This window comes from Leptolyngbya sp. Heron Island J, from assembly GCF_000482245.1.
Taxonomy (GTDB): Bacteria; Cyanobacteriota; Cyanobacteriia; order Phormidesmidales; family Phormidesmidaceae; genus Leptothoe.
The window spans coordinates 1-45,123 of record NZ_AWNH01000072.1; the positions used below are offsets into that span (position 1 = coordinate 1).

The window sequence follows — 45,123 nt, forward strand, 5'->3', positions numbered from 1 at the left end:
GGCTTATGACTCAACAATCCCGCTAGCTGACCGTCTCGATAACGCTTCGCCCATTTTTGGACCGTGACCCGATGACGACCTAATAATTTGGCAGCTTGCTGGATTGTCGAAGCCTGTTCGCTTTTAAGCAAATAGAGGAATTGAATTCGCTCTTTTGACGAGGCCGTTTTTTGACTTCTCAGGAGAGCTTTGAGCTCGTCTTCACTTTCGGTAATTTCAAGATGGTAAATGCCTGACATCGCTCACATTGAAGGCTGCACCTCAGTTCTACCATGTGTAGCTCTTAATTACAGAATTGGTATTAAAGGATGCTGCTGTGAAATCTCACACTGTTGTTGAGTCAATTACTGACTTCACTAAAAACTTCTTTGCCTCATTTGTTGTAGGCACCTTGGTTTTTACCATCATTTCAGATGGAGTATCTGCTTTGTTTTGGGAGGTGTTGGGTAAACGCCTGGAAACAGAATTTGGGATTAGTTACAACTGGTTGCGCCTAGTGACAGTATTGTTGTTGATTGGGTTGTTGTTGGGTCTTACCTACTTTACGAGCTTTGCCCGCTGGCTGCAGCAGTATGTGCCATTTTTTACGCCGCCCTATCAGCCTAATGTGCAGCCTTTAACTGAGCCCTATCCTGGGTTGATTGTGGCGATGAGTCCTAAGAATGATTCTCCGGCTGAAGCAGTTATTCGGTTTCACTGGAATGATGGACAGGGTAACCATCTAAAGCATTGCTGGATTATCTGTACTGACAAGTCCTTGCCCTATGCTACAGAGATGATGCAACGCTTCGACGGCGGAAGGGCTTACTCAAGGTGTGAAGTTTCATTATGGTGCTTACGGTCTGCCTAAATATTTATGACCAGGCGGAGCAACCTACAATCCTAGTGCCGGATGACAAAATTGATGATCCAAATCATATTCAATTGTTGGTGAACTGTATCTATGTGGATGCGGCATTGAAGGATTTGGAATCGTCTAAGGTGATTGCTGATTATACTGGTGCGACGAAGGGGATGACGGCAGGTATTTTATTGGCTTGTGCGGAACCGGATCGACCGTTGCAGTATATTAGTCAGCTGGATGGGGATATTATGTCGATTCAGGTGTCGTATGGGCTTGGTCGGATTGATTAGTGTGGATTTTGTAGTCTGAACTTATATTTAAGTGTTGGAGCCACCTTTTTGAGGTGGCTTTTTGTATGCTTAAGGTAACTCCTTGCCGAAAAGTTGAAATCGGAATAGCTGAAAACTCCAAAACCTCAGTATCAATCGGCAGCCATGCCAGAATTTTCTCTGGTTTTACCAAAAAGTTGAAATCGGAATAGTTGAAAACGGGGAACTGCCAGGTAGGTATCTCCCGGAATAGCAGGCATTGCTTTACCGATTAGTTGAAATCGAAATAGTTGAAAACTTGTGGAGCTAGACCCATCAAGTTGGGCGTTCTGACCTTCGACTTTACCGATTAGTTGAAATCGGAATAGTTGAAAACTGCGAAACAGTTAATGTTCCGGCAAGAACTTTTGGCTGCCTTTACCGATTAGTTGAAATCGGAATAGTTGAAAACGCGCAGGTGCCATCTGTTGCGATGACCTCTACGTTGGTGACCTTTACCGATTAGTTGAAATCGGAATAGTTGAAAACCTTCAAAATGGAATACGAGTCTGCGTTCCATATCGATGAAAAAAACTTTACCGATTAGTTGAAATCGGTAAAGTTGAAAACCCTTCGAATGGCGGAAAACGGAGGACGGAAATAGGAAACGGAGAGGCTTTTCTGTTCGGCAAAAGTTCAAGCTGTGAATCTTTAAACCTCTAACTATTATCCGATCAAACCTTTTTCGGTTTTCGCCTTCATACTTCCGCCTTTCAGAATCCGATAAGTTAAAATCGGAATAGTTGGGAACTCAGTGATCACCTTAGCCGCTAGAGGTTCGTATTTAGGCCCCTTCACCGAACAGTTGAAATCGGAATAGTTGGAAATGCTAGAGGGATAACAGCATCAGCAATGCCATTAACCTTGGCTTTTCCGAACAGTTGAAATCGGAATAGTTGGAGACGTGAAACCGTAACCGTTAGCGGCAAAGTACTCTTCATGTGCTTCACCGAAAAGTTGAAATCGGAATAGTTGGAAATATAACTATTGCATGGTCCTGTCGGTATGTTTTCATGCCGTGTTTCACCGAACAGTTGAAATCGGAATAGTTGGAAACCCCTGTTAGTCCTTCGTAGGCTTAAACCATAAGTATAGCTTTACCAAGAAGCTGAAATTGGAATAGTTGGAAACCGGAATGCGGGCAACCCATTGGTTAAGTTGTTGTCATTGTCTTTCACCGAAAAGTCAAAATCGGAATAGTTGGAAACGACTCAGGAGTAATAGTGGTCGCTGAAGGAGTTTCGGCCAACTTCACCGATTAGTTGAAATCGAAATAGTTGGAAACACTTCAAAATACGGAAAACGGAGGACGAAAAATGTAAACGGAAAGACTTTTCAATCAGTTATGATTCTGCTGATTGAATTCTGTAACTTTGAGCGTGAGCCAATTACCTCTATTTTTCGTTTTCCGTCTTCATACTTCCGTCCTTTAGACTCCGATTAGTTAAAATTGGAATAGTTGGAAACCCTCTAAAAGGCAGAAAACGGAGGGCGGAAATAGGAAACTAAAACGCTTTTCGGTTAGGTATAATTTATCTGGGTAAAATCTGTAACCTTGAGCACTAACCAATTTCTTCTTTTTTCCGTCTTCCGTCTTCACTCTTCCGTCCTTCGGACTCCGATTAGTTGAAATCGGAATAGTTGGAGACCCTATTCTCATTTCTTGAGCATCCATATCAGCACCAACAAAATCTTCACCGATTAGTTGAAATCGGAATAGGTGGAAACTTGATTCCGAGGTTGTTCAGGGCATCAATGGCTGCTTGAGTCTTCACCGATTAGTTGAAATCGGAATAGGTGGAAACACTTCAAAAGGCAGAAAACGGAGGACGGAGATAGGAAACGAGGAGATTTTTTAATTTGATATGATTTCAATGAACAAATTCTTGGAACTTTATCTATTAACCGGTCGCCCCTTTTCCGTCCTCTGCCCTCATACTTCCGTCTTTTGGACTCCGATTAATTGAAATCGGAATAGTTGGGAAAAACCATGCTATGCCGTCCGAGTCTTGAACATTAGCTTTGGTGTTTTACCGAACAACTGAACTCTGAATAGTTGGAAATAGCTCAAGCGCAATTTGATAGTGAGCAATATTGTTCATACACTTCACTGAAAAGTTGAAATCGGAATAGTTGGAAACCGCTCAAGCCGTGCGTCAGCCGCTTGTTTCTCTTCCTGCTCCCCTTCACTGAAAGGTTGAAATCGGAATAGTTGGAAACTATGCGATCAGACCGCCGATGAACGCCTTCAATGTTGTTTTTTACCGATTAGTTGAAATCGGAATAGTTGGAAACGACGGTACGTAGGTCTTTAGGATCAACTTCGATAGCCGACTTCACCGATTAGTTGAAATCGGAATAGTTGGAAACACCTTAAAAGACGGAAAACGGAGGACGGAAATAGGAAATGGAGTGGCTTTTAGGTTAGGTGTAATTTAACTGAGTGAATTCTTGAACTTTTGTCGATTAGCCAATCACCCCTTTTTCGTCTTCCGTCTTCACTCTTCCGTTCTTTAAAGTGCCAGAGGACGGAAATAAGAAACGGAGAGTCCCATCAATGAAGCATAGATTCCTCGATGGGCAAATTAAGTAGGACTCCATTTCCGTCTTCACATTTCTGCCTTTCAAAATGTCTGACCTGCGCGATCGCACCAAAGCCTTTGCCTTGAGGATTATCAAACTCTATACAGCGTTACCCAAAACCACCGAAGCCCAGGTTATAGGACGTCAGGCATTACGCAGCGGAACGTCTATTGGAGCCCATTATCGAGAAGCCTTACGCGCACGGTCTAACGCAGAATACATCAGCAAACTGGAAGTTGGCTTACAAGAACTAGAAGAAACCGGGTATTGGCTAGAACTATTAGCAGATGCCGAAATTGTCACACCCCAGCGGCTAGACTCCTTACACCAAGAAACCAAAGAACTGCTTGCAATCCTCGTCTCCTGCGTCAAAACAGCTAAGGAAAATAAGAAAACGGAGGGCGGAAATATGAAATAGAAAGGCTTTTCAATAAGGTATGAATTCCATTAGTGAATCCTCAACCCTTTACCCCTAGCCGATCACTTCTTTTCCGTCCTCCGTTCTCACACTTCCGCCCTTAGAAATGTGCCTTTGTATAATTAAGATGACCTTAGTTTTACTGTGGTTGTATGCCGAATCGCGATCGCTACCATGACGTAGTCCGTCGTGCCCTAGAAAAAGATGGATGGACTATCACCGACGACCCTCTACGTATGCGGTGGGGCAAAAAAGACATGTACGTTGATTTGGCGGCAGAAAAGCTACTCGTTGCAGCTAAAGGTGAGCAGCAGATTGCCGTTGAGATTAAAACCTTTGGCGGACCATCGTCCGTTGCTGATGCCCAAAAATCACTCGGGCAATACTTTATCTATCTGTCGGTGATCAAGCGCGTAGAACCCAATCGAAAGCTATATTTGGCCATTCACGAAGAAATCTACGATGAATTCTTTACGGAACCGTTAGGAGAGATTCTCCTTAGCGATTACCAAGTTCCTCTGCTTGTTTTTGACCCTGACCAGGAGGTAATTGTTCAATGGATCGACTAAATGAATACCGTCAGCTAATACGAGACCTTATTAAGGACCATACTAAGGTCCCATACAAGCATGGTGATATTAAATTTGAAACAGTTTTTGATAGTGAGTCTGATCGTTACTTGTTAATGATTTTAGGCCGTGAGAACAAACGCTATGAGCATGGTTGTTTGCTACACGTCGATATTATCAATGGCAAAATCTGGATTCAGCGAGATGGCACAGAAGAGGGGATCGCCACACAGCTTGTGGAAGCGGGTGTTCCTAAAGGCCAGATTGTTTTGGGCTTCAAATCACCTGAACGTCGAAAAGATACTGAGTTTGCTGTTGCATAGGGTAATTGACTGACCGTTAGAATTTTGCTGATACTCTCTTTTTCCATCTTCATTCTTCCGTTCTTAAGAGGGGCCATGTCGAAGGTTTTGACGATTGGTAGTTTGCCACCGGAAAAGCTGCCAGATACGTATATTGTTTAGCAGAGGTTACTGTTAGGAATTAATGCTGGCCACGGAGGTGGGGCAATCTTTGAAAGCCTTATTCTTTGGTTGACCTCCGTGGGGCTTTAGCTGGCAAGGGTTTCAGCGGTTGATACTGCGAGACTTAAGGACTGGTAGAATAGGAATATAGACCTCCGTGGTTTGGCTGTCTGGAGCATGCTCTGTGACAGGCTTCTGTTGGGGGTGACTTCACCGATTAGTTGAAATCGGAATAGTTGGAAACAAGCGACCCTCGCACAATTCAGAGAAGATTTCGGCAGTCAGCTTCACCGATTAGTTGAAATCGGAATAGTTGAAAACACCTGATCTGGGTCACCATATCCGGGGCCTTGGTATTGCTCCTTCACCGATTAGTTGAAATCGGAATAGTTGGAAACTTGGCAGCAAAAGCGTCGTATGCGAAGTTCAGTGAAACTCCGCCCTTCACCGATTAGTTGAAATCAGAATAGTTGAAAACTTTCCACATTCGTCGTTGTTAGTCGAGTCACCATCATGGCAACGCATTTACCGATTAGTTGAAATCGGAATAGTTGGAAACACCATAGCACCAACAACAACAGTACCTACTGCCTTAAATTCAGCTTCACCGATTAGTTGAAATCGGAATAGTTGGAAACAGTAGAGAAAGTGCATTGATGGCTGCGCGTGTTTCATTCACCTTCACCGATTAGTTGAAATCGGAATAGTTGGAAACTTTCCACATCCGTCGTTGTTAGTCGAGTCACCATCATGGCAACGCATTTACCGATTAGTTAAAATCGGAATGGTTGGAAACGTTCGGGGGTTGGCTTCCATGATCATGACTATCTGGAACGGACTTCACCGATTAGTTGAAATCGGAATAGTTGGAAACACTCCGAAAGACTGAAAATGGAGGGCGAAAATAGGAAACGGAGTGGCTTTTCAATGAGGTAGAATTTCAATCAGTGAATTCTTGAACTTTTATCTATTAGCCGATCACCCCTTTTCCGCTCTCCGTCCTCATTCTTCCGTTCTCTAGACTCCGATTAGTTAAAATCGGGATGTTTGGAAACGCCTTAGCTTTGACCTGACCTTCTTTGTTGCTGGGAAAAGACTTCGCCGATTAGTTGAAATCGGAATAGTACCAGAAAAGTAGAAAAAGCCCCTTTCAAACAAATCGTGAAAGGGGCTTTTTACTAAGCTCAACTCGTTCAGACCAGCTGACGAAGCTCCAGATTTATCCGCCCCAAAGTCTCCACCATCCATCCAGAACGCGCAGACTCAAACAACTCCACATATTCCCCATAAAGCCATAACGTCCCCTGCCGTCCGCCCGAAAAATGCCCCCAAACCCTATCCCCATAAACCTGCAACAACCCCAACAATGACCGCCCATTATGCAACTTATCCGCCAGCATGATCCGCTGCACCCCATGACCAGCACCCCGAATCTGCTCCAAATAAAGCCGCTTCTGATCACGCCAGCTCAGGCCAGCCTGATCAGCAGGCTGCGTACATCCCAAAACCAAATCAGCAACAGCTTTCCCGAACCGCTGACGAATCACCTCTAACGTCGCCAGCCCACCCTGATCTTCTACTGCATCGTGCAGTAAAGCTGCGATCGCCTCATCCTCACTCCCACCATCCTCCAATACCAACGCCGCCACCGCCATCAAATGCGCCATATAGGGCACACCCGTCAGCTTTCGCCGCTGCTGTCTATGCAGCTGGGCCGCATAGACCAGCGCCGTCTCAAATCGTGCCCCTAAAACAACACCAGAACCATCAAAACAAGACACTAAACAATATCCTGATAAAACTGACTCTCCACCATCACCTCTTGCCCAAACTGTTGCCGTAACGGCCAGGGCAACAACACTTCAATATGAGGCCGCCAGGCCCGCAAACGCTGTTTTACATTCGGATCATTCCGACGATAAACCGCCCGATAATAGGCATCCTGATCAGAACGAGACGTCAACAGATCGAGCATTTGTTGACGTAACTCTCCCCGTAACGTCTGTGCAACTAGCGCCTGAGCCTGCCCATAGTCAATCTGCTTAAACGTCGGATGTCGTAGCGAATTACGGATATAGCGCTGGTCCCAAACCGAATCAAATCGCACTAGCAAAACATCCTTTGGCTGATAATAATCAAACCCCCAGGCCTCAGCCATCCTCAGCTGAATCTCATCCGGTGCTGGCAGTTCACCCTGGAGATATTGTTGTTTAAGACTGGCAGGCACCAACCCATTATCCCAAGACAGCGGTTCCAACGCCTGAATTCGATCCAAACGATAGTTTCGCCAGTCCATCGTATCTGGCTGCCCAAAAACATCCCCAAAACCGCAGAGATATGGCCCCCGCCGATAGTAATAAAGACATACCGGATACACCACCACGGTTGCTGTATCCTGCCGTGATGCGTGCCAGTAGGTCAGCTTAATTGGCGGTACTTTGGATTGCTGCCACAGCTCCCCTAACTCCGCCTGCCAGTCCTCTACACGATCATGACGGTCCTTCGGCACTACATAATCCACATGCACAAAAAAGCGTCGCTGGCCCTCCAGCCCATGGGATAGGTTATCTGCGATCGCCGCTAAATCCGGCTGTACCAAAAATGCCAGCTCATCTGCCGTGGCTGACCGAGTGGTGTAGGGTAAGGCAGGCCAATCTGCCACCCGACCATAGCCACTGCCAGCAGAGGCCAACAGCTTCAACTCTTGCAACCGCTTTAAATCACCCGACAATGCCCGTCTCGTTACTCCAAATAGTCGCGTCTCATCCAGAAAGCGATCGCACCGTTTAGGTAGAACATCATGGTATTTCAAGACTGTGATCAACCGTTGCCGCTTCTCTTCTACCTCATGAGGATTTTCAGTGGCATAGCTCTCCCACTGCGCCTGAGTGTAATGTATATCAGGTGCAAACAACCATGCTGCGACTGTCTTAGTACAGGGACACAGGTCATTATGCTGACCTGGCCTGTCATCATTACTCGGATGATCTGCTGTGAAAAATGCCTCCCGACAATCAGCATAGGTAAACGGCTCAGGCAAGGAAAAAGACATTGCCCCATAAAAGTGGCGTAGCCAGATCCACATCCGTAAAGCGTTCGCCAGATGTTGCTTCAAGCTGCCACGAGCCAGCCACTGTAGCAAAGGGATTTCTGGCAGATCCGACCAAAATTCTTCAGGCATAGCCCCTTGGGTAGACAATTTCCTGCTGATAGCCTGCATCAAAATCTAAGGTAAATCAAACATATGCCTAATTTTGTCTGAAGCTGGAAGAAGCCTCTTCCCACGATTGCTAAACTGCCATGAAGCTCGTCAGCGTGATGTACCCATGGCCGATGTAGAACTTACCATTGCACCCTGCAAAACCTCAGCTGGGCTGCCCTACCAGCATCTCCATATTCAGATCACCGCCGATAATGGCCTGATCACCCCTGTTGATTTAAAGGGGCTAAACCTTCCTAAAACCCTGATACCTAGCCAGGGCGTTGTAATCGAGGGAAAGGCACCCATTTGGCTATATGGCTATCTTGTTCATGCATGCCATGCCTCCGCCTGGGTTGGTTGCTTTGACCCACGTCTTGGAGGTAACTTTCCCCACTCGGGCGGTGCCGTTGTGATTGAGACCCATTCACCCCTAGTAGATGTTGGCCAGGTAATAGAAGTGGAGATTCCCGATGAGTTCTATTCAGCTTGAGGTCAATAGTTTGCCGGTGGGTGAAACTACCTATCAAACCCTCTACATTACTCTAACCAAGCCGCAAGCATTGATTTCACCAGACTCAATTGTGCCGCTCCCATTACCCATCGAGTTGGACCTGAGTCGGGAAGTTGTCATATCAGGTCAAGCTCCTTTGTGGCTGCAAGTTCGATTAATGTGGTGCTGCCGAGAAGCCCCCTGGGTGGGCTGCCATGCCGCCCGTGATAATCAAATCGTTGTGATTCATAGCAAGGTGGCATCACCGACCGTTGGCGACAGTTTTCCCATCCGGCTCAACCGTCGTCCCTGTCCAGCCATTTTAATCAGTGGTCCCCCCAATAGTGGCAAAAGTGTTTTTTCCAATGCCCTCAGACGAGCACTCTTAACCCAGGGACAGCGCGTCTTTCTCCATCGAGCCAGTTGGGACGGTGAAGGCAATTGGAGCTATGAATCCGATAATCCATCTCTCGTTGATTCACTCGTTCGCCACAATGAGTTTCGTATTCACGAAGATCCTAAAACTGCAAAACAGATACCTGATTTTTTTGAAAAACAAGCTAGAACTGTTGCCAATCTACGGCAGCTGACGGACTGTTTACTGGTAGATGTCGGAGGGCTCCCCCAACTGGAAAAAATACCACTCGTGAAACAATGCAGTCATTACATAGTTATTAGCCGGTTACCTAGTGAGGTAGAAAAATGGCACAAGCTATGTGAGTCACACCTGACAGCATTAGCAGTCATTCACAGTGTGTTAGAACCCACTCAGCAGGTAGTTAAGGAGCTGCCAATACTAGAAATAAAAGCGGGTCCTTGGCTACTAGAGCAGGAACCGGTGATGCCTGATGCGGTTTTGGAAGTAGTATTACAATCTTTGTGGGAGCGTAATTAGGTCCTTGAGTTCTTCAGCCATATCTAAAGGTGGGTTGCTTGCGATCGCACGTTGTTCGGTAAACCGGCTTGAGCCTTTTCTTGAAACTTAGAGCCAATCAGCGTCCACTCATGGGCCAACCTGAATGACGAGCGATTGAATTCCCTAGATTTCCTGGCATATCTCCTAATCCATTAACTTTTGCAACCTAATTTTCTGAAGCAGCTGACAAGTATAAGCAATATTAATGATGCTCAGTTATCTTCTCTTATTCCAAAAGAGAATTAGTATTGGGGCGGATGTAGCCCAACAGAGGCCAGTAATCGACGCAAGTTAACAACGTTGGTACGATTTAAGCTCAGCGCCTCAATCGTAGCTCGCCCTGTTGGTGTTTTGCCTAATATTCTCGTCGTGTCTTTATTCCAACAAAAGTGATCGACCCAGCGTTGAGTACGCGGGTTATAGAGGTTGGCCATTTCACCGGTTTCTGGATCAATTGCCTGGGTTTTAGCCTGTTTCCGTCCATTGCACCCAAAGCAGGCCAGGGCCAGGTTCTCCAGCTCATTGGAACCACCCTTTAGTCGAGGCAATATATGGTCTACGGTGAAACTATCGGGGGCATAGTCTCCAGGGCAACGGCAATACTCGCAAAAATTATGGGCTCTGGTCTGAACGGTTCGCTTGGTCAGGGATGTGAGATGCTCCCGATTCGATGGCATGGGAGTTGTTCGGCATTGCCTTAAATCTTTGGTTAAGGGTTGCCAATCCAATGTGGGTCAGATCGGCAAGCTGAATTAATGCGTTTAACCTTTCTAGTGCAAACTTTTCAAGCTTGTCTTCTAAGCCAATGAGTTCTTTGTATTCAGAATCGGCTAGAGAAACACCCTGCTGGTTGCGATCGCGTAAATGATCCAATCGCTGCTGCTCTTCTGAAGACAAGCGGCGTTGGATGGTTGCAACCAGCTCAGCCTCTTGCTTCGTTTTAGGAACATACATTTCCAGTTTAGATAATAATTCCAAAAATCTTACGGCATCGGCCAGTTGTTTTTGTGGCAAGGTTTCAACCAATTGAACCGCTCGTGATCGAATGTCGTTTACCATATTCAGACCGAGGAGCTAAATTGCAAATAAACCATCACTGATGCAACTTTTTACTTTAACACTCCATTAGTGTTCATTTTACCTGCATCTAAAAATGCCCCTACTCGTAACGCTACCAGATTAAGTAAAGTCTGTATGTGTGCTGTAAACTCACAGGCTACGGTGCTGATATTTAGTGAAAACACCCCAAACCCACGCTCAACAGACAATCAGGTTCATAGCCCGTCCCATTGTTAATCTTGCTTTAAACATCGATAGAGAAAACTAATCTATGAACGCTCAAAGCAAATGATTACTGGGCCTCAAAAAATGCCAGATGAGTTAAGCCGTAGCGTTTGATGCGCTGAAGCTGTAAACCCTGTGTAGACTGCGGCTGCCAATGCTCAGGAGTAAATTCAGCGGCGACGGTTGCCGCTGGCGCTAACAGGGATTGATGCACCAGGGTCTCAAGTACCGTTTGATAGAGTCCAGCGGCGTAGGGTGGATCGAAATACACCAGGTCAAACGGTTTTACATTAAGGCTTTTTAGCTTTTTAACAACGTCCCCCCGAATTACTCGAAAGGTTTGCTGGGAAGTGGCAACGGTTTGCCAGTTGGTTTGAATAATCCGGCAGGCCGCTCCCGATTTCTCAATACCGACCACAGTGCTGGCCCCTCGACACAGGGCTTCTGCACCCATAGCGCCGCTGCCTGCACAGAGATCGAGCCAACGGCAGCCCTGCACCTGCCCTTGCCAAATGTTAAATAGGGCCTCACGCACCTTAGCGGGTGTGGGTCGAGTCGCCTGCCCTGGCAGAGTTTTAATCGGGCGATTACCGTAGATGCGAATAGACATAAATCAAAAAACTGTAGAGGCATTCCCTGGTGGATGACCCCTCAGTCTATAAATAAGAACACCAATCGCTCCAGCCACCGGGATAGAGTTTACCCATGGGTTTACCCACCACCACTTGCGAAAACAAATCCACACAGGCAGTCACACCCGAACCACAGTAAACAATCACCTCATCGGCATCATCCACTGCCCGCCAGTAATTTGCCAATTCCCCAGGAGATTTTAGCAAACCCGCTTCAGTACTAATATCTTGCCAGAAATAGTTCACAGCGCCCGGAACCGACCCAGCAATGGGATCGATCGGTTCTCTTTCACCTCGAAATCGATCGCCAGCACGCGCGTCGATCACCATGGTGCCAGGGTTGTCTTTATGCTGACGCACATAGTCAATATCTACAATCCAATTAGCCTGGGGCTGTGGCACAAAGCGACCTATTTGAGGTTGGGGTGTTTTGCTACTCAGGGGTAACCCTGCTGCTATCCAGGCATTGATACCACCGTCTAACAGGGCAACATTCTCATGCCCCAGGTAGCGCAACATCCACCAAAGACGGGCCGCAAAGGCAAACCGGGAAGCATCGTAAATAACAACCGGGGTCTGTGGGTTAGACTGAATTCCCAACAGATTCAAACTCTCAACAAACTGGGGCCAGTGGGGCAACGGATGGCGACCCCCATGGGCTTGTACAGGACTCGACAGATGCCGATTGAGATCGAGATAGTAAGCACCAGGAATATGTCCGGTATCGTATTGCTGCTGACCTAGATCGGGGTCTGGCAAGGAAAACCGGCAGTCGATCACAATTACCTCACCCAAATGATTGCCCAACCATTGTGGAGAAACGATGTGAGACTTGGAGAGATCAATCAAATTACTCAAGAGGCTAACGCGGAATTAGATGAATGAACCTGGGTGGCTAAAAAACTACTAATCGCCTGCACGAGAGGATGTTGGCGTAGTTTGTTCAGCCTTTGATCGGTGAGTTTAGCAAGGGTATGTTCAATAAAGCTTTGAACGCCTTCTGGGTATTGAGCTAATAAATCTCTTGGCTGCTTTTGTCCCAACTGCCACTCTAAAGCGGAGAGGGGACGACCGATACATTCCTCAAGCCAGGTGCGATCTTGTAAAAAAATAGTCTCAATGGTTGGAATGGCCTGCACTATTTTGTAGGGTGTACGCACGGTTGCGGTATGACTCAAAAATTCTAAATCTCGCTGGTAGCTTTCAATTGCGATTTCATCGTTAGTATCTGCATTCACGACCAGCACAATTGGAATCTGCCGTTCTGATAGTAGCGTTCTGGCTAGAGGATCTGCATTGTATTTGTCCTCTCCATCTACAAAAGTGACATCTTGTAGAAGCTCGGGAGGAATTAAAGCGCGAAGAATTTCAATATGGAGAGGTCCTTCAGTGACGATATAGGCCTTTGTCATAATGTTTTCTCCGATTTGATTTGAAAGTCCGCTGTTCCTTTTTCAATACATGCACGATATTTTTTAACCAATGAATCCCTCATACACTGACGCTTTAATGCGTAATCGATTTCTTTGCCGTTCCACAGGAGAACCATGTGAGGGCCAAGGGATTGGGTAAAAATCGATACAGGTGACGTAAATCCACTCCGGCTAAATACTACTCCAATTGTAGAAGCATGGCGACGTTGCAACTGGTTACGCATTTTGGCGATGGGGTCAACCTTGATAGGTTGGGAATGATCTTTGGTTTCAACTAAACAGGCCAACCCATCACAGTAAATTGCGCCATCAATTTGCTCAATTGCATCGTTTTTATCATCAAGCTCATAGGGAGCCAATACATCTTTGACCCTGACTTCATAGGGATAAGTGACATCGGCCCCTTCAAGATGAAATGCTCGTAGAATCAGATATTCCAGTGCTTTGCCTGGAGGCCAATCGGGGGTATGTCGATCTTTAATGGCCTGCCAGAGCTGTAATAATTGAGCTTGCCCATAGGTTTCGATTCTGGCTTGATAGTCAGCGAAGCTGGTCATGAATATGTGCCATGGTGATCTGCACTTTGGTGATCTGCACCCTATATGTCTGATGATCGTTCCCTAGAAAATGCTGGGTTTATCCCTGAAGTCACGGGGGATGGTTCAGCCACGTTTTATTCGGAGGAGTTTGGGGAGCATTTTCACTGCCGCCAGGGGGCCTATACCGATGCTCAACGTAACTATGTGGATGCGGCGAATATTCCAGAGCTGGCCCAGGCTGAACGGCTCACAATCCTGGATGTTTGTTATGGGTTGGGATACAACACAGCCGCTGCTCTGGATACGATTGGGCGGGTCAACCCTGACTGTCAGGTGACGATTCGGGCCTTGGAAATTAATGCGGTGGTGGTTCGGGATGCGATCGCAAATAACCTGATCCACCACTGGACCCCAGCTACCCAGCAAATTCTCAAGACATTGGCCACCGAACACCAATACAAAAGCCCGACCTTAGACATGGAGCTGCTTATCGGCGATGCCCGTCAGACATTACAGCCTCTGGCGGGCAACGGCTGGCAGGCTGACGCGATTCTATTTGATCCGTTTTCCCCCACCCGCTGCCCGCAGCTATGGACGGTGGAGTTTTTTAGCCTGACGGCTCAATGCCTGGCAAAAAATGGCATCCTGGCCACCTATTCCTGTGCTGCGGCTGTTCGCTCAGCCATGGAGTTAGCAGGGTTCTCCATTGGCTCATTCCCAGGTGTGGGTCGGACCTGGCCCTGCACCATCGCCACCAAAGACCAGCGACCTTTACCAGGCTTATCACAGCAGGAACAAGAACATCTGCAAACACGGGCTGCTGTTCCCTATCGTGATCCAACCCTGAAGGCAACGGCGGCAGCCATCATCGCTCAGCGGCAGCAGCAGCAGCAGCAGTCTACCTTGGAATCAACCAGTGCCTGGCGACGACGTTGGTTAACCGGACATGGGGCCCAGCGTTGAGTTCTGAACCGGGATCTGAATTCGCAATTCAACGCTCAAAACTCCACAAAGTAGGATGCCATACTTGGGCAGTCCAACCACTGCACGGTATACTCCTCCAGTGATTTTCGATATGCGTTAACTTCATACCTTTGTAATTCCTATGACTCACTCATTGGCGGTAGCGGTATTGGCAGCAGGTAAAGGCACTCGGATGCGATCGCGTCTGCCTAAGGTGCTTCATCCCCTGGGGGGACGCACCCTGGTGGAAAATGTACTGGCCAGTCTGGAGCAGGTCCAGCCAGACCGTCAAATTGCCATCATTGGTTACTTAGCCGATGAAGTACGAGCCGCCCTGGCCCATGTGTCGGGTCTGGAATTTGTAGAACAAACGGAACAACTGGGCACTGGTCATGCAGTTCAACAGGTCATCCCGGCATTAGAAGGATTTGAAGGGAACCTGCTGGTGCTTAATGGTGATGTGCCGCTGCTACGGCCTGAGACCATTGCCAAAATGGTGAAAACCCATGTTGAAAACAATAATGCTGCTACTATTCTCACAGCCCAGTTTGAAGACCCTACAGGCTACGGACGAGTCTTTTGCGACGATAGCTACATTGTTTCCGAGATTATTGAGCACCGTGATTGTACGTCTGAACAGCGCCATAACAAACGCATTAACTCAGGAATTTATTGTTTTAACTGGCAGCAGCTGATGACGGTATTGCCTCATCTAAAATCAGACAATGACCAGAATGAGTATTATCTCACCGATGTTGTTAAGGATCTCTCCCCGGTCATGGCCCTGGACGTCGATGACATTGAAGAGATTTCAGGCATCAACAATCGTAAACAGCTGTCAGATGCCGCTACAATTCTGCAACGACGCATCAAGGATGAGCTGATGCTGTCTGGCATTACCATGATCAACCCAGACAGCATTACCATCGACGCCACAGTCACTGTTGAGCCAGATGTAGTCATTGAGCCTGAGACGCATCTACGCGGTCATACCACCATTGCAGCAGGCTGCCATCTAGGTCCTGGTACCCTGATTGAAAACAGCACCATTGGTGCCAACACCACGGTTCGATATTCTGTAATTAGCGACAGCACCGTTGAAGGGGCGGGTCGTATCGGTCCCTATGCTCACCTCCGGGGGCAGGCGATTATTGGTGAAGACTGTCGCATTGGTAACTTTGTTGAGGTGAAGCAGTCTACCATCGGCAACAAAACCAATGCCGCTCATCTAGCTTATTTGGGTAACGCTACCCTGGGCGATCAAGTCAACATCGGTGCAGGCACAATTACCGCTAACTACGACGGCTTTGAGAAGCATTCCACCGTAATTAAAGACAACACCAAAACAGGATCTAATAGTGTGCTAGTGGCCCCCGTCACCCTGGGAAAAAATGTAACCGTTGGAGCAGGTGCTGTTGTCACCAAAGACGTAGATGACAACTGTCTGATCGTGACCCGTGGGGAGCGACGAGTGATTAAAAACTGGCGACCCAGGTTTGTGAACAATAAAACTGCTAAAAAATAAACGAGTTTGGGCACTGCTGATTTAGAGGACAAATCAATCGAGGAAAAATGCTACATAGCGACTGCTTCAAGACAAAATCATAGTTTGGATCAGCACTATCAAAGTTCTAAAAGTTGAACGGTGAGCTACAGGCAAGCCTCAAAACTTACCGTTCAGACTTTATGAGCTGATTAGGACAATTTAGATCGCTGAAATGTTTATGCTTTAAGCATGTTCTTCCGTCTTCCGTTTTCAATCTTCCGTCCTTCGCCATATCAGACTTCCTAAGGATTGCTCCAAATAATCCAAACCAGGCGAGCGACGAGCCATGCCAATAAAGCGTAAACACCAATAGCTATCAGGGCACTGATATCAAATGTATGCTGAGGAGCAAACGCAGGGGTTTGAAATAGCGTAGAAAAAGGAGATACAAACGGGTTTGAAAGGGCATAGATAAACTTAGCCACCAGATTTTCTGGATTTGCCCCTGATATACGTAGAATAAACCTCAAAAATAGCAAAATCTCCAATGCGCCAGCCAGATAATAAATAAAGCTGACAACTTTTCTTAAAGTAGTATTACGCCGAGAAACAGTGCGACGTTTTGGAGTGCGGAATCGGTCTATATCTGACTGTCGTGGATCAGGGTCGGGCATGGTAAACCTGCTGATATCAACGTTTGGTCTAATGATATCAGCCAGTTTAGCGAGTGCTCTTTACAAACCAAAACCAGATAGGGTGAGCACTATGGCGACCCATCTAAATCAAAGGGATGGCAAAATGGCCATAGCCTTGACCAACCCTAGATTCGGTTTTTGGCATACTCATTGAGAAGTAATGACGTCGTGGCACTCTAATACCTGCAATCAGTTCAGAGCAGATTCTGTACAGATACCTTAAAAAAGCCCTGTGGGTGATACCATCCACAGGGCTTTCTGGTTCTAGCCAGATGATTCAGCTGAAACTGTCAAACTAAGCGGCTTGCTTTTGACGCTTAGCTAGAGCGGTTGCACCTGCCACGGTCAGCAGGCCTAAAATTGCAGCTGGCTCAGGCACCTTCTCAGGATCAGAGACCGAAACAGTACCAGCAGCAGTGACATCACCAAAAGAGGTGGTGCCTCCAAACGGAGTTGAGCCTCCAGTAAAGCTTTCAACAAATAAAAACTCTAGGTCAAGACCATAATCGTCAGAGGAGTAAAAACCTTGGTCAAGACCATCGGCTAAGCCCACTTCATTGGGAGTACCATCAACATAGAAGCCAGGATCAAACGCAAAATCACTGTCAGAAGAAGAAATAGTAAAAGCTTCTATGTCACTATTGCCACTCCAGGTCCATTCCCAAGACTCAAACTCTCCACCAGAGACAATACCATCAGCGGCATCAGCGCCATCAGCAATAAAAAAGCCGCTAATGGATGCATCCTCAGCAAAGAAACCCGTGTAATCAACACTCCACTTAAATAAAGCAGCTTGAGCAGGGGCTGCAAAAGCAGTTACACCCAGCGCTGCCGCTGCTGCTAAAACAATCTGTTTCATACTTCTATCTATTGATAAAACTCCAGACGTTGCCGATGCCTAATGAGACCGGCAACAAAAATCGAAAGTAATAGGCCAAACTGCGCCAAATCCCCCATTAGATTCCCTGTCCTGACTTCAGCCAGAACAGGGAGGGCTACTAACTACGAGCCAACAATGCCGCCATCCTTACGGGTGATGACAATCGTACAGTCGCGAGGAATCGTAATGCCATCAGTCGGTGCCGGGAAGTTTGTTTCTGTTGGATCGCCGTTACCGGGGTGCTGGGTGTTGATAAACAGAGTCTTACGATCAGGCGTATATGCGATGCCAGTGATTTCATCACCGCTAACACCAACAAAAAGACGACGAATATCACCTGTTTCAGGATTAGCGACCAGGCACTGGTCTTGCAGCCCCTTCTTCTGACCACCATCGGTTTCAATGAACAAACGCCCATCCGGGTCAGCCCATAGACCATCGGGATCGCTGAACGTCCGTTCGTCGCCTTCAGCGTGGGTCTCGTCTGAGAAGATGAAGTGTTCCCAGGTAAATGTGGTGCCAACGTGATTATTTGAGTCCCGTGTTTTTAGAATGTAACCATCGGGGTTGGGGGCCCGGAGATTCACAGCATCTGCTGTTTCACGTCGGCTGTTGTTGGTCATCGCCCAGAAACAATCACTAGTTGGTCCGACGGTTACCCACTCAGGACGATCCATGGGTGTTGCTCCCAAGATGTCAGCCGCCACACGAGTAAATACCAGGACATCTCCCTGATTTCTAAATAGAGGTTGTCCCTGTTCGTCTACAGCATCACGGATGGCAGGATTACTGTATGTAATTTCCATCCACTCGCCGGTATTATCATCATTGAACTTCGCGACATATAGCTTACCGTAGTCCAATGGACTCAGGCCACGGGCAACCATGGAACGCCAGCTTGTCTGAGACACAAACTTATAACAGTAGTCGAAGCGCTGGTCATCACCCATGTAACCAACGTAACGACCACCTGCACCCACGGCCCCGCCAACACCTTCGTGCTTAAAGCGACCCATCGCCGTCCGCTTCACAGGCTTTGCAGTTGGGTTTTCTGGATCAATTTCCACAACCCATCCAAAGCGATTACGCTCATTCACATAACCAGGATTAGAGGTATCACAACGGACGTCAAAAACGGTGCCATTGTTACCACCCCATGCATACCCAAAGCCTTCAGCCGTTACACCGTAGCGCTCATCAGCCCCGGTGAGAGGGCTTCCCTCACCCAAGGCAGGGTCATCGGGAGGGTTAGACTGGTCGACTTGAGAGTTGTTGAAGTAGCCGTTAAAGTTTTCTTCACAGGTCAGGTAAGTGCCCCAAGGTGTGAAGCCGTTGGCACAGTTATTGACGGTTCCCTGGAACTCATTACCAGCAGGATTTTGCAATAGAGAGCTATTGGCTGCAGGGCCGCTGAAATCAACCGGTGTGTTGAAGGTAACTCGACGGTTCTTGGGGCTGTCCAATACCACCTGCCACGTACCGTTAACTTTCTCAATTTCCACACAGGCAACGCCGTGGGCATGTTCCATCGTGCGAACGTCTGCCAGCGACTCAGGAAGATCCTTGCCCAGGACATGGGGGGTACGGCCAAACTCGTGGTTAATGCACAGTACACCCTTTGTGTTGCTGGTGCCATTCTCAGGGAAGAAGTGCATCCCGTCGTGACCAATACCCACTTGCTTTAGTTGAGCATCAGCGGTAGTTCGGTTGACTGGATCACCGGCATATTCTGGGACGCCAGACTCCAGCGGAGTTCCCCACGGAATCAGGACATCGTACTGGTAGTCAGAGGAGATGTGGGGCACTCTGCTGTCCACAATGGCCTCTGCAATAGTCACTGGACTAAAGCCAATCTCAGGATTAAAGCTCTGAGCAACAAGAGATCCGCCGAAACTAGTTCCAGAAGAACTTGCCGCGGCGGTTTTGCTGGTTAAACCGTTGCCTACAAGCGCACTAGCAAAACTTGCGGCAGACAAGACAGCACTGCGCTTTAGCATATTGCGCCGTGACATGTTTGCCTTCAATACATCGTGAAAAGGGCGATTACCCGATCGATTGCTGGGCTTGTCATCATGAAGCATGGGAACTTGATCTCCTCTCTTGAATCGTAGTTGCACTATCAAAAAGTAAGGGGGCTTAAACCCTTCGAAGCTGGACCTTTCAAGCTGACAAGTGGCAGTCTCCTAATAAGAAACCCTCTGGCTAAAGGCACCTTGTTGCGAAACGCTAATCCACAAGATCCAAATAGGACCGCACAATTCGACCACTGAGTTGACCGGAGTCAAACTGTTGATCAAACTGAGCAGACAAATCCCGTGACGCAGCAGTTGTAGAGCGACGAGATGGCCTGGCTGCTACCTGAGTTGGCTGGCTATCATGTCTTCGGATCAAAGCATAGGAACTGTAATACTCTGTCCAGGCACTCACCTGTGGATTTTCCTGCCACTGTGTTCGAGAAACGGTGGTAGTCAGAATTGGGATGATGTCACCATTACGATTACCCAGCACAACAATCTCGACTTCGGCATGGTTAGGATTTGTACCAAAATAAAGGTCAATTTCTTGACTAACCATAGACTCAGCTTGATTGACTAAGTCGTCACTAGAGAGTCGACTGTAGATAGGCATATCCAAAAGGACAGGCCTGTCCGCATTAGCCAACGCCGATTCTGAAAAACCGATGATAGATACTGTGCCAATAAAACATGCAGCCACAGAGAAACAGCTCTGCAAAAGTCTGCTAGAGCATATAAAAAGACGATTGACCAACATAATTTGGCAATACTTATGCGATTAAAAATTCAGGTAGCGTCAGCTTTTAACCTAGCCCACTCATCCCCACGTCATATGGTTCCATAAACACCCTTTTTGCAGGTTAATAGGAGGTTAATGAGAGTTTTTATATAGTTAAAGGGAACATTGTGCTGCAATGTTATAAAAGCTACAAAAGGGTCCGTCGAAAGGATTTAGTGCTTTAACCAGTCAATTAACTTTAAGGGTAAGACTTTTGAGCTTTAACGCTAGCTTCATGTTGTTTCAGCAAATATACATAAACTTGTGTCTCAGTCTATTGAATTAATCTATATGAGCCATAGCATCTATGGCAAACCATAAAAGAATATAGAGGATGCCTGCAGCCGTAAAATTTAGGCTTCTAAATTGTTCTAATCAACTTTGTACCTGCTAGCGGACCTGCTTTAGCAAAGCTTCGAGCAGCTAACAGACACTTTGAACTTAGTGTTGCTGCCGATCAGGTGTACTGACGCCCTCGCCAGGTGGTGGGGGTACGAAATGAAGAGAGCCCAATCCGTAATACTGCCAGGGGATCGGCTAGGGGAGATAGCCAAAACAACCAGCGCCCCTGAGCCTGGCTTAAATCATAGGAAGACAAGATGGCAACCTGAAGGGCAAACCGAGCTGTAATGAGGAGGCCATTGAGGAGCAAGGCTAGCTGTATGGTTGGGCTGGACTGCCCTAGCAGCAACATTGGTAGACTCAGCCACGGTAGCGCCTGCACACTTGCTAAAAACCAAAGATCACTCCAAACCTGACCGCTGGACGATGCATCCTTCAGGTCAAGGGAGCGGCCCCATTCTCTCCAGGTCTCTTTCCAGCCTTCATACATCCGCACCTTTAGCAGAAATGCACCATCCCAAAAGCCTACTTTTGCCCCGGTCTGGGCGGCATAACGAGCCAGGGTAACATCATCACAAAAAGATTTTCTGGCGGCAGTATAACCGCCAATTTTATCCAACAGTTCCCGGCGACACAAAAAGCACTGGCCGTTAGCCATTACTCGCTCTGCGCCATCATCAGGCGCACCTGCAGGGCCAAAACGATATACCAGGGTCATTAATAGCGCCGGCTGTAGCCAAATCTCACCGGGTGTCTGCAGGATAAATTGAGGTGATAGGGAGACGACATCATAATTGTCGGCTTCAGCAGCAGATATTAGCGCGGCCACTAAGCCGGGCTGTGGCTGGGTGTCGGCATCAATCCCTAGCACCCATGTGCTTTGGGGCGAACTATGGGTATAGCCATAGTGCAGCGCCCACGGACGACCGACCCAGGTTGGGGGTAATGGGTCATCCGTCAACAGACGAAATCGAGGATCGTGCTTTTGGGCTGCTTTGACTAAGTCAGGGGTACCATCGGTGGAGCGGCTGTCGACGACTACAATTTCGCGAACTTCCTCGGTCTGACGGGTAAGCCCTTTGAGACAAGGAGTAATGCGCTGTGCTTCATTGAGGGTCGGGACAACAACACTGACGGTCCCTGACTGAGTAGGTATGGCTGAGCGAGGCTGCAAGGGACGGCGACGGGTGGGGCCTTTTAACAACCGTGACAACAGCACCATCACGGCGGGTAGCTGTATCGCTAGAAGAATCAGCGCGATCGCACTGATCCCATCCACCCCATCCACCCCCACCAGCCAACCAGTGGTCATAATCACGACTCCGAGATTCCAGCAGCGGTCATCGCATCTAAGGGAGATACCCCCATGGGCAACATCACCACGCTACTATCAGCCGGTGCGGCCAACCAGCATAAAAGTGCTGGCAGCACGCCCACCAGTAGTCCCAACAGTACTGGGGGATAAATCTCGCCCGCCAGACTCATCACCATCGCAAACGTAAAATTTGCAATGTAGATGATTAAGGGCATTGTGAGTTGAGATCGGGTTAACCCATGCACCCGAGAATTACCGCGCCAAGATACAGCCGCTATGGTCATAAACGTCAGCCCGGTAACAAACCAGCCCGCAAAATTCTGATAGGGCATCCCAAAGAACGCACCCGGTGTATGCCAGTACCAGAATGGCATCGCCGTTTGACTCATGGCTGGATCAAGGACAAAATCCCAGGACATTAGCAACAAAGCACCTGTCGCCAGGGCCAGCAATGACCAAAACCGGGAGCCGCCCAGCTTCAGTAAACCGCCCCGCGCCAATAAATAGCAAGAGATGCCCAGATAGAACCAGGATAGGGGGATGGTAAATGGTACTAGGCCAGCAATCTTATAGCCCAGGCCATTCAGATAGCTATACTCTCCGAATGGCAGCCCTGTACTTGTTCCTAACAACTCACTGGATAAGGACACAGCAACAGCGGCTATCAAAAACGTCATCAGGGCCTTGAGTCCAATGGTTCGATAACAATAAAGACAGACCGCCACCAAACCCATCAGAATATACGCCACGCCACCGCCGGCCAAACTCCACCGATAGAGGGTAGGGCCTGCTGGTAAATATTCCAAAATTTCTGGATGGGGCATTACCCAAAGTAGCCCAGCTAAACCAAATGCCATGGAAATTATGTGGCCCCGCAGGCACCACTTTTCTGCATGTATCAACCAGCCCATAGAAATAAACCTCAAAAATTAATCCAATCCAGGCATCACGATTGGAGAAGAAGACAGAATGCTTTTGTTAGTCAATACAGTGCTAGACATAGTTCCAGCACCACAGAACCCGAGCCCAGGTTGCTCAAGGGCCCGAGCCCAACATGGACAGCTCCAACAGTGCCAGAGCTGTTATCGGATTTTTGAAAGGCAGTTGTTATATCAGATCGCTAAATTAGCAAGATTATTTATTTGGCATTGCTGATTCGAACTATGATTTCATCTGCAAGATGCTGGTATATGGCGTGGCTCACAGATCGGTTCATCCTCTAAATCAGTAACGGCATTAACTTTGTCTGCTCGACTCAGATAGAACGATTCGACAGATTATCTTTATCAGAGCGGGTGCTTTATAAAAGTTTACGTTCCTATTATAGGCACATCATAGGGCAAGCTAAACCGCTTAAAAGAAATCGGGGATACAGAATCCAAATTTGGCTGGTGATTTGATGCGATCGCAACTACTGATCCAACCCCATCTAATAACTGGAACAATCTCATTAGCCGACTCTCCCAGTACCAAACAGGGCATTATTTAAGCGCGGGAGCCTAACAACAACTGGTTTTTCCCAGATAATCACCACAATACACCCTAATCACTGACAACAGCCTGAGCTGTGCCCGGTGGATTGATCACTAGTCTGGGACCAAGATATGCATAGCAAACTAAGGCTTACTATTCTCCGAGTGATGATGTTTGGCAAGCTTACTCAAGCTATCGTCTGAAAGTGTCACTGGCAATGCGCCTTGGGGTAAGTGAACATCACGCTGGGGAAAGGGAATTTCAATACTGACTTTGCGGAAGGCGGCTGCGATCGCAAAATTTAAATCACTACGAATCTGCGGATGATCCTGGGGTCTACGAATCCACACCAGCAGTTCAAAATCCATTGAGTTATCGCCAAACCCCATCAGAAATACTTGAGATGCTGGAGCTGCCACCACATCGGGATGTTCGCGCCCCACTTGAAGCAATACGGCCTTAACCGTTTGTGGGTCGCTACCATAGGCCACCCCCACCGGGATATGAATGCGGGACAACGGATTACGATGGCTCCAGTTGATTACATCCTGCTCTAGAAACCGGGAGTTGGGCACAATAATCGACACCTGATCCAGGGTACGAATGTCCGTGCTGCGAGGGCCGATGCGATCCACTCGCCCCATGCGGCCACCCAGTTCAATAAAGTCTCCCACCTGAATCGGCCGCTCAAATACCAGCACCAGACCGCTGCTAATATCCTTAGCAATATTTTGCAAGCCCAAACCCAGGCCCACACCCAGGGCACTGGCCAACAAGGTCAAAGAGCTAAGATCAATGCCCCACAGCTGCAATATGGCGATGATGCCAACAAATAGAATGGCATAGCGGATCAAAATAGAAATGGCCGCCTGCATGCCCAGGCTGAGTCCAGAGGTTTGCAAGAGGCGCGATCGCAACACATTTGTCGCAATTTTAGCCAGTAAGATCAAGCCCCCTAACCACCCCAACAGAAACAAAATTTCAGCAATTGAAAGCTGTGTTTCCCCCAGCGGCAACGACTGACCCACAAAAATCGCCACTAGCCTATCTTGCAGCCGATTGGCCCAGGCCCGCGTCACCCGAAACTGATTGACCACAAACAACAATGCCGACAGCCAGGTCACCAGACGCAGCAACAACAGCAACAGCTGAGCACCAAACCGCGCCATCGAAAACTGAGGCCGCCCCACCCCTGTGCTACCTGGCTGAGGTTGAGCAGTCGTGACCGGCAGCAGCGGCGACAGGTAGCGTCGCCAGAGATAACCCAGCAAATAATGAAACGCCATCGCCGCCAACAACACCGCCAGGGATGTGACCGTCGCCTGCACCAAATAATCACCGCTACGTTCCAGCCGCGCTTGAGCCACCCCCGCCTCAATCTCAGCCGCCCAGACCCTGGCCTGACGGTCTAGAGTTTCCTCCTTAACATTAACTGGCGGTTCCATCGCCCGCAGATCGCTAGCAGTCACTGACAGCAACTGTCGTCCTGATAATGGCGAAAAGCCATTATAAATAATCGGTGTATAGCCAGAATCATCCACCTTCACCGACAGCGGATCGCTAGATTTCACCAATTCCATCAGCTCCCAGTTAATCCCCTGGGCCCTCTGGTTTTCGGTCAGCTCCTGAGTCTCTGCCACCTGGAACAGACGCTGGCCTTCTACCACAATCCACGCAGTCGAAATATCGTCTACTTGTACAGTACTTTCCTGGTCCTTAGCCCCCTGGGCTAAGGAATCAGGGGATATCACAACTGGGAGACTGAATATCAGACATATCAAGATACCCAGCACAAATCTGCGGGCTATCCGCCAGCGTTGCTGACGTTTTCTAACGTGCCGCTCAAAAAATCGCCCTAACACTGTCCGCTACGCTATCGGTCTGGGCCTATCCTACATTTTTTTAACAGGACCTGTCAGAACCACTGCGGCGATATTTTTTGGCAAATAGCGGCATCAGCGAGAGCACCATCAACAGGCTCAAGCAGAGGATAACGGGCCACCAATCCCCCCCCCGCAAAGCGTCAACTCCAGTTACCCCCAACCAGGTATAGGCCATGGTGCCTGGAATAATGCCAATCAGCGTACCCACGGCATAGGGAGTGACCGCAATGTTGGTCAGACCAAATAAGAAATTCACTACATTAAAAGGTGAAATCGGCGCAAATCGGATAGCCAACACACAGGTCAGCGCCTGTTGCTGCATCGTGTGGTCCAACCGTTTATAAACCCCCTGAAATCGAGGATGGCTGCAAAATCGGCGCTTAAACCAACCATGGAGTAAATAACGAGCCAGCCAGAAGGCTACCACTGCCCCAACGGTCGCGCCAATAATTGACCACAGGGTGCCCCAGACTAAACCAAATAAAGCCCCTCCCAGGATAACCAGCACCGTGCCTGGCACTCCAACAGAAGCCGCCAACGTATGGGCTCCCAGAAAAACTGGAATCTGCCAGTTACCAGCACTGTGCAACAGATCTGTTAATGCCTGATGGTCAAATAAAATTCGGGTTAATCGCCAAGAAATAGGGGCAATTGCCGCGATAACCAACAGACCCCAAACATATTTTTTTCGGACCATGGCGATACGGATAAAAAAATATGAGTATTAAAAAACTATGGCAGCTGAAGTAACCAAAAACGGATTTGCCAAAAAAGACTTGCAACCACCATAGCTTGTTATGAGAAATTACTTAAACCTCAGACATCAAACTTGCATCTGTTTCTGGGTTTGAACTAAGACTCAACAGGTGTCGTTTGAGACGTTTCGGGCAGTGATTCTTGCAGTGATTTGCGAGCAACCTTAGTAACAATAAAGACAACGGCAAAGGTAGCCACCAGTCCGATGATTAAGAACGCCCACTCAGCCGGAGTTCTCTGTTGGCCAGCCGCAGCGCTACCGACAACACCACCGAGGTACACGTATAAAATTGTTCCAGGTAAAATGCCGACTGTACCGAGCACATAGTCAGTCAGGGACACATTCGTTAGTCCTAGGGCATAGTTTAGTAAATTAAACGGAAACGCCGGCGACAGACGCACCAAAAAGATAATCTTGCGACCTTCTTTTTCAATGGCATCGTAGATAGCCTTAAAAATACGATTGCCAGCCACCTTTTGGGATACCCAATCGCGGGCTAGATAGCGACCAATTAAAAACGCAGCCGTTGCCCCTAGCATGGCCCCAATAAAAACTAGGATGGTGCCTTTGACAATGCCAAAGACGGCCCCAGCCCCCAGAGTCACCACCGATGCTGGCAAGAACGAAACGGTGATGACGATGTACATGATGATAAAGACAATGGGGGCAATTGCTCCCAAGCCTTCAATCCAATTCAGCGCGTTTTGTAATGTCCCTTGAATGCCGCCAGCCGCTTCTTGAGCCATAGCTGGAGCGGCTGTCAGTAACACCATTCCCATAACAGCCAATGCCATAGATTTGAATAGCAATTTAGTCAATTTTGGCAGATGTCTGCCAGAGATGATTCCAGAACGTTTCATTACCCATACTCCTGTAATTTTTTTTGAGAAAAACGTATTCTAGGCCGCCATTGCCTGGCTTAGACCAAAGACCCACCACAGCTAGAACCACTGCCAGCGGTACAGCCAAAACAATAGGATCTTGTTTGCACATGGTCGATGACATTCAGCGTGCCCCGCTCAAGTAAAGACTTGATTGTGAGCGGCTGTCCCTGGGCATCCAGTGCCGGTAATCCCTCCATTTGGTTAAAGTCGCAGTCATACACCTGGCCCAAATAGTCAACCGATAGCTCATTGCGACACATCAAATGCGCGACGGTGCCGGCATTGTGATGCTTGGCTAAAAAGTGTAAGTAGGGCTCGTGGAGCTGACGATGTTTCAGGTGAAATTTGGTACGGCCAATGGGCAGGTTGGTAATGGTAAATAGACTATTAAACCGAATACCAAAATGCTCGTAGAGGTAAGCCTTATAGTCTTTCTCTAAGCCACCTTGCCCTGGAGTTAGAGAAAAGTTTTCGGACGTTGGCACGGGTGGGTTATAGACCAGATCAATAATGAGATTTGGATCGTGACCGTAACCTTTTTGATTGAGCAACTGCAGAGCCTGAATGGAGTCTTGATATACCCCCTGGCCTCGCATCTTATCGACGTTATCTTCTAGATAACAGGGAAGTGAGGCTACGACCCGCAGCTGGTTTTGAGCAAAATAATCAGGCAGATCCTCATAGCCAGGCTCAAAAAAGATTGTCAAATTTGAACGCACAATGACTTCTTTTCCCTGATTACGAGCTGCTGCCACAATGGGACGAAACCCATAGTTCATCTCTGGGGCACCGCCGGTCAAATCCACCGTTTGAATTTGTGGAAAGCGATGAATCATATCCACTAGCTGGTCACAGACCTCAGGGGATAGTTCCTCAGTACGTTGCGGTCCAGCTTCCACATGACAGTGACTACAGCTGAGGTTGCATTTGCGGCCTAAATTGATTTGTAAAACAGTGATATTAGTTTTGGTCAATGGTTGACCTAAAGCAGCCTCAAAACTGGGTATTGTCTGCGGAGCAATTTTTGACTGGACCATAGCCTAGATAAATGGGTAGTTTAGATAACGCAGCCAGGAAGGTTTACTTCCATGACTGTCATTGAACGATACCTTGCTGAATTTTTCCTGAAAGCAAAGCAGGAAAATGATAAGATTGCCGAATTGCCGTACAGCAAAAGGATTCGGCTGATACGTCAGTGCATTTTAGCTGTCTTTGCGTACTTAAAAATGTGCGGCTATGTTCGATTGTATTAATCAAAGTTTTAATCCTATGGCTAAGCCGTTGACCGATAAGGAAGTCGCCAGGCTGATTAGTGAAGCCAATGTTTTCCTAAAAGCGGAGCGACTTTGATGCGCTCTGCTTCGGGGCGGTGGAATGATTTATTTTTAAGGCACATTCCCGCCGAAGCCGGACAGCAAATGAGCTAAGCCCTATCAACTCTCTTAAGTAGATACGATTTTCATTCAAGACACAATGCCCCTGGCTTTTGCTGGGGGTTTTACTGTTGCAGTAAATAACCCCTGAGGCACCGAGCACCAGCAGTACTGTATATAGGACGCACACATCAGATATAGGACACACACATCAGTCCCCCATGAGAATCATCCTTTCCGCCCTCATCGCGTCGCAATCGATAGTGGTTTCAAGGATATCGTCAACGACCCGCATGGTTACTCGAACCCCCTGACTGACTGACAAAAGTTAGTCAGTCAGCTGCATAACACACGGTTTTCAACCCTTCAAAAGACCAAAAGTCGTTCTGATGTAATACAAGAACGCTGTGGGAACGCTGCAGGAACACTACGGGAGCGTCCAGTTTACTAGAGTGAACTCATTGCTTTTAGCAAGATTAGAACTACATCTGAGGAATCTCATCATGAAACTATTTTCCTTAACAACGCTAGTTTGTGCAACTACGCTGGGAGTGACCAGACTAATGCCTGTACCAGCGGGGTAATCGGTAAATGTGCGCTCTGGGGTTACCATCCCCAACAAACAGAACAAGGCTATTCTTTGCAGCCATTTCACCAGGCCTGTACTCGTAGTAGTTAGGCATATTCACCAAGGAGACTAAGACATGAGAGAGAGTGCCCAGGGTGCCAACTCAGGAGAAACGGATAGGCGAGTAGATGGATCTGAACGGATAGCCATCATTGGTGCCGGAGTCTCCGGTGTGGCTGTCGGGAATGTCTGGAAGAAATGCGGCTACGACGTGACGATCTTCGAAGCCTCCGACACCATCGGTGGTCAGTGGACCAAGACCTACCCTGGTGTGACGCTTCAAAACACGTCACCGCAATATCAATTTGGAGAGTTTCCCTGGCCCTTCAAACCGGATCGCCACCCCACCAGTGAGCAGATACTCTGCTATATCCGAGCCGCCGCTGAGGCCTTCGAGCTTGATATCCGGCTTGAACACCGAGTAACCCGTATGGTAGAAACCGATTCGGGATGGGCGCTCAGCATCAACAATGAAGCGAAGACTGAGGTTTTCTCCTACGTCGTCATCGCCACTGGGCAATACCCAGGCGGCAAGGAAAAGTGGCTTCCGCCTTTCGAAAACCTCGACCGCTTCAAGGGACAGATCGTCACCAACATTGATTCCCACGAGCTCTTCGACGGTAAACGGGTGGTGATGGTTGGTTTTGGCAAAACCGCCCTTGACTACGCGACGTGGAGTGCCCCACGCGCTGCGCAGACCGTTCATGTCTTCAGGACGCCTCGCTGGACGATCCCCGACTATCCTCTGGGCATCGATTACAGCCGCCTCTTCTTTGCCCGCTTCGGCAGCGATATGATGCCCTCCTGGATTCATAGTTCCATGCTACAGAAGTTCCTTCACAACTACCTCGGTGGTGTGGTTCAGCTCTTCTGGTGGTTCATCGCAACTCTCTTTCAGTTTCAATATCGACGCGATGCCAAGCTCGGGGGTAAATCAAACAGTGTCCTTGACGTGGTTATTCCACCCAAGTCCCAGCTTACGACTGACCTACGAAGCGCCACCGCTTTGGCTCCGCCGGACTACTATCACCACGTTGCCCACGGACGGATTCTAGCTCGGCAGGCACAGGTTGAATCCTTCAGCGAGACTGGTATTAGGTTATCGACGGGCGAACACATCGACACCGATCTGGTGTGTATTTGTGTTGGCAACAAGCCTCCCACCTATTCCTACCTACCAGATACGTATCGTACATACCTTGAGAACCAGGCAGGCGGGCCCGCTCTATACCGTCATTTGATCCATCCAAAGATACCTCGACTGGGATTTGCTGGATACAATCATGGCTTCCTTCATATCGCTACCTGCGAGGTAGGAGCACTTTGGCTCGTGGCGGTCTTTCGTGGCGATCTGAAGTTACCATCGCCAGAGGAGATGACGACCTCAGCGAAACGTGTTGCACAGTGGAAACGAGAACACACTGCCTTCGAGGCTACTTACAATCTCGCGGTCAATACCCGTTACCAGCAATATCTCGACGTGCTTTTGCAAGATCTTGGGATCTCGCAATGGCGTAAGCTACCCAACGTTGCAGCTGAGCTGTTCATGCGCTATGGTCCCACGGACTATCGCAGTATAATCGCTGAGTACCTAGAGCGGTGTAAGAAACGCAGAGCAAAGGGCATTGTGCGGCAGGTGATGCCCGTGGATACCTAATTCCATACCTACAGGTTACCGACTGGGTATAAACCATGACCTAGACGAAGGTCTACAAAAAGTAGCTGACACGGAACTATGGCTGTGAGGTTCGTCTTTTTGTCTAGTTGAAACTCATCGAACACCACACCCCTGACTTTTGCTAGGGGTGTTTTCTTTTGGGTGGGTGGGGCTCCTTTTTTTGACCACAAACTTACCTATGATTCTGTTGCTAGCCTCATGAGCGTATCTGTGAGGACGGTACAGCGATCGATAAGGCAGGGATTTGAACGGTGATGGTAATTCTGTCTAAACTTCTTCTGCGCGGCAGTGTCCCTCACCGACATGTCCCAACCCTTTGTAGATATCAGCCAGCTGAATTTTCTCTACCTTGGTAAGCTTTGTTTCCAGGTCTTCAGGTGTTAAATTAACGACGCCATCTTGTGCTAAAGCTGCAAATGGATCAAAACCCAGCGCCCCTCGGTTTATTATCTCGTCTGCAGGTGCATCGATATCGCCAAAAAGATGATCGAAGTGAAAGGTGGCTTCCACATCAGCTGTTCCCTCTGGTTCTAGAATCCCTTTGCGCTGATCACCGACAAAATCGCCGCAGAAAAATGCTAACGACGGATTCATGGTAATTTCAAACGGAATCGTTGTACCATCACGGGTTGCTGCGCCTATGAGCACTAATGATGGTTCGGTGTCTGAAAACAGCTCCCAAGACAAGGCATTGTAGCGACCGGCTGGCGTTTCTACCTGTTTTACAAGAATAGGGGCAGCGTTTTCGTTGCCCTCGGCCAGATCCACCTTAGCTGATTCTGTCAGCAAGACATTGATTTCAGCGGCAATTTCCACATCCGTATCCGGATTGAAGGGGGGCTCTGACTGGTAGGCAATAACGTTCTGAATGTTGGCATAAACATAGTCAAACTCAATTTGCCAACCATCTTTACTGGTAAATCCCTGCCGGATAAAGTCCTCGCCGTTGGCACGTAGCTCTAGGGTGCCAACCTGCGCATCGGGCGACTGGGTACAAGCGATAGTACCTAATAAGAATGGGATAACAGCCAAACTCAAAGACCAAGTCCTGTCCATATCTTCTCCTAAAACAGCTCTCTTGTTAAAATTCTGTTCCTTGTCCAAATGAGTACGAACAGTAACCTCTGTCGGATTTAAACTTTCAATCTATTAGCCAATCACCTGCTTTGATCTAAGCCGCCACACGTTCATCAAACAACTCAAACACCCGTTCACACCTCCGCCACTGCTGCCGCTCACCTCAGGGGATTAAGAATACTGATATACTACAGCTATGTTAAGGCAGTCGCACACTTTAATAAGACTCATGTAATCAGACTCATGTTTGTCATTCAGGACAAAAGAGTAAGTTATCGTAATCAGAGCCCTCGCTGCACTAGACATTATTGAAAAGGGACTCAACAATTCACCCAATGCATAACCCGTTTTAGCTTGCGTCTCGCTGAGAATTGTGGCAATGGCGATACCTCGGTCTTGATCTGACGATGGACAAGGTCTGCAATTTCAGTCTTTAGAACCTCTGCAACTTCCGCCTTAACTTGTCGCCTGATGAAGTTGGCTATCCTTTGACTTTGACTTGCTGTTGAATCAGTCATGCCATGGTTGAAACGTGGTTGCTATTGCGATTTATGAACTTGGAATACCTGATCAGCGCAGGTGGCTTGCCGATCACTCGCGGTTTAAATGTGGGTGCTGGTCTCGACAGATAGGAAAAACATTCACCGCCACACTAGAGCTAGTTCTGGACAGTTTAGAGTATGAAGCTGCTGGCCGCTGTAAACGTTGGGTTATTTTGAGTCGAGGTGATCGTCAAGCCCAAGAAGCAATGGACAAAGGTGTAAAGCGCTAGTGGCAGAACTATTTGCTAAAGCGACAATGTCGGTGTTGAAAAAGAGATTTTTGTGTAATTGGCAACAAGATCTGAACGGTTGTTTATAGTAACTGTCTATTATTCAAAGTCTTCGAGGTGCCTGGGTTAGTTGCCAAGCATGAACATCATGGGTAGATACTAGCGGATGGAGATGCGATCGCACTTAGCGACCCATGCTTGCTTTAAACCTTACCCCTTACAGAACAGTTCCCTTAACCATAGAAAAAACCACAGGGTTTAAGTTGAGCCCAGTTTATAAAAGCATCAGATTTGCCAAGGTCTAACCATTGACGATTGACCGGCCAACTGAACCCACAGGCACCTCTCTAAAGAATGTATAAAAGTATTCCAGGACCTGGGTGTCCCACCTAAATCCTGCAAAATCAGGGATTTGAAGCAAATTCCACCAGTACCTGAAAGGTCAGAGAGTCTTGTTTAATAGTGAATGCCACTCTTTAAACATCCCCCATGGACTGTTCTAGTGCTGATGTATGCCATAAAGTAAGAAAAATAAGATAGTTCTAGTCGCAAACTTCACGGATTTTTGGTCGTTTTACTGCTAAAAAATAGCTCATTATTCAGCCATTTCTATTAGCTTCATCTGGGGTATTTATCAGGATTATCTCAGCTTAACTAGATACAGTCATTACAGAGCAACAAACCTTGTCCAGGTCTAAAACTGTAGTGTTGCCATAGCAGAAGTAAACGGTTGTACCTGGACGTGATGTAAGTGCCTATCTGTGCTGTCATACTCTGTGCGTCATTCTAATGAAATTTGATCCAGGCCGTATTCAATTTCGTCTTACCGCTGGCATGGTGCTAGCCTCCATTCTTGGTTTTGGTGGTATGACCGCCTGGAGCAACTTTAGAATGCAGCAAATCCTGATTAAGGGCCATAAGGAAAATGCCTATGAAATTGCGGAGCGATTTGGCCAGGATGTAGCCTGGATGGATGAAACAATGCCATCCCAGGAGGCTCTACAAAAGGTCATCAACTATCGCTCAACGGCTGATACCGCCATTTGGATTCGCTCCCCAGAAGGAGAGATTATTGCCAAGTCCGATACGCTCGAAATGGGCTCTTGGGAAAAAGATGGCTTTGCAGACGAAATTATCCAGCTGCCTTCCACAACGCAGCTATCGACAATTGAGGTTCAAGATCGTCAGCTCATCGCCTGTATTGCCCCTTTAGTGGTCAATGGCACTGAATTGGGCATTTTGTTTGTCATTGATGATATTACTCAAAACCAGCGGAGTTTTGCCACGGTTAATCGCGACCTAACCCTGGCCAGCATTTTCTTTATTGGTTTATCGGCGATTGTGATTACCCTCTATGTGCGGCAATCTATCAAACCGATTCGCAAGATGAATGAGCTAGCAGCCAATGTGTGCTCTGATAATTTGGCAGATACCCATCTAGAATTTGATCGGGCTCCCACCGAAGTACGGGAGCTAGCCCAGGCCTTTAACATGATGCTGGGTCGGCTATCCGCCGCCTGGGATCAGCAGCGTCGATTTGTGAGTGATGTCTCCCATGAGCTGCGCACCCCACTGACTCTAGTGCATGGATATTTGCAAAGCACGTTGCGCCGCTGTAACACTCTGAGTGAGCCCCAGCGCGAAGGGTTAGAAATTGCGGCAACAGAGGCCGATCGCACCATTCGTATGCTGCAGGATCTGCTGGACCTGGCGCGGGCTGACGGTGGCCACATGCGATTCCATATTGAACGGGTGCCCCTCAAGGAATTGATTCTCAACACCATTGAAATGTGTGGCTATGCTAACGATCGAGTCAAAGTGGAGCTGCAAAGTGGTGGTATTGAGGCACGGGCCGATCGCAATCGCCTCAAGCAGGTATTGATTAATTTAATCGACAATGGTGTCAAATATTCTGAAGACAATACGGTCGTAACTGTCAGGCTAAAACAGGAAGATGAATGGGCTGTGATTCAGATTTGCGATCGCGGTCGTGGTGTACCTATGACTGACCTCACCCAAATCTTTGATCCCTTTTACCGCGTTGATGAAGATCGTTCACGGGCCACAGGGGGAACCGGGCTAGGTCTATCCATTGTCAAAACCTTAGTTGAAGGCATGCGCGGAAAAATTAAGGTCCAGTCCACGCCAGGTGAAGGTAGTATATTCACCGTTAGTCTGCCATCCTAGCCACCTAACGTTAATATATTCACCAATATACTCACCGTTAGTCTGCTTTCTGAGTCGGATTATTGCCGGAGTCAATCACCATGACAGAGACCGCCGCCAAAATTTTGGTCATCGAAGACGAGACCCAGCTTGCCAAATTTGTGCAAATGGAACTCTCCTACGAAGGTTACGATGTGTCCATTGCTAATGATGGCTTATCCGGTCTGATGGCAGCTCGCGACAGTATGCCAGACCTGATTTTACTCGACTGGATGATGCCGGGATTAGCTGGTGTGGAAGTCTGCCGCCGTTTGCGCAGTACCGGCGCACAGATGCCGATTATCTTTCTGACTGCTAAAGATGATGTGGCTGATCGCGTGGCTGGGTTAGACGCTGGAGCCGATGACTATGTGGTCAAGCCCTTTAGTATTGAAGAACTACTGGCCCGCGTACGCGCCCATTTGCGCCGCAACGATCCGCAAGAAGCTGAAGCCCTACAGTTTGAAACCCTCACCCTCAACCGCAAAACCCGTGAAGTCTTTCGCAGCGACCGAGGTATTGAGCTAACCGCCAAAGAATTTGACCTGTTAGATTATTTAATCGCCCATCCTCGCCAGGTGCTGACCCGCGACCAGATTTTAGAAAAAGTCTGGGGCTATGACTTTATGGGAGATTCCAACATTATTGAAGTGTATATTCGCTATTTACGGTTAAAGCTGGAGGCGGAAGGTGAGAAGCGGTTAATCCAGACCGTGCGCGGCGTGGGCTACGTGTTGCGGGAGTGATGACTTGAACCCAACCACTATTGAACTTGATCTAATCCGGATTGCCTGGGCCTTGGGTCTGGCTGCTGTTGCTATTGGTCTTTCGCTTTGGCAGCAGCTGGGTCTGGCCGGTACGCTGGCCCTGGCCACACTGCGAACCGTTGTGCAGCTGTTTGCGGTAGGAATTTTTCTCTCCATTGTCTTTACCCTGCGCAATCCTGGTCTGATTATCCTGGTGCTGCTGGTGATGACCACCGTGGCCGCTTTGACCGCCCGTAATCGCATTGGTAAAGATATTCCGCAGCTAGTGTTCTGGCTCTGGGGGGCGATTCTCACCAGTACGGCCCTCACCATTACCTACACAATGACGGTGGTGGTACGTCCCGAACTATGGTATGAACCCCGCTATCTGATTCCTCTGACGGGGATGGTTTTGGGCAATTCACTAACGGCAGCTTCATTAGCCGGTGAGCGTTTGGTCAATGCCCTCCGCAATAATCGCACCGAGATTGAGACTCACCTTAGTTTGGGGGCAACTCCTGGACAAGCGATCTCAACCTATCGTCGTGACGCCATCAAAGCCGGTCTAATTCCTACCATCAACTCAATGATGGTCGTTGGATTAGTTACCCTACCCGGCATGATCACTGGTCAAATCTTAGGTGGAGCCGACCCATTAAATGCGGCCCTCTACCAGATGCTGATCATGTTTATGCTGGCCTTTGCCACACTCACCACCGCCATTTTGGTTAGCTATGCCATCAAGCAACAGTTTTTTAACAACGCCATGCAGCTGATCGATCCAAAGAATAACAACGCCATGCAGCTGATCGATCCAAAGAAAGGGAAATAGAAAACCAATTGATCCACCCCGCTGCTCCTCCCTGGAGCTACCGTGTATACACAATTCGGAAAGTAGTTCCAGTTTGCGAGACCACTCTTCGAACAGAGTAAAGCTCTACATCCCCCAGTCCCTTATCCCGCAAGGAGAAAGGGAGTCAAAGTCCCTCTCCCACAGGGAGAGGGACTTTGGGTGAGGGCCAACCCCGAGTTCTAATACTTTCAGCCATTGTCTCTGACTTATGTATACACAGTAGCCTCCCTGGAGGGAGTAATGTGTCGACTGACGATTTGGATTTTGAAAATAGAAGCGTTCTTGTACTGCTCACCGCTAAACGACAACAAACATCTCAGCTGTCATCTCAACCGCCAGCACATTCTCCACCTGAGCTAGCACCTCAGTCCCAACCGAAATTGTTGCCACATCATCCTGTTGACCCAAAGAAAGATCGGCAAAGACTAACCCATCCGCCAAACCAATAAAGTCGATACCAACTTCAAAATCTTTAATCACATCAGTACCTTCTCCAGTCGCCAGGATAAACGTATCGGCTCCGCTACCACCAGAGTTATCATCACCCATAAGCGTGTCATTACCCAGACCGCCACGCAGCAGATCATCGCCATCATCGCCCCACAGGAGATCATTGCCTTCACCCCCCAAGAGCGTATCATTGCCGCCCTTACCGCCAAGGCGATCATCACCACCGAGACCCATGAGTAGGTCATCACCACCAATACCGCCGCCAGAGTCTCGCGAGTTCAAGTCTCCTCGCAACACATTATCGTCGTCATTGCCAATAATCTGATCATTACCCAGTTCACCAGCAGCGAGTTCTATGCCTGAACTCATTTCGAGCATGTCGTCGTTAGCGGTGCCGATTACAGGATCAGTATCTGTAGGGTCATTAGGCTCCGGGCTAGGTTCGGGCTCCGGCTCCGGGTTGGGCTCCGGTTCGGGTTCGGGCTCGGGTTCGGGTTCGGGCTCGGGCTCGGGTTCAGGCTCGGGTTCGGGTTCGGGTTCAGGCTCGGGTTCGGGTTCAGGTTGTGGTTCGGGCTGAGGTTCAGGCTCGGGCTCAGGTTCAGGCTCGGGTTCTGGCTCCGGTTCCGTGCCGGGTTGTCGAACGCCTAGGACGATGGTCCAGTAGTCAAAAAAGTTGTTCTGACCAGTGTCATTAGGAAGAAAAACATGACCTACACCGAGATCTTCCACATGGGGATTTAATATGTTGGCTAGATGCCCTGGACTGGTCTTCCAGTCTTGAAAGACTTCATTGGCGGTATATTGTCCGGCACCAATGTTTTCAACAGCTGTTCGATATGTGTAGCCTACATCGGTCAGTCTTTCTCCCAGGGTGGAACCATCGGAACCAATGTGATTAACGGTTTTGTCACTGTAGGCGATGTCGTCAGTATGTTCCTGGGCAGCTTCGTCTAGCTGTGTGTCAAGTACAACTGGGCTGAGGTGATGTAATCCACGCTCGCCATTAACTAGTGATAGAAACTTTTGATCCAATAATTCTTGTTCGGTTAATGTAGTCATTTTTATAAGTATTTCGGATCGGTATGTGGGTCACTGTTCTTTTTTATCCGCCGACCTATAGCCAAACCCATGGTGCTAACACTGAACTTCAAGGAAAGTTTTTGAAGGCTATTCGAGTTGTTGTTGAATGTACTGAGCGTGTTTCAGGAATTGTTGTTATGAGAATGCAGAGATGAGTAAATCTTTATGAGGAGGTGTCCGTGTATTTGCTGTCTTGGGAAGAAGGATGGGAAAAATCATACAAATTAGACATGGTTTCTGCATTGGGCATACGTCTTAATGGGCTTTATTGGCATCAACTTTGGACTCACCATTCCCGAGGGGATGGGTCCCTTCGCCTTGGAACAACTTACCGCTCCAGAGGCCGGTGCCGCCATTAACTGGGCCACGATTCTTGCCCTAGGCTTAGGCGATATTGTTGCCATTGACTTTATGGCGCGGGTCTTTGCCGCCGACAGTCCAGAAACCGCTCAACGCGCCTGTTTAATTGGGAGCTTAGGCACCGTATTGATTGGCGTTCCATTCTCGATCGTGGCTTTGTCTGTCAACAGAATTCTTGAGCAAGTCGGCATCACACCGGATGGTCCCGTTTTGTTTGGTTTGTTGCAGGGTGTGATTCCGCCTACCATTGGTTTAGTCATTATCGCAGCGATCATGTCAGCGTCGTTATCGACGGCAGACGGGGCGATTTTAGGCACATCATCGGTAATTGCCCACAATGTTATCGGTATCCGCCATACCCATCACCATGGTGCATCTGGTGGGGACAAGCTGTTACTCATTACCCGAGTGATGGCGATTGTGATTACGCTATTGGGAGTGTTTTTTGCGATGCGGATTCCCCAGACAGGTGTGCTGCTGCTAGCCTTTGATTTAGGGTTTGCTGGCTTGGTGGTACCACTAACAGGTGGGTTATTTTGGCTCCGTTCGACCTGGCAAGGGGCTCTAGCCTGCATCATTGTGGGATCACTTACCCGACTATTTTTCTTTGTGATGATGCCAACCATGTTTGGGGTGGATAATACGCTACTGTATATTCCCAATCCGTTATTTCAGAGTAGCTTTGATGGATTTCCAACGTTAATTAGTCCGTTGATTGGGCTAGTTGTGTTTGTGGTTGTTTTTCATCTGACCTATCAACCGGTGAAGGCTCAAGAACCACTGATGGCTATCCATGAGGTCAATCGGTAAACCTGAGGGGACTGCTTAAAGGTTTATTGACTGAGATTAACTCCTTCACAGAGTTTGCGATCGCCCCCTTCTAGTTGACGATTAGTCGTCAAATAAGTATTCACCACTTGACAAGCGTTACCCATCAGTTTGGCCAGGCTCAGCTCAGCTAGGTCCCACACAATCACCTGCTCATCGGCCCCAGCCGACACCAGATGCGTACTCTCAGGATGAAATCCCAGGTCATTAATCCCATTCCTATGCCTCACCAACTCGATCAGTGGGCTCAGCTGAGCATGATTCACCGTCCACAAGCTGATGCGATTATCCGCATCCACAGCTGCCAAATATTGACCATCAGCGCTAAATCTAATCTGGTTAAACGTTGTCTCATTGTTTAGTCTCGTCTGTTCTGTGCCGTCTAAACTCCACAACCGGAGAGTATTATCGTCACTACCAGAAGCCAAGAGGGGAGTCTCGCCAGTCCTAAAGCTAAAGGTATGAATCGTATCGTCGTGGGTGAGGGTGGTCAGGGCATCGTCCGCCAAATGCCAAATTTGCAGCGTTGTTCCGTAGGAACGAATGGCCACATGGCTACCATCGGGACTAAATCGCGCTTCGGCAGAACCCGGTGTTACTCCGTCTTGTTCAGAAAGAATCTTGAGCACCTCTCCAGTGGCCGACACTAAAGACACTTCTGTTCCAGTGGTAACCACCACCAGGGTGCCATCAGGGCTGATATCAACGCTATTGACCGGGGCAGGATAGTCCCAGGTGTGCAACAGATCCCCCGTGAGAGTTTGGATCTGCACCTGGTTCTGGCTGGCAATGGCTAGCACCTCCTCAGAGTCTTCGCCCCTCGACCAGAGACCAACGCTGATATCCCTAAGGGCGTTCTCAAAGGGCCAGGACTGCAATCGTTCACCAGTATTGGACCACAGCTCCAAGGTAGACCCAGTGCGAGTTGCCACCCGCGAACCATCTTGATTCAACGCTAGCTGGTCAACACTCTTTTGGTAGAGAGGAGGTTGAATAATATCTTCTCCACGTCGCCACAGTCGAATCACATTGTCACGGCTGGCAATTATCAGAGCTTTACTGTCGGGGGTAAACACGGCATCTACCATATCCCGGTCCTGAGGAAACACCTGAGCAGTCCGCTGGTTCAGATCCCAGAGCAAGATTTGTTTACTGCTGTCTGTGGTGACGACAGTCTGTCCATCGGGGCTAAACCGCACGCTGTTTACCCAGCCATCGTGGAGTAGCGGCTCAAGCTCTTCCCCAGCTGTCGTCCATAGCTGCACCGCTTTGTCACCTGCAGCAGCAATTATGGGAGTTTGTCCAGGTTGATGTGGGCTAAACTGGGCCATATTTACCCAATTATCGCTGGATAGGGTCTGGAGAACTTTGCCCTCCAGTGTCCATAGCAATGCAGCTTTCTCAGTGGCCGTCAGCAGCCGTTGGCCATCGGCACTAAACTCAACGCTGTTGACCCAGTTTTTATGGCGAAACCGCTGAATAATTTCACCGTCCAGGGTAAGCAGGATTACTTGTTGGTTGGTTGCGATCGCAACCCTCTCCCCATCGGGGCTAAAGCTAACATCATTGGTCTTATCATCAAACCTAAAGCTGCGTATAAGTTCTCCTGTCAGGGTCCACAGCTTGACCGTCCGGTCTGCACTGGTGGAAGCCAGCATTTGCCCATCGGAACTAAAAGTCACATTGGTCACCGTCTGGTCATGACCCTCCAAGATATACAACCCCTGTCCCTGCTGATCCCACAGTCGAATTGAATGATCTCGACTAGCCGATGCGATCAGCTGACCATCTGGACTAATCGCCAGCCGCTCCACATCATTGGTATGACCTGTTAGCCGATTATGTTCTCGCCAGCCCTGTTGATAAACCGCGGTCTGTAGGGCGGTCAACACCTGGCTGTGGGTTGTATCATCCGCCCGCTTTAACTGTTTTCGCAGTTGTTGCCCCGCCCGTAGCGCCTCTAACAATCCATCAAACGAGTTGCCTGACTCGGTGAGGATTAAAGAATAACGACTTAGCGCATTAATCTGACTCTCTTGAACTGTTTCCACCTGACGCTTTTGGGCAAAGGCAAATAGCGCTAGCCCTGCCATTATCAGCCCTGCCACGATAGCGGTTAAAGCAGCTCGTCGTGCCTGTCTGAGCTGTCGCTGTTGTTCTGCCTGCTCCTGTTGTCGCAGACGATCTGCCAGTGCCTGGCTGGCCTGAATAAACCCCAGCTGGGTAGGCGTGGGCACAGGGTGTTTAGCCGTTACCAACGCCTGCTGCAGCCAGCGGTTAGCATCATCCAGTTCACCTCCTCGCAACAATATGTCGTCAGTTTTGTCTTTATGCTCCCATTCCAGTGCTTGGACCAACAGTTTAGTGTGAGCCTTTACGTGCGTCAGGTCAGTGTTCAGGGTTTTAACCAGGGTTTGAAACACCGCATCAAAGTCACTATCTGCCTGAAAAAACAACCAGTTAGCCTTACCCAGGTCAGGATGTACCAGGGGCATATCAAACCCATCTCTGCGCACAATCGGCACCAGTCGTTTGTGATAGTTAACGGCATGGTCAATTTCTTGTCTGCAAATATTAGAGGCGATGGAGTCAGGACTAATGACAAAAATCTGGTTCTGACTTAGTTTGTGTTTTGTAAAATAGAAGGAGATGGGCGTTTAGGGAGGAAGGGCCATGACACCTCGCCGCCAACGAATGACTGCTGGGGATAAAACGATCTGTATTCCAGTTCCAGAGGAGATCGACTATCTTCACCTCGTGTCAGATAGAAAAGCGTTCCGACGCTATCTAGACCGGGTGATTACGGAGCATCCTGAACTGTTTCCAGCTGAGATCACCCAAGGGTATTGTTTCCACGGGTTTGTCACCTCTGGGAAACTGAATCTAGTTACCCGTCGGATTCGGCTGAAAAGCAACCGAGAAGCTTATCAACTACGACCCGATAGTGTGATGCCTTACATGATTGGTCGCACAGACGAGGTGGAGAAAGGCCTGTATCTGAGGCGCTATGGGGTGCCCTATGAAGGTCTGGCGCATGTTTTGGGTCATTCGGCGAAGTACTGGTATCGGGCAACCCAAGCATTAGGACGACCATCGATTGTAGGGACGACGGTCAAAACAGCGGCGGCTCTCCCCCCCTAATCTGGTGTCCGATGAGAAACATACTTGGTTGTTAGGCCACCGAGTTTATGTTGCTACAACGGTTGCTATCGGCTGCTTTTTGGGGATGGCATTAGCCACAACAGCGGATACGGAGAGCTTATGCCAAGCCTATGGTGAGTTTGCCCAAGAAGCCCAAGAACTCAATCCTGACTATGTTCCGGACACGGTTAATACCGATGGTTGGGAGGCGACTCAGCAGGCCTGGCAGCGGTTGTTCCCAACCGTGACGTTGGTCCTGTGTTTTCTGCATACTGTGCTGGGCATTCAACGACTCTGCCGTCGGTATAGTCAGCTCTATGAAACCCTGACCGACAATTTATGGCGACTCTATCGCAGTGTGAATCGCCGACAATTTGCTCAACGCCTACGCCGGTTGCTCGAATGGGCCAAGACGCATGTCACGGATGCCCCCCTCCGACAAAAGCTGTTGAATTTGAAGGCTAAAGCACCTCACTTCATGGTCGCCTTTGACTTTCCCAAAGCCTATCGCACCAGCAATCAGGTCGACCGATTGATGGACTACCAAGACCGTTTACTCTATGACATGCGCTATTTTCACGGTACCTCTGAGAGTGCCCATCAGGCCTTACGAGCCATGGCTCTGCTGTGGAACTTTCATCCCTATTGCCGTAAGATTCAAACACTACCGCCCTTCTCGGCATCTCCGTTTGAAGATCTCAACGGCTTTCGCTATCACGATAACTGGCTCCATAATCTCCTGATAGCGGCCTCAATGAATGGTCGACGCTCGCCTAAACATGAGAAACACAAAATGCAGCAGAACTAGACAAAAATAAACGTATCTGCGGACTCAATTCCAGCTTTGATTTCTTCCCACCAGTCTGCTGTTAATGGGATGTCTTCCCAGTCTACCCAGGAGTCGTAATGGCTTTCGAGGAGAGCCTGATGTAGTACCTGGACAAAGGCTTTGTCTTTGCGGGAGTAGGAAATAAAGACGTCGGGCATTGGTAGTGCTTTAAAGGCCAGGGGGCTATTGTTTAATTGTAAGAGGATGGTAAGTTCTGAGGGACATATAAGGAGAAAGGATTAAGAATTGGCAGCTGGCCAAAAGACTATTGGTCAGAAAGCTATAGCTTATTTAAGCCTTCAAACTCGCAATCCTGATACTGCTGGCAAAGTCAACATTTAGAAACATTGGCAATAAGGCTAAATGTCGTCTAGGCCCCCAACCCCCAAGTGTGATATGGGGAATTCGTTCTCAGCAGAAAACTCTGAAGCTAAAGTTATCCAGGTGCACCGTAAGATTATCCAGGCCCCCTTCCGTCCCCTAACTTTGGGGGAGACTAGACTCAAAGCCCCCAGAATTGGAGAAACCCCAGAATGCCTAATTGGGAGAACGTCAATACCTCTGTAAAAGGGGGCTTTCGAGACGTTTGCCGTGTCACGAAATAATTCACCAGCAGTATCTTGGTAAGGGCAGAGGGTGGTGCCCACTAACGCCAGTCACCACCCTCTATCTATCACCTTTAATCCACTCTCACGCGCTTGGTTAAAATGGCCATCACTTCATTGGGTCGCCCGGTGGGCAGGGGTTTACTCCAGTCGTTGGGCTCGGCGTAGTGGAGCGTGTGGAGTAGGGCGATGGTGTTGCGTACGGCGGTGAGGCTGCCGAGGAGCAGGTGTCGCACGGTTTCGTATTGGTGCTCGGGTAGGGTGGTAGGCGAAACTTTGGACGCATCTGCGTCCTGTGTGGGGTCTTGAAACATGGTTCTGGTCTCCTTGTTTGTGAGGTTTAGCCCCCTCTGGGCTGAAAGGCTCAGAGGGGCTGAGGACCAGAACTCAAGGGTTAGCCACCCTCTGCAGGTGATGCAATCTGGGGTGGCTAAGGTAAACTAACCCTACGCCTCCAGGCTGCGCGCTCAGCTTGGCAGGGGAGTCATCGGTTGGGTGTTGGCGCACCCGCCGATGGCGCTAAGCAATTGAGTTCGGTAGGTCAGTGAATGACCATGGAGGAGAGCATAGGACAGAATTGTTGTTGTCGTCAAGTATGATTTGTTGAGATCAAGAAATATTGATCTTTGTTAGTGATAGTAAGGTATAGACGACTGTGATTATCAAATGTAAGATATCCCAGTCCTGAGAGGTTTTTTCCTTACTGGTTAAACTTCTTTGTCAGATCTTCCAGTTAAACATCCAAGTCAGAATTCGTTTTTATTCTTCTCTTATTTGCTCTCTATCATTGTTTGAATTTTTAGCTCGATTAATTATTATCTGTTGCTTTAATTGTTCAGGTATGTTAGTTGCTGTGTCTAAGCCTCTAACAGTATCCCAATTAGTATGAGAACTCCAGGTAATATTTTTAAGATTAGCTCCTCCTAAGTACTCTGGAAAGTAAGTTTTCTACCATTTTAGAGAGTCTTATCTTCTCGAATTTTGACATAATGCTTCTGAAATTTATCGCGTGCGGCCTCAACTGAAAATTGCCAATGGATGCGGATACGCTGGTCATGCCGTTCTTGCACCAAGGCGAGCACCGCTTGCTCTAATTGGTCTTGTGTGGGAATGCGCTGATGCAAACAGCCTCTAGCCAGTGCCGAAAACTCGATCTCAATCATATTGAGCCAACTGGCTGACTTTGGGGTGTAGTGAAACTCAAACCGTTGGGCAAGGGCAAAGGCCTCCTCAGCCGTCAGGTATTCATAGAAAGAACTGACATTATGGGTGTTGAGATTATCCTGCACAACCTGGATTTTGTCCGCATTAGGATAGCGCGCAGCTAAGGCTTGAAAAAACAGAG

General features: G+C 48.4%; 43 protein-coding genes and 1 CRISPR repeat array. Of the genes, 18 read left to right on the forward strand and 25 right to left on the reverse strand.

Annotation, left to right across the window (positions count from 1 at the left end; genetic code table 11):
• The coding region (locus N836_RS60180) for a helix-turn-helix domain-containing protein (RefSeq protein ID WP_023073499.1) at nucleotides 1-239 on the reverse strand (239 nt) is incomplete at its 3' end.
• A 77-nt stretch (nucleotides 240-316) separates the two neighbouring features.
• On the opposite strand from N836_RS60180, the gene N836_RS60185 reads away from it, so the two are divergent.
• From N836_RS60185 to N836_RS60210, 5 genes are all read left to right on the forward strand, one after another.
• A complete protein-coding gene (locus N836_RS60185; protein ID WP_152532219.1) occupies nucleotides 317-850 on the forward strand; it encodes a hypothetical protein in 534 nt (177 codons plus the stop codon).
• The gene (locus N836_RS60190; RefSeq protein WP_023074487.1) at nucleotides 829-1,134 is read left to right on the forward strand and encodes a CRISPR-associated protein; all 306 of its coding nucleotides are present in this window, start codon (nucleotides 829-831) and stop codon (nucleotides 1,132-1,134) included. The genes N836_RS60185 and N836_RS60190 overlap by 22 nt, the downstream gene beginning before the upstream one ends.
• A gap of 2,647 nt (nucleotides 1,135-3,781) precedes the next feature.
• Nucleotides 3,782-4,153 carry a four helix bundle protein gene (locus tag N836_RS60200; protein WP_023074490.1) on the forward strand — a complete coding sequence of 124 codons (372 nt, stop codon included), beginning with the start codon at nucleotides 3,782-3,784 and terminating at the stop codon, nucleotides 4,151-4,153.
• Nucleotides 4,154-4,305: 152 nt separating this feature from the next.
• Nucleotides 4,306-4,722 (forward strand): element excision factor XisH family protein, encoded by a 417-nt coding sequence (locus N836_RS60205; RefSeq protein WP_023074491.1) that lies wholly within the window; start codon nucleotides 4,306-4,308, stop codon nucleotides 4,720-4,722.
• On the forward strand, nucleotides 4,710-5,045 hold the full coding sequence (locus tag N836_RS60210; protein WP_023074492.1) for a XisI protein: 336 nt from the start codon (nucleotides 4,710-4,712) through the stop codon (nucleotides 5,043-5,045). The genes N836_RS60205 and N836_RS60210 overlap by 13 nt, the downstream gene beginning before the upstream one ends.
• Nucleotides 5,046-5,394: 349 nt before the next feature.
• A CRISPR array of direct repeats spans nucleotides 5,395-6,055; the repeat unit is 31 nt; unit sequence CTTCACCGATTAGTTGAAATCGGAATAGTTG.
• A gap of 324 nt (nucleotides 6,056-6,379) precedes the next feature.
• Here the strand turns inward: N836_RS60210 and N836_RS60215 are convergent.
• Both N836_RS60215 and N836_RS60220 read right to left on the reverse strand, forming a co-directional pair.
• On the reverse strand, nucleotides 6,380-6,967 hold the full coding sequence (locus N836_RS60215; RefSeq protein ID WP_023074493.1) for an HD domain-containing protein: 588 nt from the start codon (nucleotides 6,965-6,967) through the stop codon (nucleotides 6,380-6,382).
• Entirely contained in the window at nucleotides 6,967-8,367 is a 1,401-nt protein-coding gene (locus tag N836_RS60220) for a TIGR03985 family CRISPR-associated protein (protein WP_031293430.1), read from the reverse strand. The genes N836_RS60215 and N836_RS60220 overlap by 1 nt, the downstream gene beginning before the upstream one ends.
• 145 nt (nucleotides 8,368-8,512) lie before the next feature.
• On the opposite strand from N836_RS60220, the gene crn3 reads away from it, so the two are divergent.
• On the forward strand, nucleotides 8,513-8,878 hold the full coding sequence (crn3, locus tag N836_RS60225) for a CRISPR-associated ring nuclease Crn3/Csx3 (RefSeq protein WP_023074495.1): 366 nt from the start codon (nucleotides 8,513-8,515) through the stop codon (nucleotides 8,876-8,878).
• Complete coding sequence (locus tag N836_RS60230; protein WP_023074496.1) at nucleotides 8,859-9,773, forward strand: CRISPR-associated protein Csx3; 915 nt, start codon at nucleotides 8,859-8,861, stop codon at nucleotides 9,771-9,773. Before crn3 ends, N836_RS60230 begins: the two co-directional genes overlap by 20 nt.
• 263 nt (nucleotides 9,774-10,036) lie before the next feature.
• On the opposite strand, the gene N836_RS0138775 is transcribed toward N836_RS60230, so the two are convergent.
• The 6 genes from N836_RS0138775 to N836_RS60255 all read right to left on the reverse strand — a co-directional run bounded on the left by N836_RS0138775 (nucleotide 10,037) and on the right by N836_RS60255 (nucleotide 13,700).
• A complete protein-coding gene (locus N836_RS0138775; protein WP_031293434.1) occupies nucleotides 10,037-10,471 on the reverse strand; it encodes an HNH endonuclease in 435 nt (144 codons plus the stop codon).
• The gene (locus N836_RS60235; protein ID WP_161635004.1) at nucleotides 10,407-10,820 is read right to left on the reverse strand and encodes a hypothetical protein; all 414 of its coding nucleotides are present in this window, start codon (nucleotides 10,818-10,820) and stop codon (nucleotides 10,407-10,409) included. Before N836_RS60235 ends, N836_RS0138775 begins: the two co-directional genes overlap by 65 nt.
• Before the next feature lie 325 nt (nucleotides 10,821-11,145).
• On the reverse strand, nucleotides 11,146-11,688 hold the full coding sequence (gene rsmD / locus N836_RS60240) for a 16S rRNA (guanine(966)-N(2))-methyltransferase RsmD (RefSeq protein WP_023074499.1): 543 nt from the start codon (nucleotides 11,686-11,688) through the stop codon (nucleotides 11,146-11,148).
• 46 nt (nucleotides 11,689-11,734) lie between these two features.
• Complete coding sequence (locus N836_RS60245) at nucleotides 11,735-12,568, reverse strand: sulfurtransferase (RefSeq protein WP_023074500.1); 834 nt, start codon at nucleotides 12,566-12,568, stop codon at nucleotides 11,735-11,737.
• On the reverse strand, nucleotides 12,565-13,122 hold the full coding sequence (locus tag N836_RS60250; protein ID WP_023074501.1) for a hypothetical protein: 558 nt from the start codon (nucleotides 13,120-13,122) through the stop codon (nucleotides 12,565-12,567). Before N836_RS60250 ends, N836_RS60245 begins: the two co-directional genes overlap by 4 nt.
• Nucleotides 13,119-13,700 (reverse strand): restriction endonuclease, encoded by a 582-nt coding sequence (locus N836_RS60255; protein WP_023074502.1) that lies wholly within the window; start codon nucleotides 13,698-13,700, stop codon nucleotides 13,119-13,121. Before N836_RS60255 ends, N836_RS60250 begins: the two co-directional genes overlap by 4 nt.
• 45 nt (nucleotides 13,701-13,745) lie before the next feature.
• On the opposite strand from N836_RS60255, the gene N836_RS60260 reads away from it, so the two are divergent.
• Nucleotides 13,746-14,645 carry a tRNA (5-methylaminomethyl-2-thiouridine)(34)-methyltransferase MnmD gene (locus N836_RS60260; protein WP_023074503.1) on the forward strand — a complete coding sequence of 300 codons (900 nt, stop codon included), beginning with the start codon at nucleotides 13,746-13,748 and terminating at the stop codon, nucleotides 14,643-14,645.
• A 142-nt stretch (nucleotides 14,646-14,787) separates the two neighbouring features.
• Nucleotides 14,788-16,170 (forward strand): bifunctional UDP-N-acetylglucosamine diphosphorylase/glucosamine-1-phosphate N-acetyltransferase GlmU, encoded by a 1,383-nt coding sequence (glmU, locus tag N836_RS60265; protein ID WP_023074504.1) that lies wholly within the window; start codon nucleotides 14,788-14,790, stop codon nucleotides 16,168-16,170.
• A 263-nt stretch (nucleotides 16,171-16,433) separates the two neighbouring features.
• On the opposite strand, the gene N836_RS60270 is transcribed toward glmU, so the two are convergent.
• The 10 genes from N836_RS60270 to arsS form a co-directional block, all read right to left on the reverse strand.
• The gene (locus N836_RS60270; RefSeq protein WP_023074505.1) at nucleotides 16,434-16,805 is read right to left on the reverse strand and encodes a YggT family protein; all 372 of its coding nucleotides are present in this window, start codon (nucleotides 16,803-16,805) and stop codon (nucleotides 16,434-16,436) included.
• Nucleotides 16,806-17,121: 316 nt separating this feature from the next.
• The gene (locus N836_RS60275) at nucleotides 17,122-17,685 is read right to left on the reverse strand and encodes a PEP-CTERM sorting domain-containing protein (RefSeq protein ID WP_023074507.1); all 564 of its coding nucleotides are present in this window, start codon (nucleotides 17,683-17,685) and stop codon (nucleotides 17,122-17,124) included.
• 143 nt (nucleotides 17,686-17,828) lie between these two features.
• On the reverse strand, nucleotides 17,829-19,787 hold the full coding sequence (locus N836_RS60280; protein WP_023074508.1) for a PhoX family protein: 1,959 nt from the start codon (nucleotides 19,785-19,787) through the stop codon (nucleotides 17,829-17,831).
• 145 nt (nucleotides 19,788-19,932) lie between these two features.
• Nucleotides 19,933-20,421 carry a hypothetical protein gene (locus N836_RS60285; RefSeq protein ID WP_023074509.1) on the reverse strand — a complete coding sequence of 163 codons (489 nt, stop codon included), beginning with the start codon at nucleotides 20,419-20,421 and terminating at the stop codon, nucleotides 19,933-19,935.
• Between the two features lie 535 nt (nucleotides 20,422-20,956).
• A complete protein-coding gene (cruG, locus tag N836_RS60290) occupies nucleotides 20,957-22,153 on the reverse strand; it encodes a 2'-O-glycosyltransferase CruG (protein WP_023074510.1) in 1,197 nt (398 codons plus the stop codon).
• A gap of 2 nt (nucleotides 22,154-22,155) precedes the next feature.
• A complete protein-coding gene (cruF, locus tag N836_RS60295; protein WP_031293445.1) occupies nucleotides 22,156-23,067 on the reverse strand; it encodes a gamma-carotene 1'-hydroxylase CruF in 912 nt (303 codons plus the stop codon).
• Between the two features lie 705 nt (nucleotides 23,068-23,772).
• Nucleotides 23,773-25,380 (reverse strand): mechanosensitive ion channel family protein, encoded by a 1,608-nt coding sequence (locus N836_RS60300; protein ID WP_152532220.1) that lies wholly within the window; start codon nucleotides 25,378-25,380, stop codon nucleotides 23,773-23,775.
• 151 nt (nucleotides 25,381-25,531) lie between these two features.
• On the reverse strand, nucleotides 25,532-26,209 hold the full coding sequence (locus N836_RS60305; protein WP_023074513.1) for a TVP38/TMEM64 family protein: 678 nt from the start codon (nucleotides 26,207-26,209) through the stop codon (nucleotides 25,532-25,534).
• Nucleotides 26,210-26,364: 155 nt separating this feature from the next.
• On the reverse strand, nucleotides 26,365-27,063 hold the full coding sequence (locus N836_RS60310; protein ID WP_023074514.1) for a TVP38/TMEM64 family protein: 699 nt from the start codon (nucleotides 27,061-27,063) through the stop codon (nucleotides 26,365-26,367).
• A gap of 125 nt (nucleotides 27,064-27,188) precedes the next feature.
• Nucleotides 27,189-28,190, reverse strand: a complete 1,002-nt coding sequence (gene arsS / locus N836_RS60315) for an arsenosugar biosynthesis radical SAM (seleno)protein ArsS (RefSeq protein ID WP_023074515.1) — start codon at nucleotides 28,188-28,190, stop codon at nucleotides 27,189-27,191.
• 868 nt (nucleotides 28,191-29,058) lie between these two features.
• On the opposite strand from arsS, the gene N836_RS78220 reads away from it, so the two are divergent.
• Both N836_RS78220 and N836_RS60320 read left to right on the forward strand, forming a co-directional pair.
• Nucleotides 29,059-29,205 (forward strand): ADYC domain-containing protein, encoded by a 147-nt coding sequence (locus tag N836_RS78220; RefSeq protein ID WP_235071133.1) that lies wholly within the window; start codon nucleotides 29,059-29,061, stop codon nucleotides 29,203-29,205.
• Between the two features lie 25 nt (nucleotides 29,206-29,230).
• Nucleotides 29,231-30,811: a flavin-containing monooxygenase gene (locus tag N836_RS60320; protein ID WP_023074517.1), complete on the forward strand. Its 1,581-nt coding sequence runs from the start codon at nucleotides 29,231-29,233 to the stop codon at nucleotides 30,809-30,811.
• A 288-nt stretch (nucleotides 30,812-31,099) separates the two neighbouring features.
• Here the strand turns inward: N836_RS60320 and N836_RS60325 are convergent, their stop codons facing one another.
• On the reverse strand, nucleotides 31,100-31,888 hold the full coding sequence (locus N836_RS60325; protein WP_023074518.1) for a hypothetical protein: 789 nt from the start codon (nucleotides 31,886-31,888) through the stop codon (nucleotides 31,100-31,102).
• A gap of 685 nt (nucleotides 31,889-32,573) precedes the next feature.
• Between N836_RS60325 and N836_RS78225 the strand changes: the two genes are divergently transcribed.
• The 4 genes from N836_RS78225 to N836_RS60345 all read left to right on the forward strand — a co-directional run bounded on the left by N836_RS78225 (nucleotide 32,574) and on the right by N836_RS60345 (nucleotide 36,464).
• On the forward strand, nucleotides 32,574-32,681 hold the full coding sequence (locus N836_RS78225; protein ID WP_235071134.1) for a hypothetical protein: 108 nt from the start codon (nucleotides 32,574-32,576) through the stop codon (nucleotides 32,679-32,681).
• A gap of 789 nt (nucleotides 32,682-33,470) precedes the next feature.
• A complete protein-coding gene (locus N836_RS60335) occupies nucleotides 33,471-34,868 on the forward strand; it encodes a sensor histidine kinase (RefSeq protein WP_023074520.1) in 1,398 nt (465 codons plus the stop codon).
• An 80-nt stretch (nucleotides 34,869-34,948) separates the two neighbouring features.
• Nucleotides 34,949-35,632, forward strand: a complete 684-nt coding sequence (locus N836_RS60340) for a response regulator transcription factor (protein WP_023074521.1) — start codon at nucleotides 34,949-34,951, stop codon at nucleotides 35,630-35,632.
• A gap of 4 nt (nucleotides 35,633-35,636) precedes the next feature.
• Nucleotides 35,637-36,464, forward strand: a complete 828-nt coding sequence (locus N836_RS60345; protein WP_023074522.1) for an ABC transporter permease — start codon at nucleotides 35,637-35,639, stop codon at nucleotides 36,462-36,464.
• A gap of 318 nt (nucleotides 36,465-36,782) precedes the next feature.
• Here N836_RS60345 and N836_RS77155 read toward each other — a convergent pair whose 3' ends face one another.
• Complete coding sequence (locus N836_RS77155; protein ID WP_023074523.1) at nucleotides 36,783-37,994, reverse strand: CAP domain-containing protein; 1,212 nt, start codon at nucleotides 37,992-37,994, stop codon at nucleotides 36,783-36,785.
• A gap of 279 nt (nucleotides 37,995-38,273) precedes the next feature.
• On the opposite strand from N836_RS77155, the gene N836_RS60355 reads away from it, so the two are divergent.
• Nucleotides 38,274-39,185, forward strand: a complete 912-nt coding sequence (locus N836_RS60355) for a sodium:solute symporter family transporter (RefSeq protein ID WP_023074524.1) — start codon at nucleotides 38,274-38,276, stop codon at nucleotides 39,183-39,185.
• Between the two features lie 23 nt (nucleotides 39,186-39,208).
• Here N836_RS60355 and N836_RS60360 read toward each other — a convergent pair whose 3' ends face one another.
• The gene (locus N836_RS60360; RefSeq protein WP_023074525.1) at nucleotides 39,209-41,728 is read right to left on the reverse strand and encodes a WD40 repeat domain-containing protein; all 2,520 of its coding nucleotides are present in this window, start codon (nucleotides 41,726-41,728) and stop codon (nucleotides 39,209-39,211) included.
• 148 nt (nucleotides 41,729-41,876) lie between these two features.
• Here N836_RS60360 and N836_RS73630 point away from each other — a divergent pair, with 148 nt between their 5' ends.
• Both N836_RS73630 and N836_RS76025 read left to right on the forward strand, forming a co-directional pair.
• Complete coding sequence (locus N836_RS73630) at nucleotides 41,877-42,344, forward strand: hypothetical protein (protein WP_051394632.1); 468 nt, start codon at nucleotides 41,877-41,879, stop codon at nucleotides 42,342-42,344.
• 4 nt (nucleotides 42,345-42,348) lie between these two features.
• Nucleotides 42,349-43,152 (forward strand): hypothetical protein, encoded by an 804-nt coding sequence (locus N836_RS76025; protein ID WP_051394633.1) that lies wholly within the window; start codon nucleotides 42,349-42,351, stop codon nucleotides 43,150-43,152.
• Here N836_RS76025 and N836_RS60370 read toward each other — a convergent pair.
• The 3 genes from N836_RS60370 to N836_RS60380 form a co-directional block, all read right to left on the reverse strand.
• A complete protein-coding gene (locus N836_RS60370; protein WP_023074528.1) occupies nucleotides 43,149-43,331 on the reverse strand; it encodes a toll/interleukin-1 receptor domain-containing protein in 183 nt (60 codons plus the stop codon). The two genes, N836_RS76025 and N836_RS60370, sit on opposite strands and share 4 nt — an antisense overlap.
• 521 nt (nucleotides 43,332-43,852) lie before the next feature.
• Nucleotides 43,853-44,092, reverse strand: coding sequence for a hypothetical protein (locus N836_RS60375; RefSeq protein ID WP_023074529.1), 240 nt, complete (start codon nucleotides 44,090-44,092; stop codon nucleotides 43,853-43,855).
• A gap of 642 nt (nucleotides 44,093-44,734) precedes the next feature.
• The coding region (locus tag N836_RS60380) for a transposase (RefSeq protein WP_023071803.1) at nucleotides 44,735-45,123 on the reverse strand (389 nt) is incomplete at its 5' end.

Excerpts from the sequence above, each read along its gene's own strand:
- N836_RS60375 (WP_023074529.1), bottom strand. The coding sequence starts at position 44,092 with ATGTTTCAAGACCCCACACAGGACGCAGATGCGTCCAAAGTTTCGCCT.
- glmU (WP_023074504.1), top strand. The coding sequence starts at position 14,788 with ATGACTCACTCATTGGCGGTAGCGGTATTGGCAGCAGGTAAAGGCACT.
- N836_RS60320 (WP_023074517.1), top strand. The coding sequence starts at position 29,231 with ATGAGAGAGAGTGCCCAGGGTGCCAACTCAGGAGAAACGGATAGGCGA.
- N836_RS60255 (WP_023074502.1), bottom strand. The coding sequence starts at position 13,700 with ATGACCAGCTTCGCTGACTATCAAGCCAGAATCGAAACCTATGGGCAA.
- N836_RS60210 (WP_023074492.1), top strand. The coding sequence starts at position 4,710 with ATGGATCGACTAAATGAATACCGTCAGCTAATACGAGACCTTATTAAG.
- N836_RS60220 (WP_031293430.1), bottom strand. The coding sequence starts at position 8,367 with ATGCCTGAAGAATTTTGGTCGGATCTGCCAGAAATCCCTTTGCTACAG.
- N836_RS60190 (WP_023074487.1), top strand. The coding sequence starts at position 829 with ATGGTGCTTACGGTCTGCCTAAATATTTATGACCAGGCGGAGCAACCT.
- N836_RS60250 (WP_023074501.1), bottom strand. The coding sequence starts at position 13,122 with ATGACAAAGGCCTATATCGTCACTGAAGGACCTCTCCATATTGAAATT.
- N836_RS77155 (WP_023074523.1), bottom strand. The coding sequence starts at position 37,994 with ATGACTACATTAACCGAACAAGAATTATTGGATCAAAAGTTTCTATCA.
- N836_RS60230 (WP_023074496.1), top strand. The coding sequence starts at position 8,859 with ATGAGTTCTATTCAGCTTGAGGTCAATAGTTTGCCGGTGGGTGAAACT.
- N836_RS60270 (WP_023074505.1), bottom strand. The coding sequence starts at position 16,805 with ATGCCCGACCCTGATCCACGACAGTCAGATATAGACCGATTCCGCACT.
- cruG (WP_023074510.1), bottom strand. The coding sequence starts at position 22,153 with ATGACCACTGGTTGGCTGGTGGGGGTGGATGGGGTGGATGGGATCAGT.
- cruF (WP_031293445.1), bottom strand. The coding sequence starts at position 23,067 with ATGGGCTGGTTGATACATGCAGAAAAGTGGTGCCTGCGGGGCCACATA.
- N836_RS60310 (WP_023074514.1), bottom strand. The coding sequence starts at position 27,063 with ATGGCATTGGCTGTTATGGGAATGGTGTTACTGACAGCCGCTCCAGCT.
- N836_RS60305 (WP_023074513.1), bottom strand. The coding sequence starts at position 26,209 with ATGGTCCGAAAAAAATATGTTTGGGGTCTGTTGGTTATCGCGGCAATT.
- crn3 (WP_023074495.1), top strand. The coding sequence starts at position 8,513 with ATGGCCGATGTAGAACTTACCATTGCACCCTGCAAAACCTCAGCTGGG.
- N836_RS60200 (WP_023074490.1), top strand. The coding sequence starts at position 3,782 with ATGTCTGACCTGCGCGATCGCACCAAAGCCTTTGCCTTGAGGATTATC.
- rsmD (WP_023074499.1), bottom strand. The coding sequence starts at position 11,688 with ATGTCTATTCGCATCTACGGTAATCGCCCGATTAAAACTCTGCCAGGG.
- N836_RS60260 (WP_023074503.1), top strand. The coding sequence starts at position 13,746 with ATGTCTGATGATCGTTCCCTAGAAAATGCTGGGTTTATCCCTGAAGTC.
- N836_RS60325 (WP_023074518.1), bottom strand. The coding sequence starts at position 31,888 with ATGGACAGGACTTGGTCTTTGAGTTTGGCTGTTATCCCATTCTTATTA.
- N836_RS60340 (WP_023074521.1), top strand. The coding sequence starts at position 34,949 with ATGACAGAGACCGCCGCCAAAATTTTGGTCATCGAAGACGAGACCCAG.
- N836_RS0138775 (WP_031293434.1), bottom strand. The coding sequence starts at position 10,471 with ATGCCATCGAATCGGGAGCATCTCACATCCCTGACCAAGCGAACCGTT.
- N836_RS73630 (WP_051394632.1), top strand. The coding sequence starts at position 41,877 with ATGACACCTCGCCGCCAACGAATGACTGCTGGGGATAAAACGATCTGT.
- N836_RS60275 (WP_023074507.1), bottom strand. The coding sequence starts at position 17,685 with ATGAAACAGATTGTTTTAGCAGCAGCGGCAGCGCTGGGTGTAACTGCT.
- arsS (WP_023074515.1), bottom strand. The coding sequence starts at position 28,190 with ATGGTCCAGTCAAAAATTGCTCCGCAGACAATACCCAGTTTTGAGGCT.
- N836_RS60335 (WP_023074520.1), top strand. The coding sequence starts at position 33,471 with ATGAAATTTGATCCAGGCCGTATTCAATTTCGTCTTACCGCTGGCATG.
- N836_RS60205 (WP_023074491.1), top strand. The coding sequence starts at position 4,306 with ATGCCGAATCGCGATCGCTACCATGACGTAGTCCGTCGTGCCCTAGAA.
- N836_RS60370 (WP_023074528.1), bottom strand. The coding sequence starts at position 43,331 with ATGCCCGACGTCTTTATTTCCTACTCCCGCAAAGACAAAGCCTTTGTC.
- N836_RS60280 (WP_023074508.1), bottom strand. The coding sequence starts at position 19,787 with ATGCTTCATGATGACAAGCCCAGCAATCGATCGGGTAATCGCCCTTTT.
- N836_RS60355 (WP_023074524.1), top strand. The coding sequence starts at position 38,274 with ATGGGCTTTATTGGCATCAACTTTGGACTCACCATTCCCGAGGGGATG.